This is a genomic window from Tautonia sp. JC769 (assembly GCF_040717455.1).
Classification (GTDB): domain Bacteria; phylum Planctomycetota; class Planctomycetia; order Isosphaerales; family Isosphaeraceae; genus Tautonia.
In genome coordinates, this window is record NZ_JBFEFH010000034.1 from 1 (window position 1) to 57,671 (window position 57,671).

44 protein-coding genes (1 of these 44 running past the window's edge) are annotated in these 57,671 nt (G+C 69.0%); 20 read left to right on the plus strand and 24 right to left on the minus strand.

Features of this window, described 5'->3' with window-relative positions; genetic code table 11:
* Both AB1L88_RS23750 and AB1L88_RS23755 read right to left on the minus strand, forming a co-directional pair.
* On the minus strand, nucleotides 1-534 hold a 534-nt coding region (locus tag AB1L88_RS23750), incomplete at its 3' end, for a PVC-type heme-binding CxxCH protein (RefSeq protein ID WP_367099188.1).
* Nucleotides 531-1,514: an SGNH/GDSL hydrolase family protein gene (locus AB1L88_RS23755; RefSeq protein WP_367099189.1), complete on the minus strand. Its 984-nt coding sequence runs from the start codon at nucleotides 1,512-1,514 to the stop codon at nucleotides 531-533. The genes AB1L88_RS23755 and AB1L88_RS23750, both read right to left, overlap by 4 nt.
* A 176-nt stretch (nucleotides 1,515-1,690) precedes the next feature.
* Between AB1L88_RS23755 and AB1L88_RS23760 the strand changes: the two genes are divergently transcribed.
* From AB1L88_RS23760 to AB1L88_RS23780, 5 genes are all read left to right on the plus strand, one after another.
* On the plus strand, nucleotides 1,691-2,476 hold the full coding sequence (locus AB1L88_RS23760; RefSeq protein WP_367099190.1) for a hypothetical protein: 786 nt from the start codon (nucleotides 1,691-1,693) through the stop codon (nucleotides 2,474-2,476).
* The gene (locus AB1L88_RS23765; protein ID WP_367099191.1) at nucleotides 2,473-3,696 is read left to right on the plus strand and encodes an NAD-binding protein; all 1,224 of its coding nucleotides are present in this window, start codon (nucleotides 2,473-2,475) and stop codon (nucleotides 3,694-3,696) included. Before AB1L88_RS23760 ends, AB1L88_RS23765 begins: the two co-directional genes overlap by 4 nt.
* Before the next feature lie 129 nt (nucleotides 3,697-3,825).
* A complete protein-coding gene (locus AB1L88_RS23770) occupies nucleotides 3,826-5,370 on the plus strand; it encodes a dockerin type I domain-containing protein (RefSeq protein WP_367099192.1) in 1,545 nt (514 codons plus the stop codon).
* A gap of 208 nt (nucleotides 5,371-5,578) precedes the next feature.
* Complete coding sequence (locus tag AB1L88_RS23775) at nucleotides 5,579-7,024, plus strand: arylsulfatase (protein ID WP_367099193.1); 1,446 nt, start codon at nucleotides 5,579-5,581, stop codon at nucleotides 7,022-7,024.
* Nucleotides 7,025-7,098: 74 nt separating this feature from the next.
* A complete protein-coding gene (locus AB1L88_RS23780) occupies nucleotides 7,099-7,293 on the plus strand; it encodes a DUF433 domain-containing protein (RefSeq protein ID WP_367099194.1) in 195 nt (64 codons plus the stop codon).
* A 103-nt stretch (nucleotides 7,294-7,396) separates the two neighbouring features.
* On the opposite strand, the gene AB1L88_RS23785 is transcribed toward AB1L88_RS23780, so the two are convergent.
* The 5 genes from AB1L88_RS23785 to AB1L88_RS23805 all read right to left on the minus strand — a co-directional run bounded on the left by AB1L88_RS23785 (nucleotide 7,397) and on the right by AB1L88_RS23805 (nucleotide 15,810).
* On the minus strand, nucleotides 7,397-11,101 hold the full coding sequence (locus tag AB1L88_RS23785; protein WP_367099195.1) for a hypothetical protein: 3,705 nt from the start codon (nucleotides 11,099-11,101) through the stop codon (nucleotides 7,397-7,399).
* Between the two features lie 146 nt (nucleotides 11,102-11,247).
* Entirely contained in the window at nucleotides 11,248-12,678 is a 1,431-nt protein-coding gene (locus AB1L88_RS23790; protein ID WP_367099196.1) for an MATE family efflux transporter, read from the minus strand.
* A gap of 151 nt (nucleotides 12,679-12,829) precedes the next feature.
* Complete coding sequence (locus AB1L88_RS23795; protein ID WP_367099197.1) at nucleotides 12,830-13,138, minus strand: DUF433 domain-containing protein; 309 nt, start codon at nucleotides 13,136-13,138, stop codon at nucleotides 12,830-12,832.
* A gap of 102 nt (nucleotides 13,139-13,240) precedes the next feature.
* Nucleotides 13,241-14,584 carry a hypothetical protein gene (locus AB1L88_RS23800; RefSeq protein WP_367099198.1) on the minus strand — a complete coding sequence of 448 codons (1,344 nt, stop codon included), beginning with the start codon at nucleotides 14,582-14,584 and terminating at the stop codon, nucleotides 13,241-13,243.
* 152 nt (nucleotides 14,585-14,736) lie between these two features.
* A complete protein-coding gene (locus AB1L88_RS23805) occupies nucleotides 14,737-15,810 on the minus strand; it encodes an MBL fold metallo-hydrolase (RefSeq protein WP_367099199.1) in 1,074 nt (357 codons plus the stop codon).
* A 277-nt stretch (nucleotides 15,811-16,087) separates the two neighbouring features.
* On the opposite strand from AB1L88_RS23805, the gene AB1L88_RS23810 reads away from it, so the two are divergent.
* From AB1L88_RS23810 to AB1L88_RS23835, 6 genes are all read left to right on the plus strand, one after another.
* Entirely contained in the window at nucleotides 16,088-17,593 is a 1,506-nt protein-coding gene (locus tag AB1L88_RS23810; RefSeq protein WP_367099200.1) for a PilT/PilU family type 4a pilus ATPase, read from the plus strand.
* A 373-nt stretch (nucleotides 17,594-17,966) separates the two neighbouring features.
* Nucleotides 17,967-19,250, plus strand: coding sequence for a hypothetical protein (locus AB1L88_RS23815; protein WP_367099201.1), 1,284 nt, complete (start codon nucleotides 17,967-17,969; stop codon nucleotides 19,248-19,250).
* Nucleotides 19,251-19,503: 253 nt separating this feature from the next.
* Complete coding sequence (locus AB1L88_RS23820; RefSeq protein WP_367099202.1) at nucleotides 19,504-20,202, plus strand: hypothetical protein; 699 nt, start codon at nucleotides 19,504-19,506, stop codon at nucleotides 20,200-20,202.
* Nucleotides 20,202-21,386, plus strand: coding sequence for an amidohydrolase family protein (locus AB1L88_RS23825; RefSeq protein WP_367099203.1), 1,185 nt, complete (start codon nucleotides 20,202-20,204; stop codon nucleotides 21,384-21,386). Before AB1L88_RS23820 ends, AB1L88_RS23825 begins: the two co-directional genes overlap by 1 nt.
* A gap of 39 nt (nucleotides 21,387-21,425) precedes the next feature.
* The gene (locus tag AB1L88_RS23830) at nucleotides 21,426-22,130 is read left to right on the plus strand and encodes a site-2 protease family protein (protein ID WP_367099204.1); all 705 of its coding nucleotides are present in this window, start codon (nucleotides 21,426-21,428) and stop codon (nucleotides 22,128-22,130) included.
* Between the two features lie 42 nt (nucleotides 22,131-22,172).
* Nucleotides 22,173-22,757, plus strand: coding sequence for a YkgJ family cysteine cluster protein (locus tag AB1L88_RS23835; protein ID WP_367099205.1), 585 nt, complete (start codon nucleotides 22,173-22,175; stop codon nucleotides 22,755-22,757).
* On the opposite strand, the gene AB1L88_RS23840 is transcribed toward AB1L88_RS23835, so the two are convergent.
* The 3 genes from AB1L88_RS23840 to AB1L88_RS23850 form a co-directional block, all read right to left on the minus strand.
* Nucleotides 22,745-24,784, minus strand: coding sequence for a hypothetical protein (locus AB1L88_RS23840; protein WP_367099206.1), 2,040 nt, complete (start codon nucleotides 24,782-24,784; stop codon nucleotides 22,745-22,747). The genes AB1L88_RS23835 and AB1L88_RS23840 overlap by 13 nt on opposite strands.
* 256 nt (nucleotides 24,785-25,040) lie before the next feature.
* Entirely contained in the window at nucleotides 25,041-25,466 is a 426-nt protein-coding gene (locus AB1L88_RS23845) for a peptidylprolyl isomerase (RefSeq protein WP_367099207.1), read from the minus strand.
* Nucleotides 25,467-25,585: 119 nt separating this feature from the next.
* Entirely contained in the window at nucleotides 25,586-26,917 is a 1,332-nt protein-coding gene (locus AB1L88_RS23850; RefSeq protein WP_367099208.1) for a sulfatase-like hydrolase/transferase, read from the minus strand.
* A gap of 229 nt (nucleotides 26,918-27,146) precedes the next feature.
* On the opposite strand from AB1L88_RS23850, the gene AB1L88_RS23855 reads away from it, so the two are divergent.
* Nucleotides 27,147-27,890: a TraR/DksA C4-type zinc finger protein gene (locus AB1L88_RS23855; protein ID WP_367099209.1), complete on the plus strand. Its 744-nt coding sequence runs from the start codon at nucleotides 27,147-27,149 to the stop codon at nucleotides 27,888-27,890.
* An 83-nt stretch (nucleotides 27,891-27,973) separates the two neighbouring features.
* Here the strand turns inward: AB1L88_RS23855 and AB1L88_RS23860 are convergent, their stop codons facing one another.
* From AB1L88_RS23860 to AB1L88_RS23880, 5 genes are all read right to left on the minus strand, one after another.
* On the minus strand, nucleotides 27,974-28,573 hold the full coding sequence (locus AB1L88_RS23860) for a Uma2 family endonuclease (RefSeq protein ID WP_367099210.1): 600 nt from the start codon (nucleotides 28,571-28,573) through the stop codon (nucleotides 27,974-27,976).
* Between the two features lie 65 nt (nucleotides 28,574-28,638).
* Nucleotides 28,639-30,273, minus strand: a complete 1,635-nt coding sequence (locus tag AB1L88_RS23865) for a CTP synthase (RefSeq protein ID WP_367099211.1) — start codon at nucleotides 30,271-30,273, stop codon at nucleotides 28,639-28,641.
* A gap of 150 nt (nucleotides 30,274-30,423) precedes the next feature.
* Nucleotides 30,424-31,698 (minus strand): GNAT family N-acetyltransferase, encoded by a 1,275-nt coding sequence (locus tag AB1L88_RS23870; RefSeq protein ID WP_367099212.1) that lies wholly within the window; start codon nucleotides 31,696-31,698, stop codon nucleotides 30,424-30,426.
* Nucleotides 31,699-31,876: 178 nt separating this feature from the next.
* Nucleotides 31,877-33,508, minus strand: a complete 1,632-nt coding sequence (locus AB1L88_RS23875) for a hypothetical protein (RefSeq protein ID WP_367099213.1) — start codon at nucleotides 33,506-33,508, stop codon at nucleotides 31,877-31,879.
* Entirely contained in the window at nucleotides 33,505-34,227 is a 723-nt protein-coding gene (locus AB1L88_RS23880; protein ID WP_367099214.1) for a glycosyltransferase family 2 protein, read from the minus strand. Before AB1L88_RS23880 ends, AB1L88_RS23875 begins: the two co-directional genes overlap by 4 nt.
* Nucleotides 34,228-34,686: 459 nt before the next feature.
* Between AB1L88_RS23880 and AB1L88_RS23885 the strand changes: the two genes are divergently transcribed.
* Nucleotides 34,687-34,956: a hypothetical protein gene (locus tag AB1L88_RS23885; RefSeq protein ID WP_367099215.1), complete on the plus strand. Its 270-nt coding sequence runs from the start codon at nucleotides 34,687-34,689 to the stop codon at nucleotides 34,954-34,956.
* 901 nt (nucleotides 34,957-35,857) lie between these two features.
* On the opposite strand, the gene AB1L88_RS23890 is transcribed toward AB1L88_RS23885, so the two are convergent.
* The 5 genes from AB1L88_RS23890 to AB1L88_RS23910 all read right to left on the minus strand — a co-directional run bounded on the left by AB1L88_RS23890 (nucleotide 35,858) and on the right by AB1L88_RS23910 (nucleotide 42,946).
* Nucleotides 35,858-36,868: a glycine cleavage T C-terminal barrel domain-containing protein gene (locus AB1L88_RS23890; RefSeq protein ID WP_367099216.1), complete on the minus strand. Its 1,011-nt coding sequence runs from the start codon at nucleotides 36,866-36,868 to the stop codon at nucleotides 35,858-35,860.
* An 89-nt stretch (nucleotides 36,869-36,957) separates the two neighbouring features.
* Nucleotides 36,958-38,154 (minus strand): lactate racemase domain-containing protein, encoded by a 1,197-nt coding sequence (locus AB1L88_RS23895; RefSeq protein ID WP_367099217.1) that lies wholly within the window; start codon nucleotides 38,152-38,154, stop codon nucleotides 36,958-36,960.
* Between the two features lie 260 nt (nucleotides 38,155-38,414).
* Nucleotides 38,415-40,385, minus strand: a complete 1,971-nt coding sequence (locus tag AB1L88_RS23900; RefSeq protein WP_367099218.1) for a WD40 repeat domain-containing protein — start codon at nucleotides 40,383-40,385, stop codon at nucleotides 38,415-38,417.
* A 682-nt stretch (nucleotides 40,386-41,067) separates the two neighbouring features.
* Nucleotides 41,068-42,186, minus strand: a complete 1,119-nt coding sequence (locus AB1L88_RS23905; RefSeq protein WP_367099219.1) for a hypothetical protein — start codon at nucleotides 42,184-42,186, stop codon at nucleotides 41,068-41,070.
* Between the two features lie 151 nt (nucleotides 42,187-42,337).
* Nucleotides 42,338-42,946 carry a sigma-70 family RNA polymerase sigma factor gene (locus AB1L88_RS23910; RefSeq protein WP_367099220.1) on the minus strand — a complete coding sequence of 203 codons (609 nt, stop codon included), beginning with the start codon at nucleotides 42,944-42,946 and terminating at the stop codon, nucleotides 42,338-42,340.
* A gap of 424 nt (nucleotides 42,947-43,370) precedes the next feature.
* On the opposite strand from AB1L88_RS23910, the gene AB1L88_RS23915 reads away from it, so the two are divergent.
* On the plus strand, nucleotides 43,371-46,316 hold the full coding sequence (locus tag AB1L88_RS23915; RefSeq protein WP_367099221.1) for a sigma-70 family RNA polymerase sigma factor: 2,946 nt from the start codon (nucleotides 43,371-43,373) through the stop codon (nucleotides 46,314-46,316).
* A 248-nt stretch (nucleotides 46,317-46,564) separates the two neighbouring features.
* On the plus strand, nucleotides 46,565-46,858 hold the full coding sequence (locus AB1L88_RS23920) for a hypothetical protein (protein ID WP_367099222.1): 294 nt from the start codon (nucleotides 46,565-46,567) through the stop codon (nucleotides 46,856-46,858).
* A 762-nt stretch (nucleotides 46,859-47,620) separates the two neighbouring features.
* Here AB1L88_RS23920 and AB1L88_RS23925 read toward each other — a convergent pair.
* Entirely contained in the window at nucleotides 47,621-49,282 is a 1,662-nt protein-coding gene (locus AB1L88_RS23925) for a trypsin-like peptidase domain-containing protein (protein ID WP_367099223.1), read from the minus strand.
* Between the two features lie 372 nt (nucleotides 49,283-49,654).
* Nucleotides 49,655-51,970, minus strand: coding sequence for an ethanolamine ammonia-lyase subunit EutB (eutB, locus tag AB1L88_RS23930; protein WP_367099224.1), 2,316 nt, complete (start codon nucleotides 51,968-51,970; stop codon nucleotides 49,655-49,657).
* 367 nt (nucleotides 51,971-52,337) lie between these two features.
* Here eutB and AB1L88_RS23935 point away from each other — a divergent pair, with 367 nt between their 5' ends.
* From AB1L88_RS23935 to AB1L88_RS23955, 5 genes are all read left to right on the plus strand, one after another.
* Nucleotides 52,338-52,760 carry a TadE/TadG family type IV pilus assembly protein gene (locus AB1L88_RS23935; RefSeq protein WP_367099225.1) on the plus strand — a complete coding sequence of 141 codons (423 nt, stop codon included), beginning with the start codon at nucleotides 52,338-52,340 and terminating at the stop codon, nucleotides 52,758-52,760.
* 16 nt (nucleotides 52,761-52,776) lie between these two features.
* Entirely contained in the window at nucleotides 52,777-53,256 is a 480-nt protein-coding gene (locus AB1L88_RS23940) for a TadE family protein (RefSeq protein ID WP_367099226.1), read from the plus strand.
* A gap of 26 nt (nucleotides 53,257-53,282) precedes the next feature.
* Nucleotides 53,283-54,536, plus strand: a complete 1,254-nt coding sequence (locus AB1L88_RS23945; protein ID WP_367099227.1) for a pilus assembly protein TadG-related protein — start codon at nucleotides 53,283-53,285, stop codon at nucleotides 54,534-54,536.
* Nucleotides 54,537-54,660: 124 nt separating this feature from the next.
* The gene (locus AB1L88_RS23950; RefSeq protein WP_367099228.1) at nucleotides 54,661-55,182 is read left to right on the plus strand and encodes a DUF309 domain-containing protein; all 522 of its coding nucleotides are present in this window, start codon (nucleotides 54,661-54,663) and stop codon (nucleotides 55,180-55,182) included.
* A gap of 153 nt (nucleotides 55,183-55,335) precedes the next feature.
* Nucleotides 55,336-55,950 carry a TlpA disulfide reductase family protein gene (locus AB1L88_RS23955; RefSeq protein WP_367099229.1) on the plus strand — a complete coding sequence of 205 codons (615 nt, stop codon included), beginning with the start codon at nucleotides 55,336-55,338 and terminating at the stop codon, nucleotides 55,948-55,950.
* Nucleotides 55,951-56,053: 103 nt separating this feature from the next.
* Here the strand turns inward: AB1L88_RS23955 and AB1L88_RS23960 are convergent, their stop codons facing one another.
* Both AB1L88_RS23960 and AB1L88_RS23965 read right to left on the minus strand, forming a co-directional pair.
* Complete coding sequence (locus tag AB1L88_RS23960) at nucleotides 56,054-56,443, minus strand: hypothetical protein (protein WP_367099230.1); 390 nt, start codon at nucleotides 56,441-56,443, stop codon at nucleotides 56,054-56,056.
* 55 nt (nucleotides 56,444-56,498) lie between these two features.
* A protein-coding gene (locus tag AB1L88_RS23965) for a glycoside hydrolase family 15 protein (protein ID WP_367099231.1) crosses the window boundary here: on the minus strand, nucleotides 56,499-57,671 show its 3' portion. 651 nt of this gene lie beyond the right edge of the window; the window shows 1,173 of its 1,824 coding nt (coding positions 652-1,824); the start codon falls outside the window, past its right edge; the stop codon is at nucleotides 56,499-56,501.

The window sequence follows — 57,671 nt, forward strand, 5'->3', positions numbered from 1 at the left end:
GTAGAAGAGGCCGTCGAACCCCCACCGGAAGGTGTGGATCATGTGGTGGGTGTCCTCGGTGCCGAAGCCCGAGAGGACGACGCGGCGGGTGTCGGCCTTGCCGTCGCCGTCGGTGTCGCTCAGGTGCAGGATCTCGGTGCTGTTGGCCACGTAGCAGCCGCCGTCGCCGGGCAGGATGCCGGTCGGGATGAGCAGCCCCTCGGCGAAGACGGTCGAGGAGTCGGCCGTGCCGTCCCCATCGGTGTCTTCGAGCACGATGATCTGATCGTTCGCCTCCTGGCCGGGGGCGATCTGGGGGTAGACCGAGGAGCAGGCGACCCAGAGGCGCCCTTCGGCATCCCAGTTCATCTGGATCGGTTTGAAGACGTCGGGCTCGGCGGCCCAGAGATTGACCTCGAAGCCGTCGAGCACCTGGAAGGAGGCCAGCTCGGCCCTCGGGTCTGGGTCGGGCAGGTCGGTCAGGTCGCGCTGGGCGAAGGCGGGGGGGCAGGCCAACAGGAGGAGGATCAGGCCATGCGGCAGGGATCGGCTCATCGGTCGTAAACCTCCTCGTCGATGCGGTCGAGATCGAAGACGGGCTGCTCGGGCATTTTCAGCATGGAAATCTCGGCCTCGGCCTCGGCGACGAGGCGTTCGAAGCGTTCGACCTCGGCGGCGTTGTTCCCCTGCTCGTGCTTGCGGAAGCCGAACAGGTACGTCTCGTTCTGGGGGCGGTAGCGGTGGAAGTAGAACTGATTCTTGTCGTAAATCGCGCCCCGGAGCATCTCGAACTGCTCGGGGTTGGTTTGCGGGGCCTTCAGGCCGAACAGCTCGCGAAGCACAAGGCGGGCGAGGCGTGCGTCTCCCTGCTTCGAGAGGTGCAGACCCTGCGGGGCGTACCAATCGGGCGAATCGGGGGCGGTGTCGTCGGCCATCGGCCGGGTCAGGGCGAGCAGGTCGACGAAGCGGTGGCCGCGCTCCCGGGCGATCTGGGCGATGGCCTCGGTGTAGCGGGCCAGGTCGGCGTCGTCACCAACCGAGGGGGCGGTACTCAGGCGTCGGGCGATGGGGGAGAGCAGGACGATGGCGCGGGGCCCGGTGGCTTCGAGGGCGTCGAGCAGGCGGTTGTAGCCCTGGCGGAAGCGAGGGAGCCCGGCCTCGCCGTCCCACGATTCATTCGCGCCGTAGCCGACGATCAGGACGGTCGGCTCGGTCGCCTTGACCTGTTCGACGAGGGTGTTGAAACCGTCCTCGGGGGTGCCGAAACCGGCCCGGGCCTCGCCGAAGACGGTGTCGCCGCTCCAGCCGAGGTTGCGGAAGGTGATCGTCTTCTCGGGCAGGGCGAGCGTGAGCAGCGTTTCGAGGTTGCCGAACTGCTGCATCCGCTCGATCAGGGCGTCGCCCAGCAGGACGACGCGATCCCCGTCGTTCAGTTCGAGCGTCGGCGCGTGGTCGTCGGGCGGATTGGCCCGAATCGAGGGCGCCGCGAAGCCCAGGGCCAGCACGAGGCCCAGGGCCGTCGCCAGGTGTCTCATCGGAATCGACCCCATCGTCTTGTCTTGAGGAAGGCGCGGGCGGTGATTGGGTCCGGCCCGTCTTCTGGATCGGACCGTTGGTCCCTGCACTGTATCCGACCGGCGGGCTACAATCCAAGGGTGAGGGGAGCACCACCATGCCACGACTGAGCGACACGACCCCCGAGGCCGAGCGGGTGCTGGCCGAGGCGTACCGACGGATGCCGGCCGAGCGGAAGTGGCAAATCGTTCAGGAGGAACTTCGCCGCATCCGACTCCTTCATGACCTCGGCTACCGAAGGCGGCATCCTGAGGCGACTGCCGAGCAGGCCCGCCATGCCTGGGTTGCCGCTGTTCTCGGCCCGGTCTCGTTCCCTGATGCTCCCGAGGGCCAGGCCGTGAACGCACCGATCGAACAACTTGAGACCCTGCGGGACGTGATCTTGGCGTTCGATCGCCTTCGGATCGCGTATGCGCTCGGGGGCTCACTGGCCAGCTCCCTGCATGGCGCCGTCAGGGCGACCCGAGATGCCGATCTTGCGGCGGAACCTTTTCCGGGACGCGAGGCGGATTTCGTCTCGTGTTTCTCGGATCCGTACTATATCAGCGAGGAAGCAGTTCGAGAGGCGATTCGCAACCGGTCGTGCTTCAATGTGATCAATACAATGACCGCGTTCAAAGTGGATGTGTTCATCCAGCGGGGGCGAGCGTTCGATCTTTCCCTCATGGCTCGGCGAGAGGCGTCCCCCTTCCCCGGCTTGGATGGCCAGGAAATCCAGGTTGTGACGGCTGAGGACGTAGTACTGCTGAAACTCGAATGGTTTCGCCTCGGAGGCGAGGTGACCGTTCAGCAGTGGGACGACATCTTGAGTGTGCTTAGGGCAAAATCCGGGCGGCTCGACGCGAGCTACCTCGATCGCTGGGCCGCCGAACTCGGCGTGCTCGACTTGCTGGGCAAGGCCCGGGACGAGGCGACGCTGTGAGCCCTGAGTCGGAACCGATCGAGGAACACGAGGGGGAGCCTCCGGCCGCCGGGGGGCCGCGGGCGTCGGTGAACTTCGGCCAGCCGGCCTGGACCTGGGCGGTCGGGCCGAGGCCGAGGGACCGCCTGGGGAAGCTCTGGCTGAAGGTCCGGGTCTATGCGAGATATGCTCGGTTCTTGCTCCATGAATTCCGCTGGGCGCTCGGCGTCTTCTGGACGCTGGTGGTCGGGGGCGGGTGGATCCTGCACCGGTTCTACCACCACGACGGCGAGACCCTGGAGTTCGCCGAGGCCTGTTACGGCGTCTTCCTGCTGATCTTCGTCGAGGCGGCGCTGGAGTTCCCGGATGAGTGGTACTTGCAGTTCGCCTTCTTCCTGGTGCCGATCATCGGCCTCGGGGCGGTGGCCGACTCGTTGATCCGGCTCGGATATCTCGTCTTCTCGCGCAAGGGAAACCTGCCGGAGTGGCATCGCATGGTGGCATCGGTCTATCGGCGGCATGTGATCGTGGTCGGCCTGGGGACGGTCGGGTATCAGATCGTCCGGGAGATGCTCCAGCTCCGGGAGCTGGTGGTGGTGGTCGAGCGGCCGCACGTGGAGTCGGAGCTGATCGAGGAGATCCTCGACCGCGAGGTGCCGGTCATCCGCGGCGACGCCCGGACGATCAAGACGCTCGAAGCCGCCGGGGTCCGTCGGGCGAAGGCCGTCGTCCTGGCCACGCAGGACGACCTGGCGAACCTCGACGCCGCCCTGACCGCCCGCGACCTGAACCCGAACGCGAAGATCGTCATGCGGATGTTCGACGAGTCGCTGGCCGAGAAGGTGGCCGGGTCGTTCGCCTTGCCGGCCGTCTCGACCGCCAGGGTGGCCGCCCCGGCGTTCGTGGCCGCGGCCACCGGCCGGCGCGTCTACCAGGATTTCCAGCTCGCCGGGCGGCATGTCCACCTGGTCGATTTGACGATTGCGCCCGAGGGTGCGCTGGTCGGCCAGACCATCGGGAACATCCAGCACGACCGACAGGTCAATATCGTCATGCATCATGGCCGAGACGGCACCAACGTCAACCCGGACCACGGCGTCGTGCTCGGGCCAGGGGACGAGGTGCTGGTGATCGCCCCCATCGACCGCCTGGTCGATCTGGAGCGGATGAATCGCCCTCGGGAGGAGGAGTCGCCCCCCCCTGCCCCTCGGCCGGCGGCCCCCCCAGAGCATTTGTCCTGACCGGCTGCCGGGGAGGGACGCCCCGGGAGGATGTCGGCCCGATGGGGGCGATTTCGAAGACAAAGACGCCGGCGGCAGGCGATCGGGCCTGATTCGCCGCCGGCCCTCCCCTCTTCTGAGTGCGTCACCATGAGCCGAGATCCCCGATGTCGGTCGTCCCGCCGGGTGCGGATGGCCCCCACGCTCGAACCGATCGAGCGGCGCAATCTCCTCTCGACCGCCTCGCCCTTCGCCTCGTTCCAGGGGGTGATCGACGGCGGTCCGGGCACCCCGATCGCCGTGACGGTCGATCCGGCCGACTTCGGCATGGCCGCCGGGGGCCGGGTGCTGCTCCGGATCGAGGCCAGGGCCCTGGGAGAGGGCTCGCTCGACCCGGGGCCGACGGCGATCCGAGGATCTTCGCCGGCCGACGCCCGGACCCTGACCCGTCGCGCCGACATCCCGGGAGACACCGCCAGCGTGACGGTCGCCTCGGTCCGTCCCGCCGCACTCAGCCTCCGGACGACTGCCCAGCACGGCAGCTCGGGGGCATTCGCGCTGGAGGTCTCCCTGGCGGGTGACGTGGACGGGGACGGGCGGGTCGATCGGTCCGACCTGCTCGCGATCCGGTCGGGGCTGGGGGGCCGCGCCGGCGACTCGGGCTTCGACCCCGTCCTCGACATCAACGGCGACGGCCGGATCGGGCTGATCGACCTGCTGATCACGGGCCGGAACTTCGGTGCCTCCACGCAGATCCGGCCGCTGGAGGCGACCCTCGGCATCGACCGGGCCGCCGACCCCGACGGGGACGGCCGGGTCGACTCCGACGTCGTGGCCGTGGTCGGCCGCACCACCCCGGGCGCGACCGTCCGGCTCGACCGGGGTGCCGACGGCTCCTTCGACGCGGAGACGACGGCCGACGCCGTCGGGCGCTATCGCTTCGTCGTCCCCCTGGCCGACGGCCCGAACCCGGTCGCAATCGAGGCGTCCGACTCGTTCGGCCAGTCCGCCTCGGCCCGGATCACGGTCATCCGAGGGGGCCCGGCCTCGACGGTCTCGGCCTCCTTCGATTTCGCCCAGGGGGACCAGGGCTGGCAGGCCGATTTCAGCGACCTGCCCGTCGATCCCGACCCGATCTTCGAGCTCGATTCCGGCATCCGGCCGCTGCCCCCCGAGGTCGGCGACGGGACCGGCTTCCTGCTCCAGGGGCACAACCGCTCCGACGACCTGTTCATGTTCCTCAAGCGAAAACTCGGAACGGCCGATGGGGTCCTGCCCCACCAGGCGTACGAGGCCCGGTTCACGATCACCGTCGCCTCCGATGCGCCGAGCGGCGCCTTCGGGATCGGGGGGGCCCCGGGGGAGAGCGTCTACCTCAAGGCCGGCGCGTCTGCGGTCGAGCCGTTGCCCGTGGCCGCCGATGGCGAGGTGTGGCTCAACGTCGACAAGGGGCAGCAAAGCCAGGGGGGAGCCGCGGCCTCCGTCGTGGGGACCATCGCCAACGGCCAGGAGCCGGTCGAGTCGGGCCCCCAGCCGTACGCGTCCCTGACGTTCGAACACACCCATGCCGTCCCCGTCCGTGCCGATGCCGAGGGGAACCTCTGGCTGCTCGTCGGCACGGACTCGGCCTTCGAGGGCCTGACCGCGCTGTATTACCAGAAGATCGACGTGGAGCTCGTGCCCGTCGCCTCGTGAGGCGGCGCCTTTTGGCGAAGGTGCGATGCGGCCCGGGTTGACCAGCAGGGTTGGCCCGGGCCTCGGTCCGTCGCGGAGGTGGCGAGGCCGGGGTGATCCGGATAAGGTGAAGGACGACCGTCGGCCGTCGCGGGGGAGACCGCGACGGCCAAGGGATCGCACCGTGCTCGCGCCGCATCGCAACACACCACGAGGAGGACGGACCGTCATGCCGACGACCGCCGCCCGGATCGCCCTGGGACTTTCGCTGGTCATCTGGATTGCGTCCGGCCCGATCGCCAGGGGGGCGTCGCCTCCCGCCGAGGAGGCCGACGCGACGCCGCCGAACATCATCTTCATCATGGCCGACGACCTCGGCTATGGCGACCTGGGGAGCTACGGCCAGGAGACCATCCCGACGCCCAATCTCGACCGCCTCGCCGCCGAAGGGACACGCTTCACCCAGGTCTACGCGGGCAGCACCGTCTGCGCCCCCTCGCGGTGCGTCTTGATGACCGGCTACCACTCGGGGCATGCTCGGGTGCGGGGGAACGACCGCGTCCCCCTCCTGCCCGACGATGTGACCGTGGCCGAGGCCCTGAAGGCCGCCGGGTATCAGACCGCGCTGGTCGGCAAGTGGGGCCTCGGCGAGCCGGGATCGACCGGGGTGCCGAACAAGCAGGGGTTTGATCACTTCTTCGGATACCTGAATCAGAAGCACGCCCATAACTACTATCCGGATCACCTCTGGCGGCAGGAGGAGCGGGTCGAGATCCCCGGGAACGTCATCGGCCCCGACGAGGGTGTGGCCGTCGAGCGCGTGACCTACTCGCACGACCTGTTCGCCGAGGAGGCGCTCGGTTGGGTCGAGCAGCACCGCGACGGCCCCTTCTTCCTCTACCTCGCCTTGACGATCCCTCACGCCAACAATGAAGGCTCGCGGGCGACCGGCGACGGCATGGAAGTCCCCGATTACGGCAGCTTCGCCGACAAGGACTGGCCGGACCCCATGAAGGGCCAGGCGGCCATGATCGCCCGGATGGACGGCGACATCGGCCGCCTGATGGCCACGCTCGACGACCTCGGGATCGACGACGACACCATCATCTTCTTCACCTCCGACAACGGCCCGCACCGCGAAGGGGGCCGCGACTATTCCCCCGACTTCTTCGACAGCAACGGCCCCTTGCGCGGCATCAAGCGCGACCTGTACGAGGGGGGCATCCGCGTGCCGATGATCGTCCGATGGCCCGGCCACGTGCCCGCCGGGGCGGTCAGCGATCAGGTCTGGACCTTCTGGGACGTCCCCCCCACCCTGGCCGAGCTGGCCGGATCGGAAGCCGTCGCCGAACTGCCCGACGACCTCGACGGCATCTCGATGGTCCCCGCCCTCCTCGGCGCCGAGGCCGCCGGCCGCGAGCAGGAGGATCACGAGTTCCTGTACTGGGAATTCCACGAAGGCCGCGCCTCGAAGCAAGGCGCCCGCATGGGCGATTGGAAGGGGGTTCGCCTTTCGCCCGACGGCCCGCTCGAGCTGTACGACCTGGCCAACGACCTGGGCGAGACGACCGACGTGTCCGCCGATCACCCGAAGATCGTCGCGGCGATCACGCAGTATCTCGACACCGAGCGCACCGAGTCGGAGGTCTGGCCCCTTCGGTATGCCGGGGAGTAACGGCGGACTTTTGTCGACAGAAGGGCGGGCTGAGTACTGCCCTTCGACACCATTGAATCAAAGGGGAATCGTCCATGGACTGGCGCGATCACATCGCGGTCGACCCAAAGGTGCTGGTGGGCAAGCCGGTCATCAAGGGAACTCGTATTGCCGTCGAGTTCGTCGTCGATCGGATGGCACACGGGTGGACGTTCGATCAAATTCTCCAGGAGTATGATCATCTGTCGCGTGAGGATCTCCAGGCGTGCCTTTCGGCCATTTCTCCGTGATTACAAATGACCGCATCCGGATGCGCCCTCTCCTTGAATTGCGATCGATCATTGATGTATGGCCATTTCCCGTTGTGGTGTCTCAACGTGGAATGGCCGCACCTCAGGCCGGGGCCTGGCTCGGTTCGGGGTCGGCGAGCAGGCGGAAGGCGCGGCGGAAGGGTTCGGGGGGGGCCTGGCCGTCGCGCTCGGCTTCCCAGGTCTCGACCCAGCGGGCCCAGGTGATCGGGTCGTGGTCGAGCAGGAGGCGGTCGGCCTCGATCGTGGGCAAGGGGGGGATCGGCCGGGGGCCGGTGACGGACGGGTAGAGCAATCGGGTCTCGGCGGTCAGGTCGTAGGTGGCCTCGGTCTGGAAGCGGTCGCCGACCCAGACGATCAGCCCCTCGTCGGAGAAGCCGAACGAGCGGACCTCGGGCGGCAAGACGTGGGTGACCTGCGGCACGGAGAGCTCGACGCCGGCCATCTGGTTCAGGCCGGCCAGGGCGGCCTGGAGCACGCGGCGGCGGTCGTCGGACAGGTGCTCGACCCACGCCGGGGCGTCGACGTCCGTCAGGATCCATCCCGACGCGTGCTCGAAGACGAGCACGAGCGGCTCGTCCCCCAGCTCGGCCACCCGCAGGAAGACTTGTAAGCGGTTCGAGCTCGATTCGACGGCGGCGATCTCCGTCTCCAGGTCGTCCCAGGCTCTCGTGTAGGCGAGCAGGTTGATCAGCTCGCGATGGATGAAGTGCGCGACCGATTCCTCGACGTGGTGGCGCTGCTCGCGGAGCTGTTCCAGCCGGACCTCGAACTCGGGCAGCCGCGCCCGCTTGCGGGCGGCCCGGCGCATCCGGCGGAAGGTCCGGGGCAGGGTCCCCGAATGAAAACCCGGGCGCAACAGGCGCGACATCGACTCGCCGTGGCTGCCGACGAGGACCCGGGGCAGGTGCCTCGGCCGGTTCGCGTCGTACAGCCGCCAGTTCTCCTTCAGCTCCCAGACGAGGAAGCCGAACACGCCGGGCAGGAGCAACTGCGTGAGGAACCAGATGGTCGTCGCCAGCTCCTTGTCGTCGAGCGCCTCGGCCAGCGGCGGGATCATCAGGATCAACAGCGGGGCCATCACCTTGTGCGAGACGGTGACGACCGGGAAGTGCTTGATCGGGTTCAGTTGCGGCTCGACCAGCAGGTTGATGATGAACCGCACGGCATAGGTCATGTAGAACCAGAAGACGCCCAGGATCGCCTTGATGACGGCCGAGACGCGGCTCTCGCCCCCCCGGAACCGGAGCCACTCGTCCACCGTGTAGAGCAGGCGGTCGACGTATTCGAGCACCCGGGCGAAGAAGTCCATGATGAAGCGGAACAGGTCGCCGAAGATGTTCACCCGGATCACCCGCCAGGTGCGGACGAGGTAATCGGAGGTGATCTCCTCCATGTCCCGGCCGACCCGCAGGTTCAAGACCAGCCCGAACGCGATGAACATGCCGAGGGCCAGCCTGCGGGCCTGCTCGGGGGCCACCCCGATCAGGCCCAGGACCAGCCAGAGCAGCAACGCCGGGCCGATCGGCTTGACCAGCATCCGCCAGAGCAGTTGGAAGCTCCTCGTGCTGATCAGGAGCCGGATGTAATGCTGGCGGAAGACCCAGCGCGGGAAATCGAAGAGGACCCCCTTTGCGACCTCGTAAAGCGACCGCAGGAGCCGGGACACCTGCCGGCGGAACCAGGGCAGGTGGATCAGACCCATCAGGAAGACGCCCGAGACGAGCGTCACCCAGACCCAGGCCTCCAGGTCGTGCGGGATCAGGTGCAGGCCGCCGGAATGGTCCCCCACGTCGAGCGTGCCGGCCGCCTCGGCCTCGCGTCGAAGGCTGAGCAGCTCCTCGGCGGCGACGACCGAGACGGCATCGGCCGCGGTCTCGGCCATCTGCGCCGCGATCGCCCCCAGGCCCGAGCCGGTCCCGCTGATGGCGGCGGTGGCCGTCGTCTCGACGGCCTCGATCAGGCCCCCTGCTCCGGCCACGACCAGCTCGGCCGCCTCGGCCGCCTTCTCGGGGTCCAACCCGTAGCCGAGCTGCTTGGTGACGACCGCGAACAGGTGGTCGACGAAGAACAGCACCACGAACGCCCCGCCGAACGGCAGGACGACGTAGTTGACCAGGAACCGGCCGACCACTGTGCCAAACGCCAGCGAGCTGAACCGCTGCAACCACCTCAGGTAGACCTCGCCGCGCCGGTAAATCCCGTCGAGCGAGACGGCCATCCGCCGGTTGGCCCGCAGCAGGCGGTCGCCCCGGAAGAATTCCCGGGCGCCGGACAGGTCGGGCAGCTTCACGTGGTTCCTGGCGACCGCGTCGCGCAGGTCGCTCATGGTCAGGAAGCCTTGCTCCACCACCTTGTCGAGCAGCTCCTCGACCGACTTGTCGAACGAGACGTGCTCGGCCACCGTCCGGGGCTGGAAACCGGTCTGGCGGAGGGCGTCGGCCAGGGGCTCGCGGCACTGGTCGCGCAGCGTGACCTCGGCGCGGTGCAGGGCCCCGGAGATCAGGTGGGCCAGCCTCCGGCGGTCGGGATCGGAGATCCGCGCGTGCCGCAGGCGGCGATGCGCCGACCGCAAGTGCTTGACCGCCAGCAATTCGCGCTGATGCGGTAGCAATCGCTTGATCGGCCGCCGCCCGATCGTCAGGAGCCACTCGACGAGGTCGACCGTGTAGATCGGCCGCTCGTAATCGACGCAGAGCTTCTGCAGGTCGAACAGAAGCCGGGCCTCGACGGCCCAGATCCCCTCCGACGCCGGGGCCAGCAGGGCCGGCAAGGCGCGGCGCCAGTCGTCGGCCTCGTTCGGGTCGAGCCCCAGCGCCTCGACGAGCCGCTCCCCCAGCTCGCCGAGGGCGGCGCGGGCCTTAGCCCAGGGATTCGACGCCGAAGGGGGGCCGAGCGGGTCGAGGAACTTCGACGACCGGGCCAACTGGATCGCCGCCCGCACGACATTCCCGCGCCGGTCGGAGCGTTCCGAGCGCCGGACGAGCCGCTCGGCCAGCCGTCGGGCCGGTTGCGGGGCGGGCAAGGGGCAGGTGCCGACCGCCTCGTCGGGGGGCGGCGGCTCGTCGGCCGCGGCCTCGATCAGGGCTCCGAGGGCGGCCGGCTCGGGGGCCCCCGGCGGCCGGGTCCGGTCGAACAGGGCCGGGGCGTTCACGTCCTCGGCCAGGACGGCGTCGACCGCCTCGCGATCCTCGATCGACGGGAAGTACGAGCCGAGCAATCGCGGGGCGAAGTGCCGCAGCTCCAGGTAGACGGCGGTGAACTCCCGGTACACCTCCCAGAGGTCGCGCGGGGGCAGCAGGTAGTCTTCGAGCCGGAGGACCATCCGGGCCTCGTCGATGACCGTCTGGCCGATCCGATCGACCCGCGACCGCACGATCGAGTCGGACAGGAACCCGCCGCGCCGCTGGTGCTCCAGCTCCTCGTCGATCCTCGCGTGGAAGAGCATCCGCCAGTAGCGCAGCAAGATCTGGCCGCGCGTCATGGTCGCCAGGCGTTCCGGGGGGGGCTCGGCCAGCAGGATCACCGAGCCGGTCAGGGCGGCCTCGGCCTCGACATCGAGCCCCATCTCATCCCGCTCCAGGATGCTGGTGGCGGTGTTGGCGTCGAGCACGTAGGTCTTGCGGTGCGGCACCTGCAACCCGAGCGAGGCCATCTTCCGGTCGTGCTTGATGACCCGCCTCAGGATGCGCGGGGGCACGAGCACGGCGTTCGGGTCGGCCGCCCGGATCGCCTGCTTCAGTTCCTCCAGCGACATCCCCCGCCCGCCGCCCGCCGCCCTGCTCTTCATCGTCTCCTCACCCCTGCCGTCGGTCGCCTCATGACGACGCGAGGTTTCATGCTATCGCGGCCGGGCGGGTCTGACCAGATGACGCACGGGCGAGCCGAGGGCCCCGGCCGGGATGACAAGGCCCGCGCCCCCGGCGGCCGTTCGGCTCAGGTGCCGACCGCGGCCACCTCGGCCACGATCGCGGGCCGCGGGGCCATCCCCCGGACCCGCCGCGACCAGGCCCAGAGCAAGAGCGATCCCGCCACGATCAGGCCGACCGACAGGCCGATCCACATGCCGATGACCCCCACCCCCAGGCCGAAGCAAAGGCCGACGCCGATCGGCAGGCCGATCGCCCAGTGGGCGGCGAGGTTGGCGAGCATCGGCGTCCGCGTGTCTCCCGAACCCCGGAGCGCCCCGGTGGCGATCACCTGCACGCCGTCGAACAGTTGGAACACCGCCGCGACCCAGAGCAAGACCACGCCGACGCCGATCACCCCCGCTTGATCGGTGAAGATCGAGAGGATTGCCCTCGGCGCCAGCACGAAGGTGATGGCCGCGACGATCATGAACGCCGTGCCGAGCGCCAGGGCCGACCATCCCGCCCGGCCCGCCCCGCCCGGGTCCTTCCGCCCGGTCGCCTGGCCCACCCGGACCGCCGCGGCCGAGCTGATCCCGAGCGGCACCATGAACGTCAGGCTCGCGATGTTCAGGGCGATCTGGTGCGCCGCCAGCGAGGCCGGGTCGAGCCGACCGACCAGGAACGTCGCCGTGGCGAACGCCCCCATCTCCAGCATCAACTGGCCGGCGACCGGCAGGCCGAGCGTGATGAGCGACCGGAACCGCCGGCGCTCGGGCCTCCAGCCCCCTCGCCAGGCCTCCGGGCCGAGCTTCCGGTCGATCCGGACGATCTCCAGGAGCAGGACCAATGCCATCCACCCCCGAGAGATCACCGTCGCCCAGGCCGCCCCGGCCACGCCGAGCCTCGGGAAGCCGAGGTTGCCGAAGATCAGGAGCCAGTTGACCACCAGGTTCACCAGGTTGGCCGACACCAGCGCGAAGACGATCGCCCCGGTGCGGTTCTGCGCCTGCAAGTAGCGCCGGAAGGCCGTGTAGAGCAACAACGGCGGCAGGCTGAGCGTCACCAGCCGGACGTACGTTTCCGCATCGGGCCGGACGGCCGGTTCGATGCCGATCCGCTCCAGTTGCCCCCCGGCGAACCAGCAGACGAGCATCAAGGGCGGGCAGAGGATCAGGGCCAGGTAGATCCCGTGCCGGAGCCACTTGCGGCACTCGTCGAGCGTCCCCGCACCGAAGGCATGCGAGATGAGCGTGTCGAGCCCGAGCAGCAGCCCCATGCCCGCGATCGTCGTGATGAAGAAGACCGCGTGGCCGATCCCGACCGCTCCGATCGCCTCGGCGCTGAGCCGGCCGACGAACATCGTGTCGACCAGGCCCATGCCCATCCACCCCAGCTCGGCCAGCACCACCGGACCGGCCAGCCGGGCCATCGGCGGCAACTCCGCCGCCAGGCCGTCGCGGATCTTCTGCACGAAGGCCCCTCGGGTCCCCCCCTTCCTCGACCCGAGCCGATCCATCCCCCTTGCCCCCTCGCGTGTGGTTCGATTCCGTGTACGTGTCACCTCGCCCAATCCGCGTCAGACACGCCGCCCGGCCCTCGGGTTCGGAGGTTCCCACGCACTTCGGCCACGGCAAACGGGGCGTGATGGTCGAGGTTCAGCCGGAGGCTCACGGGATCAAACCTCGGTCCTTGAGCTTCCGCTTCAGAGGAGACTCGGCCGCCTCGGCCTTCCGCTGCTCGAACATCCGGTCTCGCCGCACGATCTCCTCATCCATCTCGGCTTGATGGTCGTAGTAATAGGCCAACGCCGAATGAATTTGCCCCAGCGTCAGGTCGGGAAGGAGGCGCTGGATGGCGTCGGCATCGTTCCCGGCGAGCCGCTCGCGGGCGATGAACAGGACCTTGATGCGCGTGCCCTCAATGATGGGGAGTCCTTCGGCAGTCTCGATGAGGTGCGGATAAGTGGTCGTGGCCATGACGTTCCCCAACAATGGCAGATCGAAGCACGTCAGATTCTATCGTCCTCCGAGTGATCTGCCGAGAGCGGGGGACATCCTATCCCCCCCGTTTCCCCCGAATCAGCGAATGACCTTCCGGCTGAACGCCACGATGAACAGGCCCCAGACGAGCGTCCCGAGCAGCGACTCGGCCACCAGGAACAGGTTCATCCACCCCTTGGCCGTCTCGCGGAGGCTCCCCAGGCCGTCGGTGAAGGCCGAGACGCTGGTGACCAGGCCGATGACCACCCGGTTGGCCAGCGTCGTCGGCTCGCCGTCGAAGGGGACCTTCCCGGCTTCGAGGGGCAGCATGGTCACTCCCATCATGTACACAAGGCTGAACGCGACGATCATCACCAGCGCGGCGGCCACCGTGCGGAACGGGCTGGTGCCGTATCGGCAACCCAGGTCGAGCACGAGCCATTCGAACGCCTGGCTCAGCTTCGACCACGGGCGGGCCCAGGTCCTCGGCTTCGATCGCCGCTCGTTGACCTTGAAGTGGTAGAAGGCCCAGTCTTCCTCCTCGTGCCAGTGCAGGGCCTCGTAGTTCCGCTTCAAGAGGCCGTATTCGCACATGGCCCTGGCGTGGTCCCGCTCGCCTTCGCTGGCGATCCGCCCCTCGAGCTGTTCGGGACGGACCTGCACCCGCTCGGCCACGGCGTTCCAGAAGGCGAACCGGGCCCCCTCGTGGAGGGTGATCGATTCCAGGTAGACGTAGTCGTGCAGCTTTGCCTTCGAGAAGTCGATCAACCTTGCAAACGTTGATCCGTTGAACTCGCACTTCTTGGCCACGCTCGCCCCCCGGAAGAGGAAGTCGCCCAGGAACGTGCAGGATCGCACGGTGATCCCTTCCTCGGCGCAGAGGCTCCGGAAGTCGGCCAGGCCGTCGAACTGGCACATCTTGAAATCGACCCAGCCGTCGCACCGCGCCTCCCAGAAGTTGACCGGCTCGTAAAAGCGGACGCGGAGGATGTCCAGCTTGCTCCGGAACCGGACGCCCTGGAAGTTCGCCTTGCCGACGATCTTCACGTCGTCGAACTTCGCCCGGGAGAGGTCGCTCCCCTGCATCGACAGCCCGCCCTCGAACCGCGTCTTGCGCTGGATGATCGGCCGGTTCAGGCGGCAGCTTCGGAAGATCACCTCTGCAGCGAAGACGGCGCCGTCAATCATGAGGTTCGGGATCTCGACGTTCTGCAACCGCACCGGCTTCTCGAACGTCCCTCGCAGGCGGAGCCGGCCGACGATGACGGCGTTGCTGATCGCGATGCCGTTGCGAATCTTCTGCTCGGCCTCGTCGGCGCGCAGCTCGTTCCGCACTTTCTGAGGAGTCGAGACTCCCTCGGGATCGAGGTCGCACGTCGTCGTTTCAGGCTCGACGCTGCTCCGCTTCGAGGCATCACGTTCGATCGGTTCGGCGGTGTCCATGACGTGCCCTTTTGGGGTTCTCCCGGTCCGTTGTGATCGTTGGTCTTGCCGTACTGTTCGAGAAGCATTCGGCCTCGCGGGGCCGATCTTACGGGAAAAAAACGATGGCCCCGCGATCGTTCCAGACACCCGGCGCCACGGCGAGGATCGCGTTACCCCTCCCGCCGCCGTCGCCTGGCGGGGCCGGGGGGCGCCTGGCTTGCCCCCTGGTCCAGATCGGCCGACGTGTTCGGGAAGATGGCCGCGGCCTCGGCACCAAGCTCGGAATAACGGCCGGAATAGCGATTCGAGAAATGAATGAGCGTCAGGTGCTCGACCTGGGCGTCTCGGGCCAGCTCGGCCGCCTGGGTCGCGGTCATGTGCTTGTGGGTTTTCGCCTTCTTCAGGTCCGCCTGGGCGTAGAACGAGTCGCAATACAACCGGGTCGCCCGGCGGCAGAGTTCCATCAGGGCCGGTCGGCTCGCGTCGCCCCAGAGGGTATCGACGACATAGGCGATCCGAGCACCCCGGGTCTTGCGGAAGTAGCGATCGCGCAGCCGGCCGAGTGGGAACAGGCCCCCGTCGATCTCCACCGGCGTCTCGTCCGCCTGGCCCTCCCGGAGCATCGCCAGGGCCCGGCTCACCCACCCCCCCGGCCGCAGCGGGCCCTCGCGCAGCGCCTGGCCGTCGACGTGGAAGCCGGGCGTCTCGACGATCGCGAAGGCCAGGCACGGCGCCGTGTGATCGACCCGGGCGGCCTCGACCCGCAGCAGGCCGTTCTCAAAAACCGTGGGCGTGAGGTCCTTCGGGGCGAGCGATCGCGCCGAAATTTCCGGCTCCGGCAGCTTCGCCCCCCATTCCAGCACCGCCGACCGCAATTCATTCGCCCGCACCTCGGTCAGGTGCAAACGGAGCTTCTGGAACGGGAAGAACGGATAGTCATACGTCCGCACCCGGGCCGAGATCCGGTCGATCGTCCCCTCGGGCCCGACCACGTGCAGATCCTTGTCGCGGTCCAGGTTCGCCCGCAGGATGCGATCGAACCCGACCAGGTGATCGACATGATGATGGCTGAGGAACACGGCGGCCAGGTCCGCCAGCCGCCCGGCACTCAGGTTCCCGTTCTCCCCGGCGTCGAAGAGCAGGGCGTCGTCCCGGGCCGGATAATCGACGAATAAGAGCGGGTCGCCGGCCGATCCGTTGACGAGCTGCATCTCGGTCGCGGTGCGCTGAGGGGCCTGGGGCATGGCGGGCGGTCCTGAAGCATTAAAGGCCATCGGGCTGTCGAGTGGATTACCATAGCCAAACCCGGGCGTCGTCCCAACACCCCGGCGCTCGAATTCAAATCGAAGAACGCAACGTCAATCCATATCTTCCGACTGGGTTGTCGTGTATCCTTGGAACGCACATCGACGTCCTCTCGGTCGGGCTCCCGATCCGCCTCTTTCTCGAGCTTGAGCGGCCCTCGCTCCCGGTTCGGAAGCGTTCCCCCGTCTCGTCGATTCAACCATCAGGAGTGCAGCCATGAAAGAGGTTGTGCTCGGTTTAGGCCATCAGAATAGTTTCTGGTCGATCGTCCAGGTGGCCGACGAGCAATTGCGGTCGATCCACGGCGCCCCGAGGCGGATGGTCGTCAACGGCCGCGGGATCGAGATCGCGGCCTGGAGGCCCCACTTCGACGGGGACTTCCACGATTTCACCGTCCGCTATCCCGACCCGGGCCCGGACTTGAAGCGGGCGCTGGAGGGCTTCGCCAGCGAGTGCTCGGTGGCCTGCGAACTCTCGGAGCTGGACGACGCGCTGGTGCTGCACTGCTCGGCCTCCTCGGACGAGAAGGTGCAGCAGCTCCACGACGCCTGCGACCTGCTCTCGAAGGCCTTCCCGCTGCCGGAGGTCTGGCGCGTCCACGGCGAGGAGTACCGGACCACCCCGCTGAGCCCCGAGACGCTGTTCAAGGCGATGATCAAGTTCAAGTCCAGCGACGTGCACCTGTACCCGGGTGCCCCGCCGGTCTTCCGCGTCGACAACGTCCTGAGGCGGGTCCAGGCGTTCGATTCGCTCTCCTCCGAGCAGATCCACGCCTTCATCCACGACATCGCCCCCGAGAAGCACGCCGAGGAGTTCGCCGAGCGCCAGCAGTGCAGCTTCATCTACCACCAGGTCGGCCTGGGATACGCCCGCGTCTCGGCCTTCGTCAAGGCGAGCGTCCCGCACTGCACCATGCGATTCCTGCCCGAGACCATCCCCTCGTTCGAGGACCTGAACATCCCCCGGTCCGCCATGGAACGCCTCGGCGGCCTGCACTTCGGCCTCATCCTCGTGACCGGCATGACCGGCAGCGGCAAGAGCACGACGGTCGCCTCGGTGGTCGACTGGATCAACGCCCACAAGTCGCTGCATATCCTCTGCATCGAGGAGCCGGTCGAGTACGTCCACAAGAGCAAGAAGTCGGTCGTCTCCCAGCGCGACGTGGGCGAGGACATCGGCACCTTCCACGAGGCCGTCCGGGGCGCCTTGCGGCACGACCCCGACGTGATCGTCATCGGCGAGATGCGCGACCCCGACACCATCCGGTCGGCCATCAACGCCGCCGCCACCGGCCACCTCGTCATCAGCACCCTGCACTCGGGGACCGCCTACGAGGTCGTCAATCGCGTCGTGAGCTTCTTCGACCCGGTCGAGCGCGACCTGGTCAAGCTCCAGCTCCGAGACGCCTTGAAGTGCGTCATCTGCCAGCGCCTCGTGCCGAAAAACGGCGGCGGGCGCCTCCCGGCGCTCGAGTTCCTGTTCAACGACACCAAGGCCATCGCCGACAGCGTGCTCGCCGGCAACACCATCGGCATCAAGATCGGCATGCAGCAGGACGCCTCGGCCTCGTTCATCTTCGAGAAATATCTCTACGACCTCTACAAGAAGGATCTCATCTCGCTGGAAACCGCCCGCGATTACGCCTCCGAGCCTGCCATCTTCGACCAGATGAAGCTGGGCACCTACGTCATCCCCTCGCTCGATTCGATGCTCCACCGCTGACCGCTACGTGTTCGGCTTCCGGGGCCGAACCCTTCTCCCTGGGGTTCGACCCCCGGGGGCCGGCGAGCGGTCGTCCTGAGCGCCTCGGCCCGATCGATCGATTCTCCATGTTGGTCGGATCAGTCGATCGGGATTCCACGCGGGTGTCCATTTTGCCGTCGATCGTCTCCCGGGCGATCGCCGATAGAACGCTTCTGAATCGACCACTCAAGGACGCGAGGTTCTTCGCTGTGAAGACCCCGCTGAAGGAACGCCAAGAGGAGGTTGGCGGCTTGCTTTGAAATCAGGGAGTGATTGCACAATGCCGCGCCGATCGCGTCAAGCTCACCGCTTTGAGTCAAGTTTGCCGGAAGTGCTCGAAACGCGAGCCTTGATGAGTGTCCTGATCAACGCCAAGCCGACCGTCGAGGTCGTGGCGGATTCGCCGTTCGTCCGGGTCGGTCATGGTCGGGTGGTCATCACGCAGCCGACCCCCATCACGGTCGTCGGCACCGCGCAGCCGCCCGCGAACAACGTCGCCACCGTGGTCGAGGTCTTCGGCCTCGATGCCCAGGGGAATGTCTTGAACAACGGCCAGCCGTTGACGACCGCCCCGACCAACTTCCTCGGCCGCTATCGCGCCACCTTCGAGCTGCCGTCGACGATCCGGGCCGACATGAACTCGATCATCGTCCGGCAGCAGGCCGTCGGGTTCCTCGACGGCTCCCAGACGATCGACGCCACCACCCTGACCGGCCTGACCGGCGACCTGGCCATCGACGGCACCACCCTCGAGAACCTGCAAGCCGACCTGAGCCTCGACCCCGGCACGATCTCCAACCTCCAGGGCAACCTGAGCCTCGACCCCGGCACGATCTCCAACCTCCAGGGCAATCTCTCGCTCGAAGCCGGCACCATCTCCAACTTGCAAGGCGACGTGTCGATCAACGGATTCGAGTCCGACCTTGACGGCACCGTGGCCGAGGCCGAAGGGCTCACCGACGAGATCTTCGGCACCCTCGAGATCGACATCGATGTGGTCGGCGTCGGCGCCGGCGAGTTCGAGTCGGACGGGCCCGTCGAGTTCAGTGTCTTCGAGACCGAGGTGACCGGCACCGTCACCACCCCCGACCTCACCGGCTCCCTCTCCGGCGGCACCGCCGACGAGAGCGGCCGGACTGGCACCCTCTCCGGCGGCACGGCCGATGAGAGCGGCCGGACCGGCACCTTCTCCGAAGGCACGGGCGACGAGAGCGGCCGGACCGGCACCCTCTCCGACGGCGTCGGCCAGATCCTCCCCACCACCGGCACCTTCACCCAGACCGGCGAGGCCATCATCGCCCCGACCACCGGGACGATCCGGCTCGACGTCAACGAATTCGCCGTCTCCGACCCCCTGACGATCTACATCCACCAGTCGCATCGGAGGGCGAGGCCCCTGCCCGTCCCCGTCGGCCCGGCCGCGCTGAACACCGTCGAGCGGCCGACCCGCCTCGCCGCGGCCCGGATGATGCAGCATCCCGCCGCGATGAACGTCCCCCGGCCGAACCTGTTCGCCCTGCAACGCCCCCGGCCGACCCTCGCCGCCCGTGCCGAATTCGCCCGCCCCGAGCGGCTCCCCCACCTGCCGACCCTCCCCGCCCGCATGCTCCCCCGGGCGGCCTTCCTGGGTGACTGATCGACCGACCGTCCCGTCTCTCCCCTTTGGTGACGATCGCCCCGCGACCTGCTGCGGGAATCGTCCCAAAGGGGGGCCAGACGGCATGTCTTCGTGAAAGATCGAGGCTCCGGCGCCCGATTCCCCCTCCTGCGACCCGCTCGCGGCCGCTCGCGCCCGTTCCCGGCATCGCCTCGACCTGCTACCATGGTGGCCTCTTCGGCGCGAACTCGCCCCACCCGCATGGAACTCCCCTCGAAGACGAGAGACCGCGATGCCCCGACTCCGATGCCTCCCGCCGCTCGTCGCCCTGCTCGCCCTGGCCGGGTCGGCCGCCGCCCAGTCGCCGAACCAGCCGAGGATCACCCCCGGCCCGAACGAGCCGGACTGGGTCGCCATCCTCAAGGGGATCTACGGGCTCGACATGTTCGACGACCTGCTCAACCCCCTTGAGACCACCGCCGACGCCACCCCCGGCCTCTTCCGCAAGGCCGGCGACGGCCCGATCTCCTACACGCCGATCCTCGCCCTCGGCCTCGTCACCGTCAACCGGGGCGGCATCTACGTCCCCGGCGCCGAGCCCGGCCAGCCGACCAAGCGGGAGCTGTGGGCCTACGAATTCAAGCACGAAGGCCGCGATCTGGAGCGTTGGGAGAACATCCCCCCCCCGCTGCTCGACGGCTCGACCGTCTCGATCGACCCCGGCGACCGCGTCTTCGGCTTCTGGCTCTCCAACGACGGGCTCGAGGACGGCGGCGTCTTCACCCAGCCCGCCGAGGTCCGCGCCATCAACGATCGCCTGGCCGAACAACCGTACAAGGCCATGATCTACCCCTACGTCGATCCCGAGACGGGCGAGAAGGTGCCGAACAGCTACCTGATCGGCTGGGAATACTCGACCAACGACGACTTCCAGGATGTCGTCTGCCGCGTCGACAACGTCGTCTTGATCGAGAACGAGAACGGGAAGTGATGACCGTGTCTGCAATCGTTGCCCGCCAGGTGACCGACGGTCGCTGGCTCCGCGTCACGCTCGACGGCCCGAAGATCGCCTCGGTCGAGGCCGCCAACGGCCCCGAGGCGATCGGCCCCGACGACCCCTGGATCGCCCCGGCCCTGTGGGACATCCAGACCAACGGCCGCCTCGGCGTCTCGTTCTCCGACCCGACCCTGACCGTCGAGCAGGTCCGCGAGATCGTCCTCGCGCAGGATGCCGACGGGTCGGCGCGCATCTGCCCGACCCTCATCACCGCCCCGCTCGACGACATGCGGCACGGCGTTTCCACCATCGCCGCCGCCTGCGAGGCCGATCCCCGGGTCGCCCACCGGGTCGCCGGCATCCACCTGGAAGGCCCCTTCCTTTCCCCCGACGACGGCTACCGCGGCGCCCACCCGATCGAGGCCATCCGCGACCCCGATTGGACCTCGTTCCAGCAGCTCCAGGACGCCAGCGGAGGCCGGGTCACCATCCTCACCCTCGCCCCCGAACGCCCGGGAGCGTTGGACCTGATCCGCCGCGTGGTCGATTCGGGGGTCACCGTCGCCCTCGGCCACTCGGCCGCCGATCCCGAGACGATCCGACGCGCCGCCGATGCCGGGGCACGCCTCAGCACCCACCTCGGCAACGGCATCGTCGCCCAGCTCCCGAGGCATCCGAACCCGATCTGGACCCAGGCCGCCGAGGACCGCCTCTGCGCCTCGCTCATCGCCGACGGCCACCACCTCGACGACGACGTGATCCGCGTCCTCGTCCGCGCCAAGACGCCCGATCGCGTCGTCCTGGTCAGCGACGCCAGCCCCCTGGCCGGCCTGCCGCCGGGGACTTATGGCCGCTGGGCGGTCGAGGCGTCGGGCCGGGTCGTCGTGGCCGGCACACCCTACCTGGCCGGGGCGAATCGGCCCCTGCCCATCGGCATCGACCGATTGATGCAGGCCGCCGGCCTCTCGGCGGGCGAGGCCGTCGCCTGCGCCTCGACCCGGCCGGCCCGCCTGATCGGCCGGCCCGAGCCGGTCATCGCCCCCGGCGCCCCGGCCGACCTGATCCGCTTCACCCTGCCCGGCGGCCGCTTCCACCTGGTCGAGACGACGGTGGCCGGGCAGTCCACGCCCGCTTCCCCCGAGACCCGCCCGACCGACGACCGCAACGCCCGGGGCTGACGGGATCGGCCCCTCCCCGGCGACAAAGGACCCGCTTCCATGTTCGGCATCCCGAGCCAAACCCGCCTCGACCTGAACTTCCGACTGTTCGGCATCCCGATCCGGGTCACGCCGTTCTTCTGGCTCCTCGCCGCGCTCATCGGCCTGCGATTCGGCGGGGAGACCGCCCCCGAGAACACCCTGATCATCGCCTCCTGCGTGTTCCTCTCGGTCCTCGTCCACGAACTCGGCCACGGCCTGACGGCCAAATTCGGCGGCGAGCAGCCCTGGATCGTCCTGCACGGCTTCGGCGGCGTCTGCGCCTCCGATCGCGAGCAACGCGGGTTCGGCGCGCGGTTGCTGGTCACCCTGATGGGGCCGGTCGCCGGGTTCCTGCTGGCCATCGCGGCGGTCATCCTCTGGGCGATCCTCGTCACCTCCAACGTCGCCCTCAGCCCCGAGGTCGAGCTGGCCCTCTCCACGCTCCTGATCCTGAACATCATTTACAGCGTGCTCAACCTGATTCCCATCTGGCCGCTCGACGGCGGGCAGCTCATGATGACGATGCTCGACCGGCTCAGCCCGCGCCACGGGGCGCGTCGGGCGCACATCGTCTCGTTCCTGGCCGCCGGCACCGGCGCGGCCCTCGCCGCCATCTGGGCGCAGGCGATCATCCTCACCCTTCTGCTGGGTTACCTCGCGTTCACGAATTACGTCCTGCTCTCCCACCATCACCGCATGATCATGGCCGAACGCGAAGGGTAATGGATGCCCCTATCGCGAATCGCCCCCGGAGCCCGTGACCGCGTGCCCGATCCGACCAACCCCCCCGACCCCGAGACCGACCCCGACCCCGACCCGATCGCCGCCCTGCACCAGGCGGTCGATCGACTCACCCGGCCGCTCGACGTGATGCACCGCGACCGGCTCCAGTGCCGCCGCGGCTGCGCCTCCTGCTGCGTCGATGACCTGACGGTCTTCCCGGTCGAGGCCGACCTCATCCGCCGCCATCACGCCCCGTTGCTCGCCAACGAGGCCCCCCACCCGGCCGGCGTCTGCGCCTTCCTCGACGACCAGGGGGCGTGCCGCATCTACGAGCATCGGCCCTACGTCTGCCGGACGCAGGGCTACCCCCTCCGCTGGCTCGACGAGGCCGACGGCGACTCCCTGGTCGAGCTGCGCGACATCTGCCCCCTGAACGACGACACCGGGCCGCCGATCGAGCAGCTCCCGGCCGAAGCCTGCTGGACCCTCGGCCCCGTCGAGGAGCAGCTCGCCCGGGCCCAGTACCAGGCCCACGGCGAGGCCTCCGCCCGCGTCCGCATCCGCCTCCGCGACCTGTTCGCCCCCGGGGCCGAGACTCCCCGAGACGCCCGACATCAAGGGCGGTAAATCAGCGACAGCGTCTCCGGCCGGACGCGTGAAAGCTCGTCGCCCAGGTCGTACAGGCGCCAGCCCGTCCCGGTCCTCAGCAAGGGAAGCTCGTGGAGCCGCCTGGAGTAGATCCCCCCCGCGTCCGGGTTCGACGCCGTGCCCGTCAGTCGGAAGGACGTGCCCGCCCCGTCGCGATGGGCCTCCGGGTATCGCACGAACAGGCGGGCCGGGGCGCCTTGCCGATCCGCCCCATCCCCCTCGGGCCAGACCAGCACATAGCCCGACCTGGGGCCGAAGCAGGTATCGGCGATTCGATAACGTGATCCTGCCATCATGGGCTTCTGGTTCAGGAGCGTCTGGTGGGCCCCGGCGGAGGCCGAGCTGCCGTCCACGAACGACGGGGGCATGACCGCGAGGATCTTCTCCGCGTTCATCGCGTAGAAGAACAGGCTGAACACGGTCGAATGCCAGGGGGCATACTCGTTGGCCGGGTAGAGGTGTGAATACTCCGGCACCTCCTCCAGCAGCCCGGCCCGCAGCGCGGCCTCCAGATTGACCCGCGCGTGATGCCAGCCCCCCTCCATCCGGAACGCCGTCTCGTTGAAATGCGCCGAGCCGGGGGGTGAAACGAGCGCCTCGCACGTCGCGTCGATCGCCCTGTACGACACGCCGATCGCCCCCGCCAGCGTCATCGCCATGGCCCCCCGCAGCACCAATCGCGATCGACTCCCGGCGCGGCCCCACCGTGTCGCGAGCGCCCCCATGCCCGAGGCCAGCACCAACCCCACGCCATAATACTGGATGTAGACGGGAACATACCCCGTGCCCGGGGTGACCAGCTCCTGATATTTCTGGCAAACCGACGTCGTCAGCCCCGGCAAGACGGCCAGCGCGATCCCGATCGCCAGGACGAACCGGTGGTCCCGCCGCGAGGGGGCTTCCTCCCCCTCGCGAAGCTGCCGGAAGCCCAGCGAACACGCCAGCGCGGCGAGCAGCACCGGCCACAGCACCTCGGTACTCCCGACCCACCGCACGAACGCGGCCGGGTCGCGGACCCCTCCGAACAGCCCGGCCGGATCGTCGATGAATGACGCCAATGGCAATGCCGAGGCCCCTTGGCGGCCCAGGGTCGTCAGAACCCTGCCCGCATCAAGGTTCATGGCATGAACATAACCGGGTGTCTGTCCGCCGGGGTCGGGGATGTCGCTCGGATGCAGCCAGCGCAGCAGGAGCGAGACGCCCACACACAGGGCCACCACCCGCAGCACCGGCACGGCGTCCCGCACGCGATCCCGCCATTTCCCGCGCCGATACGCAATCAGCAGCAGGTGGAGCACGAACAGCGGGTAGGTCACCTCGTAGGTGAGCATCGCCATCAGCCAGGCCATCACGCTGACCGCCAGCCAGGCGCGGCTCCGGCCCTTCAGCACCGCGTCCAGCGCGATCAGCGAAACCAAGAGCAATCCGACGACGATCTGCAACAGGCCGAAGAACGAGAGGATCGGATCATGGAACGCGCGCACCTGCATCGCGCAGACCGTCCCGATCGACGCCAGGCAGGCCAGGCCGCCGTCGCCGGTCAACGACCGGACGAACGTGGCGAACAGCGCGAGATTCCCGAGCACCATCACCAGGACGACGCATCGATAGGCAAACACGTCGGGAATCGCGACGAACACCACATGGAACGGAATCCAGTGCAGCGGATAGAACCGCCCGTCCAGCATGGCGCCCCGCATGGAATTGACCACGCGAGTCGTCAGGCTCTCGCCCGAGTAGGTGAGCATCCCGGGAACCAGTGACGTGATCCCGTCGTCCGACAGGTACCCGGTCGCCAGCGTGGGAGACAGTTGGATCGCCGCGAGCCCGACGATCAGGGCGAGTGTCGCCGGGAGCAGCTTCGCGTGTCGACGGGTCCCCTCGCATTTCCCCGCCGGCCCATGCCCCTCGCCATGATGGGGGCGTGCCGGGGCGTGATGGCGCCCGGGCGACTCCTGCGGCCGCGCCGGTCTCGCGACGCGTACCGTCTCGTCTCGAATCGCCATGACGCCCCTCCCTGGCCCCGCGTCGAGGCCGTTCCCCGGCCTCTTTCTCGCAACACTATCCCTCGCGCAGCAGGCGATCACATCAGCACAATCGAGAATCGTGGAGAACCTATACCAGATTCGGCCGGTTCGGCAAGCGGACTTCGAGCCGCGAGCCCCGCTCATCCCCAACGAAAACGAGAGGGGGGAGGAACCCGGTCCTCCCCCCTCTCGCGGTGTTCTGGGCGGTTTCTCGCCTGCTGCCCGCCGGCGACGCTCAGCGGATCTCGACCAGGGCGATGTCGAACGTCAGATCCTTGCCGGCGAGCGGGTGGTTGGCGTCGAGCGTGACCGAGCCGTCAGAGAGGCTCGAGACCGTCACCACGGCCGTCTGGCTGCCGTTGGTCATCTGCAACTGCTGGCCGATCTGCGGGTCGAGGTCGTCGGGGAACTGGTCCCGAGGCACGTCGAAGACCAGTTCCTCCCGATGGGCGCCGTAGGCTCGATCGGAAGGGATCGTCACCGTCGTCTCCTGCCCCGCCTCCATGCCGGTGACGGCCTCCTCGAAGCCGGGGATGACCTGGCTGTCGCCGATCGTGAATTCGAGCGGCTGCCGGCCGTCCGAGGAATCGAAGACGGTGCCATCGGCCAGCCGGCCGGTGTAGTGGATGCGGACCGTGTTGCCGGTTTGGGCCTGGGCCATGACGAAACTCCATTGGGTTCGAGTCGCGGAGTGCCCCACGCCTTGAGACGCGGAGTCGAACCTCCACGGATAACGGATTGCGGCCCTCGCTGCAAACCCCAAATTACCAGGGAGACCCGTCACGGGTCCGGGGTCCACCACCGGTCGAGCGTCCCCATCAACCGCCCCACGCGGTCGGATTGCACCCCGGCCAGGTCGCGCAATTCGGCCGGATCGGCGTCGAGCTGATACAGCTCGGGGGCATCCAGATCGCTCAATCCGGTCGGGACGATCAGCTTCCACGCCCCGTCGATCACCCATCGCTCGCGGAGATTGGCGGCCGGATCCTCAAGGTCGATGGCATTATGCTCATAATTCGCGCCGAAAACCGCCTGCCGACCGGCCACGGCCTCGGTGTCGAGCAAGTTGATCCCCGGCATCTCCCCGGTCGGCTCCAGGCCGACGGCCCTGAGGATCGTCGGGGCCAGGTCGACCGAGCTGGCCGGCTCGTGCGAGAACCGCGGCGCGACCGTGCCCGGCCACCGGATCATGATCGGGCTCCGCAGCCCCGTGTCGTACGGCGACCGCTTCGACCGCACGAAGCCCGGCCCCTCGGGGTCCTGGGTCCAGCCGTTGTCGGACACATAAAGGATGATCGTATTCTCCGCCAGCCCTTCGTCGTCGATCAGGGCGATCAGTTCGCCGCAGGTCTCATCGAACCATTCGATCATGGCCCAGTAGCGGGCGATCGACGGCGTCGGGGCAATGTCCTGATAGTGTTCCAGGAACCGCTCGGGCGGGTTGTGCGGCGTGTGGGGCAGGAACGGCGCGTACCAGAGGAAAAAGGGCCGATCCCGCTCCTTCGCCTCGGCGATGAACGCCTCGATCGGCTCCATCGTCTCGCGGCCGATCGCCAGGCCCTTGTCCCCGTGCCGCTGGCCCTCGGTCATGCCGTGGGTGAAGCCCCCCCGCGAGTAGTGCCCCTGCCACCACTTGCCCGTCTGCAGGCTCAGGTAGTCGCGCCCGGCCAGCAGCCTCGGCAGCGTGGGGACGGCTTCCATGTGCCGGTTCATCACCTCCCGGCCCTCGGTGAAGCGATCCGACCGGTAGAACGCGGCGTTGGTCATCTCCTCCGGCTTGGGCGGGTCGTTGCTGGTGATCTTGTGCTGATGCGGATACAAACCCGTGATGATGCTCGCCAGGCTCGGGCAGCAGAGGCTCGACGGCACATATCCGCGGCTGAATGTCAGGCTCTCGCCCGCCAGGCGATCGAGCCGAGGGGTCCGCACGCTCGGATGGCCCATGAAGCCGTAGTCGGTCCAGGCATGATCATCCGAGAGGATCAGCACCACATTCGGGGGCTTCTGCGCCGATGAAGGCCCCGCCTCAGCCCCCTCGCCCGAGGCGGCCGGAAGCCCCCCGAGCAGGATTCCCCCCAGGACCAGGCCCCACCGGAATCGCAATCGGATCATGGTGCGCATCCACTTGCCTTGTGTTCAGGATTCGAGCGTCAATCGGGCCCGCCCACGGGCCGGGAACGCCCCCTTACCATACCGCCCGCATCGCGCATTTCCCAAACGTTTGTCCCGCCAATCTCCCGCCCCATCATGCCTTGCGGCACGAGGTCTGCACGCCCTTTCGTGAAACGATTCGGATGAATCGAGCCGCGATCCCCCGAACCGAGCATCCACGAGGCCCACCATGACCGACAGCAAGCTCAAGACCTATCGCAATCGCCTCCTGAAACTGGCCGCCCGGCTCCGGGGAGACCTGGAGTCGCTCGAAGACGACGTCCGATCGACCAGCGGCGCCGACGCGGCCGGGAACCTCTCGAACGCCCCGATGCACCTCGGCGACCTCGGCACCGCCGAGGAGATGCACGAGATCGACACCACCCTTTACGAGAATGAGGAAGCCATCCACGCCGACGTGGCCGCCGCCCTCGATCGGATCGACGCGGGGACCTTCGGCTCCTGCTCACGCTGCGGCCGATCGATCCCGGCGGCCCGGCTCGATGCCCTGCCGTACACCCCCTACTGCGTCTCGTGCGCCGAGGAGGTCCAGGCAGGCCACCCGACGAACCTCGACGCCGGCCGGCCCGCCGGCGGGCTCGACACGGCCGACGCCCGGCGTGCCCACGAATCGGCCCCCGAAGGCGTGATCCCCGGTGACGACCCCGCCGACTTCGCCGAGACGATGTCCGACACGACCGCCTCGGCCCACTCCGACGACGTCCACGCCGCCGGGACCGCCGGGGGAGGCTCGGCGTCCGGCGGCCTCGCCGGCACCAACACCGGCTCGGGCGACCCCAGCAACGCCGACCTCGACGCCGCCATGGGCAGCGGCAACTACGACCAGGAAATCGAGGCCGACTTCGGCGACACCGACGCCAAACGCCCCCGCGTCGGCCGCCCGTCCGCCCGGGCCACTCGCAAGGGGAAGTGACCGGCGGCGGCGATCACCAACCCCCTTCTCTCACCCGCCCGCCCGGCGCTCGGCCCGTCGACGACGCGAACCGAGCGCCGGCCTCACGCCGTTTCCTCGTTCCCCTCGGCCGGGCCGAACAGCTCGGCCAGCGGCAGTTGAAAGCCCGGCAGCACCGCCCCCCCGTCGAGGCGGTCGGCCCGGCCGAGGATGCGGACGGTCGCCACCGAGTCATACACGTAGATCTGTTCCACCCCCGGATACACGATCCAGACCAGTCGCGCCCCGGCGGAGAAGTACTCGTGGAGCTTTTCGAGCAGTTCGGCCGCGCCGTCACCGGGGCTGACGACCTCGGCGGCAATCTCAGGGGTCGCGGGCATGGCGATGCCTCGTCCAAGCCGCTTGCCCTTCGGCCATCGATCGAAGCTGATGAAGGCCGCATCGGGCCGGCGACTCCGGTTCACCGCCGGGCTCAGATCAAAAAGAATCTCCGTGAGTGCACGGCCAGATGGGTGCTGGGCGAGGTACGCATCGAGAAATCGCTTCAACTCGTTGGCAAGCAATCCTTCGTCCAGGCCCATCGGGGCAAGCTCCACCACGTCACCGTCGATCACCTCGAACAGGTCCGGCAGCGTCATCAACTCCGGGGCATCCATTTCCTCGTCGGGAAGGGTCGCGGACGCGTCGTGGGTGATGCTCGCCATCGTTCTCGTCCCTCCAGAACACCAAAGGACCGACCGATCGAGGGGGACGGGCGCCCCGGCCCCCATCAGCCCCTCGCCTCCACCTCCGCCCGGCCCGATTCCCGCCTGGCCAGCGCCGCGGCGATGAAGTCGTGGAAGAGCGGATGCGATCGCGTCGGCTTCGAGCGGAACTCGGGGTGGAACTGCACGGCCAGGAACCACGGGTGGTCCGGAATCTCGATGATCTCCACCAGCGACCCGTCCGGGCTGGTGCCGGTCGGGATCAGGCCGGTGTCCTCCATGTGCATCCGGTAGCCGTTGTTGAACTCGTAGCGGTGGCGGTGCCGCTCCCAGACCTCGTCGGCCCCGTACGCCCGATGGGCGATGCTCCCCGGCCGAAGGACGCATTTCTGGTTGCCCAGCCGCATCGTGCCGCCCCGCTCGCGCACCACCCGCTGGCCTTCCATCAGGGCGATCACCGGGTGCGGCGTCATCTTGTCGAACTCGGTGCTGTTGGCCCCGTCCAGGCCCAGCACGTTGCGGGCGAACTCGATCGTCGCGCACTGCATCCCCAGGCAGATCCCGAAGAACGGGATCCCCTTGCTCCTCGCGTACTTGATCGCCTCGACCTTCCCCTCGACGCCCCTCATCCCGAACCCCCCGGGAATGAGGAGGCCGTCGACCCCCGCCAGCAGGGCGCCCGGGTCCCCCTGGCTCAGTTCCTCCGACTCGATCCGCCGCACCACCACCCGCGCCCGGTGAGCGATCCCCGCGTGATCGAGCGACTCGTACACCGACTTGTACGAATCCCGATGCTTGATGTACTTCCCGACCACCGCGATCGTCACCTCGGCGTCCGGGTGCTTGATCCGCTCGACCAGGTCGCGCCAGTCGTCGATCTCCAGCGGGTTCGCCTTCAGGTTCAGCTTCTTGACGATCAGGTCGTCCAGCCCGTTGCCGACCAGGCTCAGCGGGACTTCATAGATGCTGAACTCCCGGTCCCGCTCCTCGATCACCGCCTTCGGCTCGACGTTGCAGAAGAGGGCGATCTTCTGCTTCATGTCCTCGCTCATCGAATGCTCGGTCCGGCAGATCAGCACATCCGGCTGGATGCCGATCTGCCGCAACGCCGTCACCGAGTGCTGCGTTGGCTTCGTCTTCAGCTCCCCGGCGGCCTTCAGATACGGCACCAGCGTCAGGTGGATGAACAGGCAATTCTCCTTGCCCACGTCGAGCGGGAACTGCCGGATCGCCTCCAGGAACGGCAACCCCTCGATGTCGCCGACCGTGCCGCCGATCTCGGTGATCACCACGTCCACGTCGTCGTCGGCCAGCCTCAGCACGGCCGCCTTGATCTCGTCGGTGATGTGCGGGATCACCTGCACGGTGTTCCCCTCGTAGTGCTTCCCCTCGCGCTCCTTCTGGATCACCGACAAATAGATCTTCCCCGTCGTGTAGTTGCAATCCTTCGTCAAGGGGGCGTCGGTGAACCGCTCGTAATGCCCCAGGTCCAGGTCGCACTCCGACCCGTCGTCGAGCACGTACACCTCGCCGTGCTGATACGGGCTCATCGTCCCCGGGTCGACGTTGATATAAGGGTCGAACTTCTGCAACCGGACCCTCAGCCCCCGATGCTCCAAGAGCATCCCGATCGACGCGCACGTCAACCCCTTGCCCAGCGAACTGACCACGCCGCCCGTCACGAAGATATGCTTTGCCATTCCGTTCCCGTTCCCCCGCCGACCATGACCGGCGATCCGATGGCCCCCTGGCGCCTTCAAAACCAACAGTATACCATCCCCGCCCGTTCTTCGGCCGCGCGGCACGGAACGTCTTCGACCCGTCAACGGCATTGTCGGATGCCGGCGGCCCTAGGCCGACGCCGCATCCAGCGGGCTCCGCCAGATCGGCTGGCGAGGAAACAGGATGCGGGCCGAGTCGAGCGCCGTGGCGGTCGAGGCCTGCATGCCGGGGTCTTCCCCCAGCAGGGCGTCGGGGTCGGTGTGGCCCATGACCAGGCGGACGAAGGCGTCGCCCGTCAGGGTCAGGTGGCGGCGGCCGAGGCGGTCGGGGTCGATCGAGGTCCGTGCCTTGGTCGGCTCGATGTGCAGCAGGTAGCGGCGGTCGTCGACCGTCAGGCCCAGCTCGACCGGCGAGGCGTTCGAGGCCGCCACCCGCTTCGACAGCTCGGGCAGGATGGCGCGCAGGAACCGCTCGGGGTCGGGGATGTGGTACATCGAGGCGTTGCCTTCCAGCTCGTCCACATCGAGGATCGTCCCCTTGATCTGGCGGAAGGTGCTGATGACCGGGTGATCGAGCGGCGCATGCACGACCACCTCCGGATAGGCCCGCTCCAACGCCTCCGACCGGACCCGGCCGAGCAACGCCGGCAGGGCCTCCGGCCGATCGGGATCGACCGCCAGCTCCAGGATCTTGTGATCCTTCACGAAGGCGTAGCCGTGGACCTTCTCCCCCAGGCAGGCGACCCAGATGACGTGGGCGTACTTCCGGCCGATGATCCAGCGCCAGTATTCCTCCGTCCGGACGATCGAGCCGGTCGTCTGGCCGTAGTTGCGGTCGTACAGCCCCATCAGGTCGCCCAGCTCGACCTGGCGCCAGGGCCGGACGTGCCACGGGCCGGGCTGGCCCTCGGCCGCAGCGTCCCCGCCGATTGGCAGGGTCCGGCTCGGGGCCTTCCCCAGCGTCTGCTTGCCGCAGAGTCCCCAGCCGATCGGCCGGTAGAAGCGGGGCATGGCGGTCGTCAGAGCCAGCAAGACCGCCCCGGAGGCCTTCGCCCGGGTGTCGGCCAGGCGGAGAAGTTCCTGGGCGTAGCCCTGGCCGCGGTACTCGGGCAGGGTGCCGACCCACATCACCCCGTTCATCAGCAGCGGGACGGACCCATAGCGGACGATCCGCTCGGTCAGGTGCGCATGGCTGGCGACCTTCCCATCGACCCGGGCCAGCAGGCGCTGCTCGGGCTTGTAGGAGGGGTCGCTGAGCGAGCCGAGGAACGCCTCGCGGTCCGGCCCGTGGAAGACGTGCAGCAGGGTTTGATAAATGGCCTCGTGATCGGCCTCGCTCCCCTGGCAGAATTCGACGGGGCCGCGACGGACGGGCAATCGCGAGCTGGACGGAGACTCTTTCATCAGCGAACGCACCAGGAGGCCGCCGGCTCGCGACGGCTCGGGCTGAACAGTCCGGACCCGCGGCCCGGGCCGGTGGTCATCCGGCGGGCCGCGGCACGACCGAATGCCCTATTGTAGGAGACCGAACGGCCCTCCGCCTCGGGCGAGCGGCGAAAATTTCGGGCAATTCTGCCGAAGCTTACGTCGCAATCACCCGAGAGGCCCCTTGCAGGGCCGATCGGAGCCGATCCGAGGGGTGAAGAACCGCCGCATACTCCCGACTCCTCGCCAGCGCATTGCGTGCCAGGCCCGCCCGCAACCGCTCGGCCTGTTGTCGCAGCTCATCCCGATCGGCCGAGACGAACGGGGCGAGCGCCCGGTTCGCGTCCCGGATCGCAAAGTAGCGGGCAATCCGCTGCCGACGCGACCCGGTCGGGCCGTCCACGGCCGATCGCTTGGCCCGGAGCGCCGACCGGGCCTCCTCGGGCATCGGCCCGGACAGGTGACGGTCGGGGTTGAACGTCAGGTCGCGGATCCTGGCCTCGACGCCCCGGAGCTGAGCGGCCGAGGCCGGATCGTCCGGCAGGCCCGGCCAGAGCGTCAGCGACAAGGTCAGGAACGCCGGGGGCTCGACGCCGAAGACGCCCCGGAAGACCTCGTCTCCCAGCTCATCGTACTTCGCCCCCCCGATGCCGTGGAGGAACAGGTCCCCCAGCAAGGCCCTCGCGAACATGGTCGTCGTCAACGCCCGGGTCCGCAGCCGGACCCCCCGCGCCGGCAGCTCCCTGAGCACCTCGACGGCGCAACAGGCGTCGCGATCGGGGCCGAGCGGCAGCTCGCAGAGCGCCTCGTCTTCCCCGGCGATCCGCAGCTCCATCCGCTTCGGGTCGACCTGCCGGGCGAGCAGCGGGTGACGCCTCGGGTGCTCCCGCCGCCAGATCCAGAACGGGGCCTCGTGCCAATCGCCCTCGCGGGCCAGCTCGGGCACCGGATGGTTCCGGCTCCGGATGCCGTGCGCCTTGCGGTAATTCTCCAGCGCCTCGTTGTGCACCGTTCGCACCCGGGGCAGGTGGGCGAGCAGGTGGCAGGTGAACCAGAGGAACGCCTCCGACTCGCAGACGGCGCTGAGCGGCAGCTCGGCGTTCCGCACCCCCCACGCCGCTTCCCTCGCGCGCCGCATCGCGGCCAGGCGGAGGCCGAGGCGGTCGGTCGTCGCGGCGGCCTCGATCGCCCGGGGCCAGTCGTGCCGGAGCAACGGGTCGTCGATCAACGGGCCCATCAGGTCGAGCGTCCGGTCGGCGAACGTCGCAAAGGCCGACTCGTCCCGGACCGCCAGATCCTCGTACGGGGACTCCCCCGACCACTCATCGAACGGCACATACCGCGTCAGCAACCGGCCGTCCTCCCGGAACGGGACGCGGACGGCGACGGCCTTCGGGATGTCGTTATCGACGATCAGGTTCAACCCCAACCCGCCGACGGCCCGGGCAACCGCCTCGGTGGCGAAGTTCTTGACCCAGACTCCCGGATGCGACAGCTCCGGCTGGTGCCCGGTCACGACCAGCGGCACATTGGGGTCGCTCCCCGGATCGGGCAGGCCGTCCAGGTCGTCGAGCCCGAACCGGCGCAGGAACCGCCGCGACCGATCCAGGATCTCGTGCCGGGCCATCGCCCGGAGGCGCCCGGCCCGCCTCCCCTGGAAATCGTGATCCCAGGCGGCGAGCCGCGATCGGTTGGCATGAAGGAGACCGGGAGCCTCGGCCAGCGGCGGGTCGGCCAGAATCGCGCCGTCCTCCGCCGGGGCCCGCAGGCGACGAGGGGGCGTTGTCATCCGCAACACTCCCCGGCCACTTCCAGGCGAGCCTCGCGGAGCGCGTTTTGGAACACCGATCGGTAATGATTCAGCCGATACTCGGCGTCGTCGAGCGCCCCGCCGAACGCCCGAGACTCGTCCAGGTAGATCAACGGCACCGGCACCTCGACCACCGTCATCCCGTGCTTGGCCGCCTGCACCCAGACCTGGAGCGGCATGGCGTAGCCGTCGTCGGTGATCTGGAATTGCCGCAAGGCACTGGCGCGATACGCCTTGAAGCCGCAGAAGGCGTCGGTCAGGTCGAACCCGAGGCACTCATTGAGCCAACGGGTCACCTCGACATTGATCTTGCGCCGCTGTTCCGGGGGCACCTGCGCCGGGTCGAAGATCTTCAGGTAGCGGCTGCCGGAAACGACGTCAGCCTCGTCGAGATGGCGGGCAACCTCGGGGATCAGGGCCGGCTCGTGCTGGCCGTCGCAGTCGAGCGTCACCAGGCCGTCGTAGCCCCCCGCCAGGGTCGCCTCGAAGGCGCTGCGGAGCCCGGCGCCGTAGCCCCGGTTCCGCTCGTGGCGGATGACCTTCACCTCCGGGAACCGGGCCAGCCGCTCGGGCGTGCCGTCGGTCGAGCCGTCGTCGACGACCAGGACCTCCCCCGGTGCGTGCCGCAGGACCTCGGCCAGGACCGGTTCCAGGTGGGCTTCTTCGTTATAAACGGGGATGGCCGTGAGCAGGCGCATGGCGGAAGGTACTCGGGGCCGGTCGGGGTGCAAGTCCAGCGGATGGTGTCCGGTTGCGAAGCGTCGCGTCACGTCGCCCCGGCGAAAGACTCACTCATTCGGATGGCTTACTTGCAATTTTCGCATTCTAGGCCGGGCGAGTCCGAAGTCAACGCAGCCGAAGGCTCGCCTCGCCTTGACCCTCCGCAGAACTCGTGCCATCATCCCCCCGCCCGTCGCGGATGGCCAGGGAAGGCCACGGTGCCGGGCGATCCTCGGGCTCCCCCATCCCAATCCGATCCCGATTCCCACCGGATCGGCCGCGGGACCTCGCCAAAATTCTCCTCCGAAAATCGCTCAATGTGCAGCCCCCTCCGCGCCGATAGGGGAGCCAGGGATCGACAGTCAAGGTTTCGGCGACCGTCCGGGTCGCCGCGATCGGCCCAGCCAGCCATCGGTCGTCAGGGAAAAGGAGTTCCGATGACCTTCGACGAGTGCCACGAGCGTTTGGTGCAGATCCGCCGCGGCCAGGGGACCCGCTTCCCGAAGATCCGGATCGACTGCGGCGGCCAGGTCTTCAAGGGGCGGCTCGCCCGATCCGACAGCGACCCCGAGCACCGCTCCGCCCCCATCGCCCCCCGCGGCGCCCTCGTCCTCGAAGACCTCCACCGCGGCCGCGCCTCCCAGACCGTCGTCGAACTCGACCGGCTCCGCTCGCACGACCTCCACGACCTCTCCGCCTCAGACTGATCCGCGCCCACCTCCAATCCCAGCTTGCCTTGTCAAGTTCGCGTGGCTGCTCTGACACGATTTCGGCAGGCGACGATTGTTGAACCACTCAGCACTACCCGACTACTCAGCAGGGTGGGTGGATTAGGTGTTTCGGGGGAATTGCATGTTTCTGGAATCATGGGTGAGATGTTGGCTTGCATCCCAGTCCCTGTCGACCAGTCAAAACTTACTCGGCAAATTTGGTGAGGTGAGTACTGGTAGCTAAAACTTGGTGGGTGGCCCCGGTTGCCAGACAATCGGTGTCACCCACAATTTGCGTCACGCGATTGGCTAAGGTCAATGGCGTATAACACCACGTGATGGAAATAGACTTGCCCATCTACAAGTGTATTGCAACAATGAAGCCTATGGTGCAACATTGGTGTCGCTTCATTATGCAGGCCTGGCAAAGTTATTGATGTCGACTCCATTCAGTTCGTTTTTCTCTTAACCGAAGTGCAGGGGTTATCACAATGGCTCGTATACCTGGTTCCAATAGTATGGGGTGGGTTATTGGCGCCGCTGTTATCTTGGTCGTCGCAATTGGAGCACTCTCCTATGCAATGTTCGAGGGAAATGGCAGCCAGAATGCGACTGCCGTTTCAGAGGTAACAAATGAGTACAGTTCGAGTATTCCAGAATTTAATGCCAATCGACCATCCGCTCCAAGCAATACATCAGAAATGCATCGCCGCGTAGTTCGAGATGAAATGATTAAGCTGGGAAGCGACCCAGCAGAGGCCGAGGTATTCACTCGAGAACTCTACAACGCTGAACGAGAGTATTGGCGAGAACGTGGGTATTCAACTGACTGAGCATGACCTGGAGCGACCAGGGCTGCCTGCCGCTGGGAACCGCAATCTTCCCGCGAACTTCAGGCTCACCCTGTCCCCATCGGCAAGCCCTGCACCGTCGCCGACGCCTCGCTCCCCGACTCCTCCCGCACGATCACCGCGCTGCCGGGCGTCGTGTGCGAGGTCCGCACGAACCCCAGCGCGATCACCTTCCCCGAGCGTCCCGAGACGGCCGACGAGCCGATCCAGCCCACCTCCTTCTCCCCGGCGAACAGCTTCGAGCCGCCCGGCGGGGGCGCCTCGGCGTCGATCACCAGCCCCCGGATCAACCGGTTCACGTGCCCGAGCGCATCGAGCCGCGCCACCGTCTCCTGACCCAGGTAGCACCCCTTCACGAAGCTGATCGCCCGGTCATCCCGCCCGAGTTCCTGCGGCAGGTTCTTCTCGGTCACGTCCCGGCCCGAGGCCGGCGTCCCCGCCTCGATCCGGAACGCCTCGAACGCCTCGCCCGGCAGCTCCACCAGCCCGAGCGCCGTCCCCGCCGCGATCAAGGCCGATCGCACGGCCCCGGCCCCCTCGGCCGCGCCGATCAGCGTGAATCCCTCGCCGCCGATCGGCCGCTCCCGGACCACCCGCACCGGATGCCCCGCCACCTCGGCCGCAACGTGGTCCAGGCTCCCCCCCGGCACGCTTTCCACCGCGACCCCGACCGCCGCCAACACCTCCCCCGCGAGCGGCCCGGCCAGGTGCAGCTCGAACGTCGACGCGGTCACGTCCTCAAGCTCCACCTCCTCCAGCACCCCGTATTTCCGGAGGTGAGGCAGGATCGGCGGCAAGCCTTCGGCCTCGGTCCGCAGCAGGATCGCGTCGTCGAGGATCACCAGCGTCACGAACCCGAGCGTCTTGCCCTGCAGGCTGGTGACGAACGCCTCGCACCCCTCGCCCGGGCTCCTGCGGTTGACGTCGTTCGTCGTCAGGTTGTGCAGGAACTTCGCCCGATCCGGGCCGACGACCCGCACCCTCGCCCGTCCCGGCCAGTCGGCCAGCACCACCTTCGAGTCCAAAGCAACCGCGGCAGGAGAGGGATCGCTGGGCATCGTTCGAAGCTCGTCTTTGAAAATCGCCGGAGTGGGAACGATCGATGACCCTCCCGGGCCCATGGACCCGGGAAGGGATGCCGCTGCCCTCAATCCTCGACCACCTGCGGCCGGGTCCGTTCGGCCTGGCTGAGCACCAGGCACGACGAGGCGGCGGCCGCCAGCCGGCTCGCCTCGTCGGCCGAGCCGAGCGCAATCATCGCCAGGTCGTCGACGAGCTGGTCGTCGAGCCCGCTGAGCAAGTAGATGTCCGCCCAGGCCAGCGCCTCGGCGATGGCCAAAGCCGCCAGCGCATCGGGCTCCTTCCGGGCGTCGCGGAGCGCCTTGACGCCCCCCCGGGCCGGGTCGTCGAGCGTCGTCAGGCGTTGCAAAGCCGGCCCCGGCGTCCCTTCCACCCGGGAGAGCACGGCGATCTTCCCGCCCCGCCGCACCAGGCCCGCGGCCGTCGTCAGGCCCTGCGCCAGGTCCTCCAGCCGGGTCGGCCGGCCGGGGACGCCGATCCCGGCGATCACCAGCTCGGCCCGGCTCTCGGGGCGGAAGGTCCAGGCGTCGTCCGCCGCCTGGATGCCCGCGGCACGGACCTCGCCCGCCTCCCCCACGATCAGCCCCGCCGCCCCCGACCGGCCCGGCAAGACCCCCACGTGGAAGAGGCTGCCGAGCAGCCACGACACCTCGCCCGACTCGTCGAGCACCGGCCCTCGCGTGCCCGCCCCGGCGGGCGCATCCCGCTCGCTCTGCTGGGTCTCGGCGTTGCTCAGGCCGGGGAAGATCGTGCTCCAGGGGCCTCGGTAGCCGAGCACCTCGTCGAAGCCGATCGCCCCGACCGGCACCACCACGTCGGCCTCGGTCAGGATCCGGTTCAGGTAAATCCGCCGCCCGGCCTGGGTGCTGGCCAGGTAGGCCATCGTCTGCGCGTTCTCCGAGCCGGGCACGTGCGTCTCCAGCGCGATCGCGGGGGGCCAATCGTCGCGCTGCGAGGCCGGCAGCGGCCCCAGGCTCACCCCCTCGATCGACTCCACCCCCGCCCCGGCGAGCACCTCGGCCAGGATCGCGACCAGCCGAGACACGTCCGGCACGTCCGGGTCGATCGCCAGGGCCACCCGGTCGCCCGGCACGACATTCTGCCGGAGCGGCGGATAGCCCCTCGGCGCCTCCAGGTCGCGGCGGAACTGCTCGCGCACGGCGTCGAGCGGCAAGCCCTCCGGCCCGTCCCAGGCGGCGACCAGGCGATCGTCGCTCACGTCGAAGGCCACCCGATCGTCCTGGAACTCGACCGCAACCCGCATGGGAATCATCCCTCGATCCACGCCATTCTCCCCGGGCCGCGATCCGATCACGCCCGGCCCCCCTCATCCTAGGCCCGGCCGATCGTCGCTTCAAGCGAGGCGATCACCACCGCCTTGCGTCGTCCCCATGCGTCCAATCGCGCACGAGGGGATGCCGTCGCCCTGCCCGTTGCGGAAAGAGGCGACCGCTCCTCCTCCCGGCACCTTCAACCACGACGGCCGATTCCGGTCCCCGTCGATCTCGGACATGGTCGGTCATTCTACTCGGGCTCGGTCCCTCGGAAGACATCGTCCAGGTCCCAGAACTGGACGACCCCCGTGCCACCCGCGGCCAATTCCTTGCCGTCGGGCGAGAAGACGACCCGACGGACAACCCCCATTCCGCGGCCCTTGAGAATCGCCGGCGCTCGACCCGACGCCGGGTCCGCCAGCACGACGACGCCATATCCGGCGACCGCGAGCGTCCGGCCGTCGGGCGAGAACGAAAGGTCATGGACCCCGCCTTCCGGGCTCACGCCCGGCGTGAAGCCGACCCGCTCGCGGCCCGTCGCGGCATCCCGGACGCTGACACCGGGGCCGCGGAAGCTCGTGTGAGCACCCAGCGCCATCGTCTCGCCGTCCGGGGCAAGGGCCAGGGCCGCGATCGATTCGCTCCGCTCCTCGATCGCGTCCCGTCGGGCCTCCGGGACGTCCGACTCGTCCGCGATGACGCTCTCGATCCCATCGCCGCGCGGCAGCACCCGGTAGGAGCGGAACCGGAAGGAGGACCGCATAAGGCCCTCAGCCGCATCCCATGTGCGAACCGCCCCATCCTCGCCGGCGGAGACGAGCGTGCGGCCGTCGGGCGCAAAGGTCACGGCTTGAATCCGGCCCTCGTGGCCGCGCAAGGTCCTCCGCAGGCGAGGCGGGTACTCGGCGGTGTCCCAGACCTGCACGGTCCCGTCGGCCATGCCCACTGCCAGCGCGTCGCCGACCGGGGCGAACGCCACGGAGGTGGGCGGGACCGTCGGGCTCCACGAGAGCGAGAGCGGCCAGCCCGCTTGCCCCGTCTCCGGTCGCCAGAACCGGACCCCCTCCCGATCCGCGACCGCCAGCCAGTCGCCATCGGGGGAGAAGGCGAGGTCCGCGGCCCAGTCCCCGCGCCCCCTGAGCACGAGTCGGACCCGCTCCTCGGCCACGTCGCGCAGCGCCACGGCCCCGTCGTCGAACCCCGCGGCCAGGGTGCGGCCGTCCGGGGCGTAGGCCAGGGCCAGGACGGTACGCGACCGGAAGCCCTGGCGGGCTCGCCCCGCATCCGCGTCCCAGAGCGTCAGGCCGGTCACAATGCCAGCCGTCGCCAGCGTGGCCCCGTCGGGCGAGAAGGCCAGGTCGGAGAGCCCCATGTCCTCGCCGCTCAGGAACACGCCCCGCGAGCGGCCCGTATCCAGCTCCCTGACCGTGACCGCCGCATCGCCGACGGCGAGCCGTGTCCCGTCCGGTGAGAACGCGAGGCCCCCGACGCCGGGGAAGCGCCGCTGGTGGACGAGCTGCCCCTCGGCGATGCCCCAGACATTCACCTCGGGAGGGACGTCCCTTGGCCCCATCCCGGCGAAGCCGTGCGCCGGCTCGGCCGAGGCCGATGCCAGGAGAACACCGTCCGGCGAGAACGCCAGCGCCTGGATCGGGCCGGGATGGGCCCCTTCAAGCTGAACCAGCGTCGCTCCCGTGGCCGCATCGCAGAGCGTCAGGTGCCCCGAGCCCCATCCGCCCGCCGCGACGGTGAGGCCGTCCGGGGCGATCGCCAGGCAATGGGCATCTCCCGCTTCAATCCGCACCGACGAGAGCAGCCGACCCGTCTCGGCCTCCCAGCGGGTCATGATCCCGCCTCGCTCCTCCTCGTCGTCCCCCGCCGCGATCAACGTCCGGCTGTCGGGGGAGAACGCCAGTTCCTCGACCCGGCCACGGATCCCCTCAAGCCGAGCCCGCAAGGCCCCCGTCGCCGCGTCCCAGAGGATCGCCTCCCCCGGCCCCCCGTGGTCACCGCCGGCCGAGGCGACCCACCGGCCGTCGGGAGAAAACGCAAGGGACAGCACCGGGCTCGCGTGCCCGTCGAGGGTGGCCCGGGCCCGGCCCCCGGCGATGTCCAGGAGCCTTACCGTCGTGCCGCCGGCGACAGCCAGGCTCCGCCCGTCGGGCGCGAAGGCGACGCGGGTGATCGCCGCCGGCGTCTCAGAGACTTCCCAGGTCCGCACGGGTTCCGTCGTTGCACGGCTCGTCATCGAGACCAGGCCGGCCGCCACGAAAACACCCGTCGCTATGCCGAAACGTCGTCGACCGAACCCTCGCCACTTCGCCATCGTCGGGCCTCCCCTCGGCGCTTCAGCCGGCCAGCCTGCTTGCATGAAGCTGAGACGCCCTTCGAGCGAGGAGGATTCGACTGCATCTGCTCGTCACACCGGCTTGCCAGGTTGCATTGATCGAACTCGTCAAGTCCGCTCGCGGGTGAAACGAAGGGGAGGAGGCCGAGCCGACGCCGACAGCGGCTCCGAGTCTTGAGGCAAACCGTGAGGGTGTAAATTCTCGATCGCTTGGTTTTCTCAATTCGGAGCGCCGCCATGAGGCCCGTCGGCGTTGACCTCCTTCCTCCGTTCACTCGCGTCCTCTCGCGACGGGTGATGCCTTCAGTGCGTTGGCATTCGTGCCCGGCCCATTTCCCGGCGAGCGAGCAGCCTCGCTCACGCGGAAATCGCCCTACTGGACCATCCACTCAATAAGGGTGGGTTGTTCCCGGGTGGCCCCGATTGCTCGCCAATCGGGGTCGCGCAGCGACGAGAGGTTTCGGAGCGGCCTCCCGCCGCCTCTTGCGGCTGCGCCGCCCCGGTTGGCAAGCAACCGGGGCCACCCAAGACACATCAATTGAGGGTGGAAACAGGACTAGCGCGCCGACCTGACCCAGAAGACGATCACGCCGGTCGGGCCCTCCTCGACGGCCGCTCCTTCGACCCGCTCGGGCGATTGCCTCGGCCTCGGCGGAGGTCCGGGCAGCTCTTGGGGGGGCGGGGGGGCAATGACCCTCGGATGGCTCACGGCGGCCTCGGGCTCGTGATCGTGCCCGCGATTGGCCAGCAGCCGCTCCTGGCCCGATCGCAACGGCGCGGCGTCTTCGATCGTCTTGACGAGCAGGCGCCCCGCGTCGCCGATCGGCAGCAACGCCCCGGGCCGGTCGGCCTCCTCCGGCTCGACGACCCGGCAATGGTCGCCCATCGCCTCGTCCAGGCGGCGAAGCAGATTCGTTTGCTCGGCCGGGTCGGCCGCCAGCAGGAACAGGTCGGCCGGGGCGTCGTCCGATGCCGCCGTCAGATGGCCATAGCGGCGGTCGGCCCGAAGCGTGTCGCGGAGCAGGCCGTTCAGCTCCTCGGCCAGCTCCCCGGCCGAGACGCCGGCCGTCGGCTCGATGACGAACGTCCGGGAGCGGTCGAGATCCACCAGGTCGAGCAGGAACTCAACCTGATCGGCGGCCAGCCCTTCGGGCAGCTCGGCCGCCGCCACCGCCGGGTCCGACGCCGCCGACTCGTCGGGGCTCGGCTCCGGCGTCGGGGGCGAGATGCCGGCGAGGGCCGCGCCGGCGCCGTCCCCCTCGCCCGCGATCCCGGCCGAGGCGATGGCCCGATCCGGATCCCCGGCCTGTCGCGCGTCGCCCGGGACGACGGCGACACCGTTCGGGCCCGGGCCGTCGCGCAGGATCGGCCGGTTCCAGAAGTAGGTGACCATCAGCAGGGCCGCCAGGGCCAGGATGGTCGACGAGGCGATCGGCTGCAAGGCCCGTCGCCGGGCCTCGGCCCGATTCAGGGTCGCCACCACCGCCCCGGAGACGTCGGGCAGGTCGGGCGGCCGGTGAACATTGCTCATCAGGCCGTGGAGTCGGGCCAGCTCATCCAGCGCATGAGCGACCCGAGGATCGGCCTGCGCCTCCTGCTCGACGAGCAAGCGAGACTCGGGGTCGAGCTCGTCGTCGACGTAGGCGTGGATCAGGTTGTCGTCGATTGTGGGCATTGGGAACGAGGGGGAAGGAAGGATGAGGAGGAAGCAAACGCAAGGCAAGGCAAGAAAAGACGAGCAAGACCCGCGGCAACGGCAATTGTAAGCGGAAGAGGATCAGAAAGAATTCGAAAAATGAAGGAATCTTCCGCCAATGTCAGTCAATTTAGTCCGCGTCGAGCGGCCCCTGGCGAATCGTCGATTCGTCCAGGAAGCCCGAGAGCTGATCGCGAAGCTCCTTGCGGGCCCGATGCAGTCGGCTCCGGACGGTGCCGACGGGGATGTCGAGGATCGCGGCGATCTCCTCGTACCGCAGGCCGTCGAACTCCTTCAGGACCACCACGGCCCGGTGGTCGGGTGCCAGCGCGTCCAGGGCGGCCTGGATCATCGCGTCTCGCTCGGCCCGTTCGGCCGGCAAGGTGGGGTCGGATCGCTCGGGGAGGTCCGGCGGGTCGATCTCGGTCTCCCGATCCCGCCACAGCTCCGAGAGCCTCGCCGGCCCCTTCCGACGCCTCCGATGACTCAACGCCAGGTTCACGGCCAGGCGGTACAGCCAGGTATAAAAGGAGCTACCCCCCCGGAACCGCCCCAGTTTCCGGTAGGCGCGCAGGAACGACTCCTGCAGCAGGTCCTGGGCGTCCTCCGCCGACCCGGTCAATCGCACCAGGGTCGGATAGAGCCGATCCTGATGCCTCCTGACCAGCTCCCCGAAGGCCTCCGTCGAACCCGCCCGACTCGCCTCGACCAGCTCCTGGTCATCCTCGAACCCGGTCATCGTATGCCCTTCGACGCCCTTCGTCGCCCAAAGGTTCCCGCCGACCATCCCTCCATCGACCGACGGGCCATCCCTCCCCCTCCATGATCCCCGATCCCAGCCCCTCCCGATACCCCGCGCCTCCCAGACGCCTCACCCGGCGGCCGGGCCTTCGAGCGGGTCCGCATGGCCCGTGCCTTCGACGCCCGACGGGGCTCGGAAAATCCCTGAAAAACAGGGAAGGGTTCCCCCTCCCCGTTCCATTACTCTTGAATGACAGGCGTGGCCGGGGCCAAGCGCAGCGAGCCCCGGGATCAGGGGCGTCCCACACCGGGGCACCTGGCCTTGGCCCCGGCCACACAGCCGAGGAGCCCCTCTCCGTCTCCGACCGGCCTCGCGCAAGACAATTATCAATAACCGGCGATATCCCTCGGAGATCGGCCCCATGGCAAAGCGGATGGACGGCGGGATACTGCAGGACTTCCGGACCCTGTTCCGGGTCGGCGTCATCGGCCACCTGACCGACGGCGAATTGCTCGAACGCTTCTGCTCGGCGTCGGACGAGGCCGCCGGCCTCGCCTTCGAGGCCCTCGTCCGCCGCCACGGCCCGATGGTCCTGCGCACCTGCCGCGCCGTGCTCGGCCACGAGCACGACGCCCGTGACGCCTTCCAGGCCAGCTTCCTCGTCCTCGTCCGCAAGGCCAACCGGCTCCGGGGCGCCGACACGATCGGCCCGTGGCTCTACCAGGTCGCCCACCGGACCGCCCGATCGGCCCGCGCCCAGCGCGCCCGACGCCTCCGCCACGAGCACCAGGCCGCGGCCCGAGCCGCCCCGCCGATCGCCTCCCCCGCCGATCCGACCGACACCGAGGCATTGATCCTCGACGAACTGAACCGGCTCCCCGCCCGAGACCGCGCCGTGCTCTCCCTCTGCGGCCTGGCTGGCCGGACCAACGAGCAGGCCGCCCGCGAGCTCGGCCTGCCCGTCGGCACCGTCCAGAGCCGCCTGCACCGCGCCCGGTCCCGCCTCCGCGCCCGCCTCCTCCGCCGCGGCATCGCCGCCCCCGCCACCCTCGCCGCCCTCCTCCCGGCCGAGGCCGCCACGGCCGCCGTCGTCCCCCTCTCCCTCGTCGAGTCCACCTCCCTGGCCGCCCTCCGCTACGCCACCCACGGCTCGATCGCCTCGGCCGCCTCGGCCCCGGTTGCCGGACTCGCCCGAACCACCCTCAAGGCCATGCTCATGACCCAGCTCAAGGTTTCCACCACCGCCGTCCTGACCCTCGGCCTCCTCCTCGCCGGCGGCGCCACCGTCGCCCGATCCCTCGCCGACCGGCCGGACGAACCCCCCGAGATCCGCCAGGCAGCCCAGGCCCCCGCCTCCGAGATCGAACCCGAACGCGACCCAACCCAGGCGTATCTCGAAGGAGTGGTGATCGACGACCGGGAGACTCCCGTGCCGGGTGCGGTCGTCTCGACCCTCGGCTCATCCTCTCCGCGATGGGTCCGGACGGACGACGACGGCCGCTTCCTCCTCCCCCTCGAAACCCCGACCATTGGCCACCGCACGCTCCGGGCCACCGCCCGGGGCGGCGACCTCCAGGGAATCCTCCGCCTGGAGTCCCCCTCGCGATACGAACCCGAAACCACGGTCCGGATCGTCGTCAGGCCCTCCCGAACGGTCACGGTCCGGGTCGTCGGCCCCGACGGCGCCCCGGAGTCGGGGGCGACCGTCGAACTCTTCGAAAATTTGACCTCCCTCGACCTCGGTGAGACGGACGCCTCGGGGGTCGCCCGGTTCCTCGTCCCGGCCGATGCGACGATTCGCCAGGCCTTCGCCCTGAAAGCCGGGGTCGGGTTCGATTACGCCGCGAACCCCTACCGATCCGACGAGAACCAGGAAACGACCGTCGACCCGCTCCCCGACACCATCGCCCTCTCCCTGAACGCCCCGACGACCGCCCGGGTCGAGGTCGTCGACTCCGACGGCCGCGGCCTCCCCGGCGTCGAGGTCGTGCCCGGGAGCGTGCAGACGCCCGGCAAGGCGACCTCGATCAATCTGTACGGCAGCCGGGCGGCCCGGACCGCGTCCGACGCCTCGGGGTTCGCCACCTTCGACTGGCTCCCCGCCGAACTCGAAGGGTCGACCGCCATCGGCTTCGGGCTCGGCTCGGAGTCGCACCACACCAACGCCCGCCCGCGATTCATCCCCTCGGTGGACGGGAACCTTGCCGTCCCGAAGGCCCGGATGCTCCGGCCGGGCCGGCTCTCCGGGGCGGTGACGCATGCCGATGGCTCCCCGGCCGTCGGCGTCCTGGTCCAGGCCGACGGAAGTGGAGAACAAGACGCGAGATCCAGGGTGACTGCCCGCACCGACGCCGACGGCAGGTTTTCCATGACGGCTACCCCCGATCAGCTCTACATCGTCTCCCTCCTCGACGACCGCTTCGCCGTCGAGAGCCGCGTCGGTGTCCTCGTCCGCGAGGGGGACCAGATCGACGATCTCGACTTCCGCCTCATCGACGGCACGATCCTCCGCGGACGGGTCACCGGCGGCCCCGACGACGCCCCCCAGGCGGGGAAGACCCTGGTGCTGACGCAATGGGAGTACGGGAACAGCAATGTCATGGCCGCTATCCACGAGTTCCGCCGCTGGGCAGAAACCGACGCCGACGGCCGCTATTCCTTCCGCGTCGGGCCGGGCAAATACAAGCTCATCGGGCTGTTCAATTCCCGTCGCTTCGAGCTTGAGATCGAGGACCAGGAGGTCATCGAAAACGACTTCTCAATCAATCCCCCCGATCCCGTCGTCCCCCTGCTCGGGTCCGTCCGCATCGGCAGCCCCGACGGCGAGCCGCTCGCCGATGCGGCCGTCCTGATTGAGGAGATCCCCGTGTCGGGGAGGTCGGACACGCCCATCGAGGCCGACGCCGACGGCCGCTTCGCCACCGATCGCCGCCGCCGTCCCGCCCTCCTCTTCGCCCGAGACGAGTTCGGCCTCCGCTCCGGCCTCCTCCTCCTCGGCCCCGATGACGACCAGGCGGTCATCGTCGTCGGCCCCTCAGCCACCGCGACCGGCCGCGTCCTCGACCGCGACGGCGCCCCGATGGCCGGCGTCCGCCTCCAGTGCTCAATCATCTACGAGTCGGACGACCTCCCCGACGACCACCGAGACGCCCATCCCCAGCTCTGCGTCACCTACGTCGAGACGGACGCCGACGGCGTCTACACCGTCACCGGCCTCGTCCCCGGCCACACAGCCTGGGTCACCCTGAACGACCCAAAGTTGCCCTTCGACGCCTTCTACCTCGACAACACCTCCCGATCTGTCACGGTCGACGGCCTCGGCCCCTTCGATCTTGGCGACATCACCTACGCCCCCCCCGAGCCGTGACGCCGGGCAGGCCGGGATCCTCCCGACCCCGGACCATCGAGGACGGCCACCCAGGTGGGCAGAGCATCCGGCACCCCGCCGGTTTGCGCGATCGGCTTCGACGCCTTTTCCCCGATAATTCGTTTGCAACACCGCGGGAATCCCTCCACCATGGTCAGTGTTCAACGGTGCTGATGGGGACGAACAGCCGTTTCCGAACACGGAATTTCGTCCCACCCTTCCTGGTCAGGCTGCGGAGGCAGGCCCGCATGAGCGGCTGTGATTGGTTCATCGTCGGTTGCCGCCTCTTCGGGGTCTGGGTCGCCTACACGGCGCTCACCTATATCACGGCGTACCTTGATGTCAGGCTCGGGTACACCGAGGAGATCGGCCGGTCATCCCAACCCGGCGGCCTGCTCATCCACGGCTTCGGCCACCTGTTGCTGGCCCTGTATCTGCTCCTCGGGACACGGCACCTGGCCCGGCTGTGCTACGAGGACGACGAACCGCCGAAGACGGAACGCGGCTCGTCGGGATTGCCCACCGAGCGAGACCTCGCCTGACGGCGGGTCGCCCCGGTCGCTCGCCCGCCGGGCCGACGCAGCCGCCGAGGGCAGACGTGGCCTGCCCCAGGGGACCTCGCGTCGCCCCGCGACCCCGGTTGAAGCTGCCGCGGCCACCCGCCCGGGTCCTCCCGACCCCAGACCATCGCCGACGGCCCCGCTCCCCGCCGCGCCCGGATGGCCGCCTGACGGAACGTCGTGAGGATCTTGGGGACGAACCTGACGCGATTGACCTCAATTTCCGGAGCAATGTTCATGTGGCGGCTCCTCTTGCTCTCCGCCCTGGCCGTCGTCGGATGTTCCCCCGAGCGGAACGACAGCCGCTTCATCTCCGGCCAGCGCGTTCGAGTGATGCCGAGCGACGGCCAACGCTCCGTTCAGCTCACCGCGAGCGATGGCATCTCTCCCATCGAATCGCAGGACCCAAGGAGTTCGATCCTCACCTGGGACGATGATGTGTCTGTCCTTCGGGACGACGAGCCCGGTGGTTCAGAGCGTCTCGTGGAGGTGGAAATACCCCGCGACAATGATGGACCACGAAACGATTCTGAGCGTGTTCGAGGGTTTGTCCCGAGAAGAGACTTAAGACAAATCATGTATTGAAACGAGGCTGGCCCCGGTTGCTCGCCAACCGGGGCGGCGCAGCCGCGAGAGGCAAATGCATCCTGCTCCGGAGCCCTCTCAACGCTCCGCAATCCCGGTCTCTGAGCCGCCGGGGCCACCCAGAGCAGCTCGGGTAGGTGACCATGGATTGGCTCCGGTTCAGTCCCCGATCGAGGCTCGCTGCTTCATCTCCTCCAGCGACGCCTTGACCTCGCTCGCGGGGATCACGAGCGATTCATCGAACATGGTTCGAGCCACCAGCAATCCGACGACTCGCCCGCCCGCGTCCACCACCGGGGCCCCGCAATGCTCGGGGCGTGCCAGGAAGTCGCATGCGATCGCCGACGGGAAGCCGGTGTAGCGGTAGCTGGACGGCCAGATCAATTGACTCCCGATCGTGTATCCGGGGCAGAGGCGGGTGAGCACCTCGCTCGTCGTGCCGTCGCGGCGGTACGTCACCTCGATCTGGTCCCCCGAGATGAGCCGAGGGGGGCCCTCCGCCTCGCCGCGAAACCGCTTCAAGTATTCCTCCCGATCCCGCACGGGCTCGCCGCCAACGTGGGTCACGACATCGCCGACACGCAGGGCCAACGGCGGGGGCCGCAGCCAAAGCTGGTTCAACACATCGAGAATTTTGACGACCTCCACCCCGCCTTCGGCGTCTTTCACGACCACCGCTAAGCTCCCCAGCAAGGCGGGTATCTCGCGGGCGGGGACGCTGACCACGCCGGCGGGGGAGGTGAAGTCGGGAGGCGTCACGGCCGCGACGGGCGTCCCGGCCGGCAGGTTCTCCACCTCGCTCCACTCGACCGGCTCGATGCTATCGGTCATGTCAAAGCCGGGCATCCGCAGCAACGCAAGGTCGCGGGCCGGGTCCGTCGCGGCGAGTTTGGCCAGGGCCGGGATGTCATTGCGGAGGACCACGGTCAGCTCGGTGCCGAGTTCGCTCGCCTTGGTGAGGATCAGCCCCCTCCCGACCACCACCCCGACCCCGGACCAGCGGTCGTCCGAGCGGACTTCGACCACGGAGTTGCGCAGCCCCCGGACCGCCTCGGCCGTCTCCTCGGCGGCGGGGACCGCCACCGGCCGCTCGGCGTCCGAGAGCGGCGGTGGCGGCCGGTCGCCGGCGAGTTCCCCCCACTCGCGACGCAGGAGGTCGGCGGTCATGTAGAAGCAATGGGTGCCGTGCTTCCCGCTACCCGACATGGTCCCGACGAGCCGTCCGCCCAGGTCGAACAGCGGCCCGCCCGAGTCGCCGCCCGACCCTCGGATCGGCGTGGCCAGCATGTCGGCGGGCATCGGGATGTTCGTGAGCCGATGCCCGAGACGGACCTGGAGCGGCGGTTCATCACCGGCACCGACGTACAGGCCGGTGCTGGGGAATCCGATCGCGAGAAGCCGGTCTCGCGCCGTGAGGTCGGAAGCGGTCCCCACCTCGACGGCGGGCCACGGCCCTTCACCGGCCAGGCGCACCAGTGCGAGGTCGCGCCCACCCTCGTCGTCCCGGGTCAGTTTCGACAGGACTTCCCCCTCGCATCGGCGTCCGTCGGCGAGCCGGACCTCCAGCGTGTCGCCGACCTTCGGGCCCATGTGGGCGCAGGAGACGATCAAACCGTCCGTGGAAATGATGGTCCCCGTGCAGTGAAATTGGAGCTTGTCACCGTGCCAGAGGCCGACGACGCTCGGCATCACCCGTCCGAGCACCCGCTCGACGCTCGGCCCCAACGGCTCGGGCCGGGTGGGGATGCGATCCCCGTCCTCGGCCCTGATCAACCCGGCCAACAAGACGCACAGGCATAGTGACATTTCGGCAATTTTCATCGTCATTCCTGTCCGGTTGGTAACGCCACTTTGGTGGTTCTGCAACTGTTCTCGAGACGAACCTGGTGTCCTGAGTGAGAAATCCGCGGGCGGCCCCGGCGGCTCGCCGACCTGGGCGGTGCGGCCGCGAGAGGCCATTGCATCTTGCCCCCGAAACCGTTCACCGCTCCGCCACCCCGGTTCGCAAGCCCCCGGGGCCACTCGTGCTCGTCCGGCGAGGAGATTCCTCCCGCACATCCCGGATGTCCCGGGCTTGCTCCCCTTGCCCTTCAGAAGTCGCCCGCCGGGCCGTGTCTTGGGCGATGGCCCCCTCGGCGGCGGCGCGGGCCTCCGGGGGCAGTTGGTCCAGCAAGTGACGGGTCCGGGGATGCATCAGAGAATTCCCCTCAGCCCCTTCAACAGGCTCATCGTCTCGTCCACCCCCCGAGCCGGTGCGAGCGCCGTCGTGGCGATCCCGGAGACGACCTTGGTGATGTTGTGATCGACCGCGTCCTCCCGACCCCACACCGCGCCGTCGGCCGAGGTGAGATAGACCGAGAACGTCCGGTGCCCGGTGCCCGGCCGCTCGCCGATCAGGTGCAGGACCGCCCGAGGCCCGTCGAGGCCGCCGAACAGCGTCTCGCCGATCCGATAGCCCGCGCGGACCCGGCCGGAGGTGACGACGATGTGCTCGGGGGCGGCCCGGAACCCGTCGCGCGTAAGCTGGGCGCGGAGGCGATCGAGGAACGGCGCCAGGTGCCCCTCCTCGGTGATCGCCAGGGCATTCAGACCGTCGGAAATGACGATCTGAACATCAAACCGCCCGTCGTGCTCCTGCCGGAGCCGACGGATCGTCTCCAGGCCCGCGTCGGACAGCCGCTCGCCCGATTCGGGGTGGAGGATGTAGTCCTCGCGATGCGCCGATCGGGTCGCCACCGGCACTGCACTCGGTACCCCGGCGACGAACGCCGGCGGCAGCTCGGCCCAGATGCTCTCCTTCGCGTCGTCGTAGATCCGGGCGATCGCCTCGCCGAGCCCCGGCTCCAGGTCGAACGGCCGATCGCCGTGCCCCCGGGGCAGGAAGACGCCGTGCCCGCGGACGGCGTCCATCTGGGCGGCCCCGTCGGAGAGGATCTCGGCGTCGCTCCGCGCGTCCCCCTTGCGTCGGCAATACTGCAAGTACACCCAGAGCGGGTCGCCGAAATGCTCCGTCGGCCGGCCGTCGGCGTCGATGACCCCGATCGCCTGGAAGAACGCCCACATGCGATCCTCGACGCGCGTCCCGAACGTCTCCCGCAACCGCACGTGATCCTGGAACCCGGTCGTCAGGTAGCCGAGCATCGGGTCGATCTTCGTCGGCAATCCCATCAGGTACGCCGGGCAGGCCGGGGTCACCCGGTCGAGGCACCAGTCCAGATCCTCAAGCGAAACGCTCATGTGCAGGGTTGAGCAGACATCCAGCCCGATGCACAAGCCGTGCAGCTTCCCCATCACGATGTCTTCCAGGCAGCAGCGCACGAGCTGCTCCTTCGTCCGGAAGACCTCCGGCCCGATGAACCCGGCCACGTCATTGACGATCAGCCAGGCGTCCGGCTCGGCCCCCGCCTTTACTCGGGCCTGGGCGACACGCTGGCTCAGGGCCCGGGCAAAGCCATACTTGCGCGCCTCGTGCACCACCATGTCCACGCCCTGCGCGTGGCCGTTGGTGAAGTCCGCGCCTTGCCCCGTCTCGAAATAGAGGCCGAACGGCCCCGATCGGGCGTCGGCATACCCCAGCATCTTCTCGGTGCTCAGGTCGAACGTCCGGTTCGCCGCGTCGCTCCCGGCGATGCTCTGGAACCAGAGGGCCGTGCTGCCCGGCCGCGCCGCCTCCACCTCCGCCTGCACATCAATATGCGAGAGGACGCAATGCGGCAGCACCTCCTCAAGCCCGAACGTTTCGATCACCTCCTTCAGCGTCTCCTCGATCGCCCCGACCGATTCCGGCGTGCTCGACACCGGATTGTTCCCGAGCAGGACGTCCCCCACCGCGAACGACCAGCCCGAGAACACCTGCCATCGAATGTCATTCACGTCATCCGTCGGCGAGTTCGGCTGAATTCTCGCCCCCAGGTACCCCCTCGCCCCCACCTTGCTCCCCGGCAACGGGTTGAACACCTTCGCGCCGACGGCGATCAGCTCCTCGTCGCTCATCAGCTTCACGACGCAGCCGATCACCTCGCTCGACAGCCCCGGCATGATCCCCTTGATCGCCCCTTCATCCCGGTCGAGCAGGAACCGCTTCAACACCCCGACCGTCATCCCGCTCGCCCGCTGCGCCGCCCGATCGTCCCGCGATCCTCGCAACAGCCCCGACAGGCTGTCCTCGATCAGCGGGTGCGCATCGATCTCCCCAATCCTCGTGTGACTCAACAGCTCCCGCGCCCGGACCCGCGCATCCTCATCCGCCGCGGCCACGCCGACGATCTCATCCCCCTCCTTGAACGCATTGGCCGCGCCCAGGATCCTCGCATACACCCGCCGATCGAACCCCCCGGCCAGCGCCCGGACCCGGTCGAAGACGTCCTCCCCCTCCCCCGCCGGGTCGAGCCGTACTGGCGTCTCGCCCGCCCGCGCCCCGGCCCTCAATCGCCGCGTGATCGGGGTGAACGTGAAGGCGACGGCCGAGGCCCCGCCCGCCACTGCGCCCAGGAAGGTTCGGCGTTGCATCACGAGCGTTGCGTCCCCGGTGAGGGGCCCCTTGGAACCGATCCGTCCGGTCGCGGCCTCGGGCCCGCGTGGCATCCCGCCCCTTGCCGCCCGACGTCGATCCCGGCCCGGCCGTCTTGGAGGTGTCTTAGACATCGTACACTACCGCCCGGTCGCCGATCGCTCCAGGAAAATCTCCCCTCCCCTCCCCTCCCGTCTCGTCTCGGGCAATCGCGGCCGACCGCCCCGCGCACTTCCCCGCGTGTGGCCCACGGGCAACACCCCGAACGCCTTCGTTGACACGGCCGGCGGGCGCACTAAGGTTCTCGGTGTCGAGATTCCTTGGAAAATCACCTCCCCGCTCGATTCGAGAAGGCGACACGACCCCATGGACGTCCGCAACGGTTGCGTTCCTGCCCGAGGCGGCCGCAGGAAGGGGGCGGCGGCCGTCGAGCTGGCGTTGCTGCTCCCGATGCTCTGCTTCATCGCCCTGCTCGCGGCCGATTATGCGCGCGTGGTGCCGGTCGCGATGACCGTCGCCGACTGTGCCCGGCACGGCGCCCTGTTCGCCTCCAGCCCCGACATCGCGGCCCCGTCCCCCTTCGCCAGCGTGCAGGAGGCGGCCCTGGCCGGTGCCGTCGGGCTCGATCCCCCGCCGGTCGTCACCTCGACGACCGGCACCGACCCCCTGGGCCGGCCCTTCGTCGAGGTGACCGTCTCGCACACCTTCCGGACCCTGGCCGCGTTCCCCGGCATCCCCGAGTCGGTCCCCTTGCGCCGGACCGTCCGGATGCCGATGGCGCCGAACTGATGGAGGCTGGCCCCCCATGCGAGCCCCGGAGCCCTCGCCCGGCCTCCGCCCCCCCGCGGCGCCCCCCCGACGCCCCGGGCCCCCGCCCCGCGGGTCCCGGCCGCGCCGGGCCGGCCGGCGACGGGGGGGGACGGTCGTCGAGATGGCCGTGGTCTGCCCGATCGTCCTGCTCTTGATCATCGGCACGCTCGTCATGGGGCTCGGGGTCTTCCGCCTCCAGCAGCTCGAGGCCCTCGCCCGCGAGGGGGCCCGCTGGGCGGCCGTGCACGGCCCGACCTCCCAGCAGGAGCACGACGAGGCCGCCCCGACCTCCGCCGACGTGCTCGATCGGGTCATCCTCCCCCGGGTCGTCGGCCTCGACCCGGACGAGCTGACCTGCTCCCTGACCATGACCGATGGCTCCGCGATCCTCGTCCTGCGCTACCGATGGGTCCCCGAGGCGTTCTTCCCGCCCATCGTGGTCGAACGCCGAGCGGTGGCGCCAATCACGTACTGAATCGACGTTCCCGTTGGGAGGGACTCATGCGCACCCGGCGCCTCCGGGATCGGGCGTCCTCCGCCCGCAGAGGGACCGTGGCGGTCCTGGTCGCGTTCTCGATGATCGTCTTGCTCGGCATCCTGGCCCTCGTGCTCGACGGCGGGCTCCTGCTGATCGAGCGGAGGCACGCGCAGGCCGCGGCCGACTCGGCGGCGCTGGCCGCCTCGCTCGCCTTCCAGGACGAGGGGGGCGACCTCTCGGCCGCCCGGTCGGCCGCACTCTCCTACGCCGCGGCCAACGGCTTCCCCGAGGGGGACGGCAACACCCTGACCCTCAACGCCCCGCCGGCCTCCGGACGCTTCGCCGGCGACGACTCGCACCTCGAAGTGATCCTCACCTCCCGGTCCCCCCGGTACTTCAGCGCGATCTGGGGGGCCGACGCCCTGACCGTCTCGGCCCGGGCCGTGGCCCGGGGAGGCCCGGAGTCCTCGGCCTCCCTGATCCTGCTCGACCCGAACCGGTCGGGGGCGCTGGCCCTCATGGGCCAGGGGAAGATCGTCACCGACGCCGGGATCCAGGTCAACTCCATCCACCCGACCGCCGTCACCGCCTCGAATACCGGCCACACCCGGGCCGCCACGGCGGGCAAGCCGGGCGTCCCGGTGATCAAGGTCGCCGGCAACTACGCGACCAGCAGCGGCGGCTACTTCTCCGGCCAGGTCAAGACCGGCTCCCCCCCCGTCGCCGACCCGCTCGCCAACCTCCCGGTCCCCCCCCAGGCGGGCCACGTCTACAACGGCCTGCCCTTCCCCCAGTGGGGCACGCGGACCATGCACCCCGGCGTCTACCAGGGGGGCGTCACGCTCGGCGGCGGCATGCGGATCACCATGGAACCGGGGACCTATTACATGCGCAACGGCGGCTTCACCGTGGCCAACGGCGTCCGCATCACCGGCCACGAGGTCATGATCTACGTCGACCCGAACGGCGGCCGGTTCAGCTTCCAGGGGGGCGGACAGATCGACCTGACGCCCCCCACCAGCGGCCCGTTCGAGGGGATCACCCTCTACCAGGATCGCAACTCGACCCAGGACATCTCCATCGCCAACGGCTCGACCACCACCATCTCCGGCACCATCTACGCCGCCGGGGCCCGCGTCAGCTTCGCCGGCGGCGCCCAGTTCAATCAATTCGGCACGCGATTCATCGCCAAGAGCATGGAAATCTCCAACAACGCCTTCGTCGGCGTCGGCGGCGACGATTCCCCTGGCAACGCCTCGGTCAAGCTGGTCGAATAGGGCATCGGTCGGGGCGGCCCGATCCGGCGGCCGCCGCCCCGGCCCGCCCCACGCCCCGGCCCGATCCGGTTCGCGGCCGGGCCTCGGGCAGCCCCCCCCCCGACGACGACACCGGCCCTCGCCGATGCATCCCGACGACCCGTTCCCCCCCTACACCTACGTCCCCGGAGGCCCCTGGCCGCACCCGATCAGCGGGCCCGGCGGGCACCTGGCCGACGCCCCCCGCGACCCGGCCGAGCCGATCGAGGCCGACGCCTGGCACCGCTCGCCCGCCTACCTGCGCGGGGTCCGGCTCTACAACGCCGGCTATTACTGGGAGGCCCACGAAGCCTGGGAATCCCTCTGGCACGCCCACGGCCGCCGAGGCCCGACGGCCGACGTCCTCAAGGCCCTCATCAAGCTCGCCGCCGCCGGCGTGAAGGTCCGCCAGGGCCAGCCCCGGGGCGTCTCCACCCTCGCCCTCCGCGCCGCCGAGCACCTCGAAGGCGTCGTCGCCCTCGGCCTCCCTCGCCTCCTCGGCCTCGACCTCGCCGCGCTCGCCGCGCTCGCCCGCCTCCTCGCCGCCGACCCCCCGCCGGCCCCGGCCGACCCCCGCCCGGTCGTCCCCCGCCTGCTCGGCCCGCCGCTCGTGCCGCACGATGAATGAGCATGTGCCCGGCCGCTCCGGAATTTATGCATGAACCCTTGGCGGATCTCAACGGCCAAAGGTATGATCAGATGCGGACCCGGACGCCCCCCCTTGGGACCGTCCCTTCGGGCGCCGGGCCGTTCCCCTGGCCCGTCGATGGAGCACGCGAACATGACGACACAACCCGATCGGTCCTGGTCTCGGAGTCTCGCGACGGCGGCGGCCCTGGGCACCTGCCTGGCCCTGGCCATGGCCCCGACCGCCAGCGCCCAGCGCGAATTCCCGGATGACTACTTCTTCAACGTCAACAAGCCCGAACTCAAGGCCGCCCACGACGAGATGACCGGCCAGCCCCGGCCCGAGTTCTCCATCGGCGACTGGATCAACGCCGACCTCTCCGCCGGCGACCTCGAGGGCAAGATCCTCATCGTCGACCTCTGGGCCACCTGGTGCGGCCCCTGCCTCGCCGCCATCCCCAAGAACAACGACCTGGCCGAGCGCTACGCCGACCAGGGGGTCCTCGTCCTCGGCGTCTGCACCTCCCGAGGCCAGGAGAAGCTGGAGCAGGTCGTCGAGCAGCGCGACATCCAGTACCCCGTCGCCCGCGACCCCGACCAGCAGACCGCCGAGGCCTGGAACGTCGCCTTCTACCCCACCTATGCCGTCGTCGACCGCAAGGGCATCGTCCGCGCCATCGGCCTGATGCCCAGCCGCATCGAGGACGTCGTCAAGGCCCTCCTGGAAGAGCAGCCCGCCGAGACGGAGACGGCCCTCCAGCAGGATTGATCCCTGATTGCCCAGAAGGCGTAACCCTGGGGCGGCTGGGGACCGCGCTGCGGCCCCTCGCCGCTCGTACTCCAGGAAGAACGCCTGCCGTGGCATTCAAAGATCAATGGCCATCTGCGTTCGCCCTCCTGGTGCCGGGCGTGGTCGGCGCAAGCGGGCCGATGCTTGCCGGGCCGTCGAGCCGGAGGGTGTAGCTTGGGGAGTCTCCCACGACGGTCGCCGAACGCCCGGGATCGGCCAGGCCCGTTTGCGCCGAGACGCCAGGCAAGGCAATCTCGACCGGATCGCCGGTCGCGGTGTCGACGGTAAACGAATCGTCGGCGGGAAGGTCGATCGCGATGTGATTCGGCGAGGCGAGCCGGTGCTCTCCCGATGCCGGTCGGCCCCGATAGCTGAGCTGTCCGCCTCCCGCCTCGGCGTCGATGAGAACATGCTCGGCCTCGATCCGGAGTGAGCGTGGTTCGTCAGGAAACGAGGCCTGGCTTCGCGCCATCCGGGGCCATGTCTCCCTTGCCGGCCGGGGCGATCCGGTCGATCGGCCTCACCTGTCAACTCTGCTGCCGCTGCTCGGCCGGGTGGGCGGCGGTGATGCTCAGGTTATACGCCGTGTTGATCAGGCCGATGTGGCTGAACGCCTGCGGGAAGTTGCCCACGAGGCGGCGGTTCTCGATGTCATACGCCTCGGAAAGCAGGCCCAGGTCGCTCCGGATCGCCAGCAGGCGCTCGAACATCTCCTTCGCGTCGTCGCGCCGTCCCATCAAGGTGTAGTTGTCCACCATCCAGAACGAGCAGAGCAGGAACGACCCCTCGCCCGGCGGCAGGCCGTCGACCGACGGGTCCGTCTCGTACCGATCGACGAACCCGTCGTGCTTCAATCGCTCCTCGATCGCCCTGACCGTGCCCACCATCCGCGGGTCGTCGGCCTCCAGGAAACCGACCAGCGGCATCATCAAGACGCTCGCATCCAGGAATTTCGACCCGTACGACTGCATGAACGCGCCGACCTCCGGGTCGAACGCCCGGTCGAAGATCTCCCGCCGGATCTGGTCGCGGAGGCTCCGCCAGCGATCCACCGGCCCGTCGCGGTCGAACTGCTCGACCCCCTTCACGGCGCGGTCGCAGGCCACCCACGCCATCACCTTCGAATGCGTGAAGTGCCGCCGCGGCCCCCGCACCTCCCAGATCCCCTCGTCCGGCTGGTCCCAGGCGGTCTCGAGGTAATTCATCAGCTCCTTCTGGAAGTTCCAGGACGCGGCGATCGGCTCCAGCCCGATCTTGCGGCACTGGTGCAGGGCGTCCATCACCTCCCCCGGCACGTCGAGCTGGAACTGGCCGAACGCCGCGTTGCCGATCCGCACCGGGCTGGAGTTCTCATACCCGGGCAGCCACGGTAGTTGCAGCTCGGTCAGCCGATGCTCGCCGCTCAGGCCGTACATGATCTGCATCTGCGACGGCTTCCCCGCCACGGCGCGGAGCAGCCACTCGCGCCAGGCCCTCGCCTCCTCGTGGTAGCCGGCGTTCATCATGGCGAAGAGCGTGAACGTCGCGTCGCGGAGCCAGCAGTAGCGATAATCCCAGTTCCGCACCCCGCCGATCCGCTCCGGCAGGCTCGTCGTCGGCGCGGCCACGATCCCCCCCGTCGGCTCATACGTCAGCGCCTTGAGCGTGATCAGCGACCGCTTCACCGCCTCGGCCCAGTGCGGCTGGTCGATCGTGTCGTC

Excerpts from the sequence above, each read along its gene's own strand:
- AB1L88_RS23865 (WP_367099211.1), bottom strand. The coding sequence starts at position 30,273 with ATGGCAAAGCATATCTTCGTGACGGGCGGCGTGGTCAGTTCGCTGGGC.
- AB1L88_RS23855 (WP_367099209.1), top strand. The coding sequence starts at position 27,147 with ATGACCGACAGCAAGCTCAAGACCTATCGCAATCGCCTCCTGAAACTG.
- AB1L88_RS23820 (WP_367099202.1), top strand. The coding sequence starts at position 19,504 with ATGCCCCGACTCCGATGCCTCCCGCCGCTCGTCGCCCTGCTCGCCCTG.
- AB1L88_RS23850 (WP_367099208.1), bottom strand. The coding sequence starts at position 26,917 with ATGATCCGATTGCGATTCCGGTGGGGCCTGGTCCTGGGGGGAATCCTG.
- AB1L88_RS23825 (WP_367099203.1), top strand. The coding sequence starts at position 20,202 with ATGACCGTGTCTGCAATCGTTGCCCGCCAGGTGACCGACGGTCGCTGG.
- eutB (WP_367099224.1), bottom strand. The coding sequence starts at position 51,970 with ATGCAACGCCGAACCTTCCTGGGCGCAGTGGCGGGCGGGGCCTCGGCC.
- AB1L88_RS23940 (WP_367099226.1), top strand. The coding sequence starts at position 52,777 with ATGCGAGCCCCGGAGCCCTCGCCCGGCCTCCGCCCCCCCGCGGCGCCC.
- AB1L88_RS23885 (WP_367099215.1), top strand. The coding sequence starts at position 34,687 with ATGACCTTCGACGAGTGCCACGAGCGTTTGGTGCAGATCCGCCGCGGC.
- AB1L88_RS23920 (WP_367099222.1), top strand. The coding sequence starts at position 46,565 with ATGAGCGGCTGTGATTGGTTCATCGTCGGTTGCCGCCTCTTCGGGGTC.
- AB1L88_RS23925 (WP_367099223.1), bottom strand. The coding sequence starts at position 49,282 with ATGAAAATTGCCGAAATGTCACTATGCCTGTGCGTCTTGTTGGCCGGG.
- AB1L88_RS23960 (WP_367099230.1), bottom strand. The coding sequence starts at position 56,443 with ATGGCGCGAAGCCAGGCCTCGTTTCCTGACGAACCACGCTCACTCCGG.
- AB1L88_RS23780 (WP_367099194.1), top strand. The coding sequence starts at position 7,099 with ATGGACTGGCGCGATCACATCGCGGTCGACCCAAAGGTGCTGGTGGGC.
- AB1L88_RS23815 (WP_367099201.1), top strand. The coding sequence starts at position 17,967 with ATGAGTGTCCTGATCAACGCCAAGCCGACCGTCGAGGTCGTGGCGGAT.
- AB1L88_RS23840 (WP_367099206.1), bottom strand. The coding sequence starts at position 24,784 with ATGGCGATTCGAGACGAGACGGTACGCGTCGCGAGACCGGCGCGGCCG.
- AB1L88_RS23770 (WP_367099192.1), top strand. The coding sequence starts at position 3,826 with ATGAGCCGAGATCCCCGATGTCGGTCGTCCCGCCGGGTGCGGATGGCC.
- AB1L88_RS23755 (WP_367099189.1), bottom strand. The coding sequence starts at position 1,514 with ATGAGACACCTGGCGACGGCCCTGGGCCTCGTGCTGGCCCTGGGCTTC.
- AB1L88_RS23830 (WP_367099204.1), top strand. The coding sequence starts at position 21,426 with ATGTTCGGCATCCCGAGCCAAACCCGCCTCGACCTGAACTTCCGACTG.
- AB1L88_RS23785 (WP_367099195.1), bottom strand. The coding sequence starts at position 11,101 with ATGAAGAGCAGGGCGGCGGGCGGCGGGCGGGGGATGTCGCTGGAGGAA.
- AB1L88_RS23915 (WP_367099221.1), top strand. The coding sequence starts at position 43,371 with ATGGCAAAGCGGATGGACGGCGGGATACTGCAGGACTTCCGGACCCTG.
- AB1L88_RS23890 (WP_367099216.1), bottom strand. The coding sequence starts at position 36,868 with ATGCCCAGCGATCCCTCTCCTGCCGCGGTTGCTTTGGACTCGAAGGTG.
- AB1L88_RS23945 (WP_367099227.1), top strand. The coding sequence starts at position 53,283 with ATGCGCACCCGGCGCCTCCGGGATCGGGCGTCCTCCGCCCGCAGAGGG.
- AB1L88_RS23950 (WP_367099228.1), top strand. The coding sequence starts at position 54,661 with ATGCATCCCGACGACCCGTTCCCCCCCTACACCTACGTCCCCGGAGGC.
- AB1L88_RS23880 (WP_367099214.1), bottom strand. The coding sequence starts at position 34,227 with ATGCGCCTGCTCACGGCCATCCCCGTTTATAACGAAGAAGCCCACCTG.
- AB1L88_RS23790 (WP_367099196.1), bottom strand. The coding sequence starts at position 12,678 with ATGGATCGGCTCGGGTCGAGGAAGGGGGGGACCCGAGGGGCCTTCGTG.
- AB1L88_RS23775 (WP_367099193.1), top strand. The coding sequence starts at position 5,579 with ATGCCGACGACCGCCGCCCGGATCGCCCTGGGACTTTCGCTGGTCATC.
- AB1L88_RS23935 (WP_367099225.1), top strand. The coding sequence starts at position 52,338 with ATGGACGTCCGCAACGGTTGCGTTCCTGCCCGAGGCGGCCGCAGGAAG.
- AB1L88_RS23795 (WP_367099197.1), bottom strand. The coding sequence starts at position 13,138 with ATGGCCACGACCACTTATCCGCACCTCATCGAGACTGCCGAAGGACTC.
- AB1L88_RS23810 (WP_367099200.1), top strand. The coding sequence starts at position 16,088 with ATGAAAGAGGTTGTGCTCGGTTTAGGCCATCAGAATAGTTTCTGGTCG.
- AB1L88_RS23895 (WP_367099217.1), bottom strand. The coding sequence starts at position 38,154 with ATGCGGGTTGCGGTCGAGTTCCAGGACGATCGGGTGGCCTTCGACGTG.
- AB1L88_RS23860 (WP_367099210.1), bottom strand. The coding sequence starts at position 28,573 with ATGGCGAGCATCACCCACGACGCGTCCGCGACCCTTCCCGACGAGGAA.
- AB1L88_RS23910 (WP_367099220.1), bottom strand. The coding sequence starts at position 42,946 with ATGACCGGGTTCGAGGATGACCAGGAGCTGGTCGAGGCGAGTCGGGCG.
- AB1L88_RS23955 (WP_367099229.1), top strand. The coding sequence starts at position 55,336 with ATGACGACACAACCCGATCGGTCCTGGTCTCGGAGTCTCGCGACGGCG.
- AB1L88_RS23870 (WP_367099212.1), bottom strand. The coding sequence starts at position 31,698 with ATGAAAGAGTCTCCGTCCAGCTCGCGATTGCCCGTCCGTCGCGGCCCC.
- AB1L88_RS23875 (WP_367099213.1), bottom strand. The coding sequence starts at position 33,508 with ATGACAACGCCCCCTCGTCGCCTGCGGGCCCCGGCGGAGGACGGCGCG.
- AB1L88_RS23845 (WP_367099207.1), bottom strand. The coding sequence starts at position 25,466 with ATGGCCCAGGCCCAAACCGGCAACACGGTCCGCATCCACTACACCGGC.
- AB1L88_RS23800 (WP_367099198.1), bottom strand. The coding sequence starts at position 14,584 with ATGGACACCGCCGAACCGATCGAACGTGATGCCTCGAAGCGGAGCAGC.
- AB1L88_RS23905 (WP_367099219.1), bottom strand. The coding sequence starts at position 42,186 with ATGCCCACAATCGACGACAACCTGATCCACGCCTACGTCGACGACGAG.
- AB1L88_RS23805 (WP_367099199.1), bottom strand. The coding sequence starts at position 15,810 with ATGCCCCAGGCCCCTCAGCGCACCGCGACCGAGATGCAGCTCGTCAAC.